Annotated in this window: 51 protein-coding genes and 1 tRNA gene (1 of these 52 running past the window's edge); 16 read left to right on the forward strand and 36 right to left on the reverse strand. The window is 57.7% G+C overall.

What is annotated here, in order from left to right; genetic code table 11:
• Positions 1-268 precede the first annotated feature (268 nt).
• Complete coding sequence (locus ACFVTJ_RS15075) at positions 269-904, reverse strand: recombinase family protein (protein WP_386908673.1); 636 nt, start codon at positions 902-904, stop codon at positions 269-271.
• Between the two features lie 378 nt (positions 905-1,282).
• Entirely contained in the window at positions 1,283-2,467 is a 1,185-nt protein-coding gene (locus tag ACFVTJ_RS15080; protein ID WP_386908674.1) for an HNH endonuclease, read from the reverse strand.
• 101 nt (positions 2,468-2,568) lie between these two features.
• Between ACFVTJ_RS15080 and ACFVTJ_RS15085 the strand changes: the two genes are divergently transcribed.
• Positions 2,569-3,600 carry a DUF2971 domain-containing protein gene (locus tag ACFVTJ_RS15085; RefSeq protein ID WP_386908676.1) on the forward strand — a complete coding sequence of 344 codons (1,032 nt, stop codon included), beginning with the start codon at positions 2,569-2,571 and terminating at the stop codon, positions 3,598-3,600.
• A gap of 211 nt (positions 3,601-3,811) precedes the next feature.
• Here the strand turns inward: ACFVTJ_RS15085 and ACFVTJ_RS15090 are convergent, their stop codons facing one another.
• The 3 genes from ACFVTJ_RS15090 to ACFVTJ_RS15100 all read right to left on the reverse strand — a co-directional run bounded on the left by ACFVTJ_RS15090 (position 3,812) and on the right by ACFVTJ_RS15100 (position 8,066).
• On the reverse strand, positions 3,812-4,795 hold the full coding sequence (locus ACFVTJ_RS15090) for an MrcB family domain-containing protein (RefSeq protein WP_386908677.1): 984 nt from the start codon (positions 4,793-4,795) through the stop codon (positions 3,812-3,814).
• 359 nt (positions 4,796-5,154) lie between these two features.
• A complete protein-coding gene (locus tag ACFVTJ_RS15095) occupies positions 5,155-6,231 on the reverse strand; it encodes a hypothetical protein (protein ID WP_386908679.1) in 1,077 nt (358 codons plus the stop codon).
• On the reverse strand, positions 6,228-8,066 hold the full coding sequence (locus tag ACFVTJ_RS15100) for a DUF3696 domain-containing protein (protein WP_386908681.1): 1,839 nt from the start codon (positions 8,064-8,066) through the stop codon (positions 6,228-6,230). Before ACFVTJ_RS15100 ends, ACFVTJ_RS15095 begins: the two co-directional genes overlap by 4 nt.
• 648 nt (positions 8,067-8,714) lie before the next feature.
• Between ACFVTJ_RS15100 and ACFVTJ_RS15105 the strand changes: the two genes are divergently transcribed.
• Together ACFVTJ_RS15105 and ACFVTJ_RS15110 are read left to right on the forward strand one after the other, a co-directional pair.
• A complete protein-coding gene (locus tag ACFVTJ_RS15105) occupies positions 8,715-8,873 on the forward strand; it encodes a YqaE/Pmp3 family membrane protein (RefSeq protein WP_386908682.1) in 159 nt (52 codons plus the stop codon).
• A 317-nt stretch (positions 8,874-9,190) separates the two neighbouring features.
• Positions 9,191-9,433, forward strand: coding sequence for a DUF982 domain-containing protein (locus ACFVTJ_RS15110; protein WP_386908684.1), 243 nt, complete (start codon positions 9,191-9,193; stop codon positions 9,431-9,433).
• An 86-nt stretch (positions 9,434-9,519) separates the two neighbouring features.
• Here ACFVTJ_RS15110 and ACFVTJ_RS15115 read toward each other — a convergent pair whose 3' ends face one another.
• The 6 genes from ACFVTJ_RS15115 to ACFVTJ_RS15140 form a co-directional block, all read right to left on the reverse strand.
• Positions 9,520-9,912 (reverse strand): PRC-barrel domain-containing protein, encoded by a 393-nt coding sequence (locus ACFVTJ_RS15115; protein ID WP_386908686.1) that lies wholly within the window; start codon positions 9,910-9,912, stop codon positions 9,520-9,522.
• A gap of 126 nt (positions 9,913-10,038) precedes the next feature.
• Entirely contained in the window at positions 10,039-10,920 is an 882-nt protein-coding gene (locus ACFVTJ_RS15120; RefSeq protein ID WP_386908688.1) for a helix-turn-helix transcriptional regulator, read from the reverse strand.
• Positions 10,921-11,029: 109 nt separating this feature from the next.
• Positions 11,030-13,219, reverse strand: coding sequence for a TonB-dependent siderophore receptor (locus ACFVTJ_RS15125; protein ID WP_386908690.1), 2,190 nt, complete (start codon positions 13,217-13,219; stop codon positions 11,030-11,032).
• 178 nt (positions 13,220-13,397) lie between these two features.
• A complete protein-coding gene (locus ACFVTJ_RS15130; RefSeq protein WP_386908692.1) occupies positions 13,398-15,074 on the reverse strand; it encodes an ABC transporter permease in 1,677 nt (558 codons plus the stop codon).
• Positions 15,075-15,144: 70 nt separating this feature from the next.
• Entirely contained in the window at positions 15,145-16,161 is a 1,017-nt protein-coding gene (locus ACFVTJ_RS15135; protein WP_386908694.1) for an extracellular solute-binding protein, read from the reverse strand.
• 153 nt (positions 16,162-16,314) lie between these two features.
• Entirely contained in the window at positions 16,315-17,364 is a 1,050-nt protein-coding gene (locus ACFVTJ_RS15140) for an ABC transporter ATP-binding protein (protein ID WP_386908696.1), read from the reverse strand.
• A 355-nt stretch (positions 17,365-17,719) separates the two neighbouring features.
• Between ACFVTJ_RS15140 and ACFVTJ_RS15145 the strand changes: the two genes are divergently transcribed.
• Both ACFVTJ_RS15145 and pgi read left to right on the forward strand, forming a co-directional pair.
• Positions 17,720-19,432 (forward strand): long-chain fatty acid--CoA ligase, encoded by a 1,713-nt coding sequence (locus ACFVTJ_RS15145; protein ID WP_386908697.1) that lies wholly within the window; start codon positions 17,720-17,722, stop codon positions 19,430-19,432.
• Positions 19,433-19,543: 111 nt separating this feature from the next.
• Entirely contained in the window at positions 19,544-21,169 is a 1,626-nt protein-coding gene (gene pgi, locus ACFVTJ_RS15150; protein WP_386908699.1) for a glucose-6-phosphate isomerase, read from the forward strand.
• A 51-nt stretch (positions 21,170-21,220) separates the two neighbouring features.
• On the opposite strand, the gene ACFVTJ_RS15155 is transcribed toward pgi, so the two are convergent.
• The 17 genes from ACFVTJ_RS15155 to ACFVTJ_RS15235 form a co-directional block, all read right to left on the reverse strand.
• Positions 21,221-21,949 carry an esterase family protein gene (locus tag ACFVTJ_RS15155; protein WP_386908701.1) on the reverse strand — a complete coding sequence of 243 codons (729 nt, stop codon included), beginning with the start codon at positions 21,947-21,949 and terminating at the stop codon, positions 21,221-21,223.
• Positions 21,946-22,911, reverse strand: a complete 966-nt coding sequence (locus ACFVTJ_RS15160) for an acetylxylan esterase (RefSeq protein ID WP_386908702.1) — start codon at positions 22,909-22,911, stop codon at positions 21,946-21,948. Before ACFVTJ_RS15160 ends, ACFVTJ_RS15155 begins: the two co-directional genes overlap by 4 nt.
• A 124-nt stretch (positions 22,912-23,035) precedes the next feature.
• Entirely contained in the window at positions 23,036-23,962 is a 927-nt protein-coding gene (locus ACFVTJ_RS15165) for a carbohydrate kinase (protein ID WP_386908704.1), read from the reverse strand.
• A 100-nt stretch (positions 23,963-24,062) separates the two neighbouring features.
• A complete protein-coding gene (locus tag ACFVTJ_RS15170; RefSeq protein ID WP_386908706.1) occupies positions 24,063-24,761 on the reverse strand; it encodes an orotate phosphoribosyltransferase in 699 nt (232 codons plus the stop codon).
• Positions 24,762-24,928: 167 nt separating this feature from the next.
• Positions 24,929-25,966: a dihydroorotase gene (pyrC, locus tag ACFVTJ_RS15175; protein ID WP_386908708.1), complete on the reverse strand. Its 1,038-nt coding sequence runs from the start codon at positions 25,964-25,966 to the stop codon at positions 24,929-24,931.
• A gap of 112 nt (positions 25,967-26,078) precedes the next feature.
• Positions 26,079-27,116, reverse strand: a complete 1,038-nt coding sequence (locus tag ACFVTJ_RS15180; RefSeq protein WP_003520015.1) for a 4-hydroxyproline epimerase — start codon at positions 27,114-27,116, stop codon at positions 26,079-26,081.
• Between the two features lie 127 nt (positions 27,117-27,243).
• Complete coding sequence (locus ACFVTJ_RS15185; RefSeq protein WP_386908710.1) at positions 27,244-28,566, reverse strand: alpha/beta hydrolase; 1,323 nt, start codon at positions 28,564-28,566, stop codon at positions 27,244-27,246.
• A 183-nt stretch (positions 28,567-28,749) separates the two neighbouring features.
• Complete coding sequence (locus tag ACFVTJ_RS15190; RefSeq protein ID WP_386908712.1) at positions 28,750-30,246, reverse strand: acetyl-CoA hydrolase/transferase family protein; 1,497 nt, start codon at positions 30,244-30,246, stop codon at positions 28,750-28,752.
• Positions 30,247-30,542: 296 nt separating this feature from the next.
• Positions 30,543-31,343 (reverse strand): phosphodiesterase, encoded by an 801-nt coding sequence (locus ACFVTJ_RS15195; RefSeq protein ID WP_386908713.1) that lies wholly within the window; start codon positions 31,341-31,343, stop codon positions 30,543-30,545.
• Positions 31,344-31,409: 66 nt separating this feature from the next.
• Positions 31,410-32,702: an ABC transporter substrate-binding protein gene (locus tag ACFVTJ_RS15200; RefSeq protein WP_386908715.1), complete on the reverse strand. Its 1,293-nt coding sequence runs from the start codon at positions 32,700-32,702 to the stop codon at positions 31,410-31,412.
• 41 nt (positions 32,703-32,743) lie between these two features.
• A complete protein-coding gene (locus tag ACFVTJ_RS15205; RefSeq protein ID WP_386908716.1) occupies positions 32,744-33,565 on the reverse strand; it encodes a carbohydrate ABC transporter permease in 822 nt (273 codons plus the stop codon).
• The gene (locus tag ACFVTJ_RS15210) at positions 33,565-34,491 is read right to left on the reverse strand and encodes a carbohydrate ABC transporter permease (protein WP_386908718.1); all 927 of its coding nucleotides are present in this window, start codon (positions 34,489-34,491) and stop codon (positions 33,565-33,567) included. Before ACFVTJ_RS15210 ends, ACFVTJ_RS15205 begins: the two co-directional genes overlap by 1 nt.
• Entirely contained in the window at positions 34,488-35,633 is a 1,146-nt protein-coding gene (locus ACFVTJ_RS15215; RefSeq protein ID WP_386908720.1) for an ABC transporter ATP-binding protein, read from the reverse strand. The genes ACFVTJ_RS15210 and ACFVTJ_RS15215 overlap by 4 nt, the downstream gene beginning before the upstream one ends.
• A 203-nt stretch (positions 35,634-35,836) precedes the next feature.
• Positions 35,837-36,607 (reverse strand): hypothetical protein, encoded by a 771-nt coding sequence (locus ACFVTJ_RS15220; protein WP_386909218.1) that lies wholly within the window; start codon positions 36,605-36,607, stop codon positions 35,837-35,839.
• 54 nt (positions 36,608-36,661) lie between these two features.
• Positions 36,662-36,738, reverse strand: a tRNA-Arg gene (locus ACFVTJ_RS15225).
• A 217-nt stretch (positions 36,739-36,955) separates the two neighbouring features.
• Positions 36,956-38,374 carry a sensor histidine kinase gene (locus ACFVTJ_RS15230; protein WP_386909220.1) on the reverse strand — a complete coding sequence of 473 codons (1,419 nt, stop codon included), beginning with the start codon at positions 38,372-38,374 and terminating at the stop codon, positions 36,956-36,958.
• A 250-nt stretch (positions 38,375-38,624) separates the two neighbouring features.
• On the reverse strand, positions 38,625-40,673 hold the full coding sequence (locus tag ACFVTJ_RS15235; protein ID WP_386908722.1) for a methyl-accepting chemotaxis protein: 2,049 nt from the start codon (positions 40,671-40,673) through the stop codon (positions 38,625-38,627).
• A 351-nt stretch (positions 40,674-41,024) separates the two neighbouring features.
• Here ACFVTJ_RS15235 and rpmH point away from each other — a divergent pair, with 351 nt between their 5' ends.
• From rpmH to yihA, 4 genes are read left to right on the forward strand one after another with little or no spacing between them, the layout of a single operon-like run.
• Positions 41,025-41,162: a 50S ribosomal protein L34 gene (gene rpmH, locus ACFVTJ_RS15240; RefSeq protein WP_003493611.1), complete on the forward strand. Its 138-nt coding sequence runs from the start codon at positions 41,025-41,027 to the stop codon at positions 41,160-41,162.
• 35 nt (positions 41,163-41,197) lie between these two features.
• Positions 41,198-41,581, forward strand: coding sequence for a ribonuclease P protein component (gene rnpA, locus ACFVTJ_RS15245; RefSeq protein WP_386908724.1), 384 nt, complete (start codon positions 41,198-41,200; stop codon positions 41,579-41,581).
• A complete protein-coding gene (gene yidC, locus ACFVTJ_RS15250) occupies positions 41,581-43,380 on the forward strand; it encodes a membrane protein insertase YidC (RefSeq protein WP_386908726.1) in 1,800 nt (599 codons plus the stop codon). Before rnpA ends, yidC begins: the two co-directional genes overlap by 1 nt.
• Positions 43,377-44,030 (forward strand): ribosome biogenesis GTP-binding protein YihA/YsxC, encoded by a 654-nt coding sequence (gene yihA / locus ACFVTJ_RS15255; protein WP_386908728.1) that lies wholly within the window; start codon positions 43,377-43,379, stop codon positions 44,028-44,030. The genes yidC and yihA overlap by 4 nt, the downstream gene beginning before the upstream one ends.
• 12 nt (positions 44,031-44,042) lie before the next feature.
• On the opposite strand, the gene ACFVTJ_RS15260 is transcribed toward yihA, so the two are convergent.
• Positions 44,043-44,420, reverse strand: coding sequence for a hypothetical protein (locus ACFVTJ_RS15260; RefSeq protein WP_386908730.1), 378 nt, complete (start codon positions 44,418-44,420; stop codon positions 44,043-44,045).
• 257 nt (positions 44,421-44,677) lie between these two features.
• On the opposite strand from ACFVTJ_RS15260, the gene argB reads away from it, so the two are divergent.
• Positions 44,678-45,562 (forward strand): acetylglutamate kinase, encoded by an 885-nt coding sequence (gene argB / locus ACFVTJ_RS15265; protein WP_386908732.1) that lies wholly within the window; start codon positions 44,678-44,680, stop codon positions 45,560-45,562.
• 45 nt (positions 45,563-45,607) lie between these two features.
• Here the strand turns inward: argB and ACFVTJ_RS15270 are convergent, their stop codons facing one another.
• The gene (locus ACFVTJ_RS15270) at positions 45,608-46,525 is read right to left on the reverse strand and encodes an EamA family transporter (RefSeq protein WP_386908734.1); all 918 of its coding nucleotides are present in this window, start codon (positions 46,523-46,525) and stop codon (positions 45,608-45,610) included.
• Between the two features lie 106 nt (positions 46,526-46,631).
• Here ACFVTJ_RS15270 and ACFVTJ_RS15275 point away from each other — a divergent pair, with 106 nt between their 5' ends.
• Both ACFVTJ_RS15275 and ACFVTJ_RS15280 read left to right on the forward strand, forming a co-directional pair.
• Positions 46,632-47,345 (forward strand): pyrimidine 5'-nucleotidase, encoded by a 714-nt coding sequence (locus ACFVTJ_RS15275; RefSeq protein WP_386908736.1) that lies wholly within the window; start codon positions 46,632-46,634, stop codon positions 47,343-47,345.
• 100 nt (positions 47,346-47,445) lie between these two features.
• Positions 47,446-48,021 carry an EF-hand domain-containing protein gene (locus ACFVTJ_RS15280; protein ID WP_386908738.1) on the forward strand — a complete coding sequence of 192 codons (576 nt, stop codon included), beginning with the start codon at positions 47,446-47,448 and terminating at the stop codon, positions 48,019-48,021.
• Between the two features lie 130 nt (positions 48,022-48,151).
• On the opposite strand, the gene ACFVTJ_RS15285 is transcribed toward ACFVTJ_RS15280, so the two are convergent.
• Both ACFVTJ_RS15285 and ACFVTJ_RS15290 read right to left on the reverse strand, forming a co-directional pair.
• The gene (locus ACFVTJ_RS15285; protein ID WP_279654816.1) at positions 48,152-48,409 is read right to left on the reverse strand and encodes a DUF1150 family protein; all 258 of its coding nucleotides are present in this window, start codon (positions 48,407-48,409) and stop codon (positions 48,152-48,154) included.
• Positions 48,410-48,465: 56 nt separating this feature from the next.
• Positions 48,466-48,891 carry an Hsp20 family protein gene (locus ACFVTJ_RS15290; protein ID WP_386908739.1) on the reverse strand — a complete coding sequence of 142 codons (426 nt, stop codon included), beginning with the start codon at positions 48,889-48,891 and terminating at the stop codon, positions 48,466-48,468.
• 205 nt (positions 48,892-49,096) lie between these two features.
• Between ACFVTJ_RS15290 and ACFVTJ_RS15295 the strand changes: the two genes are divergently transcribed.
• Positions 49,097-50,041, forward strand: coding sequence for a nucleoside hydrolase (locus ACFVTJ_RS15295; protein WP_386908741.1), 945 nt, complete (start codon positions 49,097-49,099; stop codon positions 50,039-50,041).
• Between the two features lie 69 nt (positions 50,042-50,110).
• Here the strand turns inward: ACFVTJ_RS15295 and ACFVTJ_RS15300 are convergent, their stop codons facing one another.
• Positions 50,111-52,438: a methyl-accepting chemotaxis protein gene (locus tag ACFVTJ_RS15300; RefSeq protein ID WP_386908743.1), complete on the reverse strand. Its 2,328-nt coding sequence runs from the start codon at positions 52,436-52,438 to the stop codon at positions 50,111-50,113.
• Positions 52,439-52,606: 168 nt separating this feature from the next.
• Positions 52,607-53,467, reverse strand: coding sequence for a TIGR00730 family Rossman fold protein (locus ACFVTJ_RS15305; RefSeq protein WP_386908745.1), 861 nt, complete (start codon positions 53,465-53,467; stop codon positions 52,607-52,609).
• 142 nt (positions 53,468-53,609) lie between these two features.
• On the opposite strand from ACFVTJ_RS15305, the gene dapD reads away from it, so the two are divergent.
• Genes dapD through ACFVTJ_RS15320 form a run of 3 tightly spaced genes read left to right on the forward strand, consistent with a single transcriptional unit; the run spans position 53,610 to position 56,255 of the window.
• Positions 53,610-54,464 carry a 2,3,4,5-tetrahydropyridine-2,6-dicarboxylate N-succinyltransferase gene (gene dapD, locus ACFVTJ_RS15310; protein ID WP_063949809.1) on the forward strand — a complete coding sequence of 285 codons (855 nt, stop codon included), beginning with the start codon at positions 53,610-53,612 and terminating at the stop codon, positions 54,462-54,464.
• 14 nt (positions 54,465-54,478) lie between these two features.
• Positions 54,479-55,675 carry a succinyl-diaminopimelate desuccinylase gene (gene dapE / locus ACFVTJ_RS15315; protein WP_386908747.1) on the forward strand — a complete coding sequence of 399 codons (1,197 nt, stop codon included), beginning with the start codon at positions 54,479-54,481 and terminating at the stop codon, positions 55,673-55,675.
• Positions 55,659-56,255, forward strand: coding sequence for a hypothetical protein (locus ACFVTJ_RS15320; RefSeq protein WP_386908749.1), 597 nt, complete (start codon positions 55,659-55,661; stop codon positions 56,253-56,255). The genes dapE and ACFVTJ_RS15320 overlap by 17 nt, the downstream gene beginning before the upstream one ends.
• An 18-nt stretch (positions 56,256-56,273) precedes the next feature.
• Here the strand turns inward: ACFVTJ_RS15320 and truA are convergent, their stop codons facing one another.
• On the reverse strand, positions 56,274-57,074 hold the full coding sequence (gene truA / locus ACFVTJ_RS15325) for a tRNA pseudouridine(38-40) synthase TruA (protein ID WP_386908750.1): 801 nt from the start codon (positions 57,072-57,074) through the stop codon (positions 56,274-56,276).
• Positions 57,074-57,671: the 3' portion of a methionyl-tRNA formyltransferase gene (gene fmt, locus ACFVTJ_RS15330; RefSeq protein WP_386908752.1), read on the reverse strand. 338 nt of this gene lie beyond the right edge of the window; the window shows 598 of its 936 coding nt (coding positions 339-936); its start codon lies beyond the right edge, outside the window — the gene reads right to left on this strand; its stop codon occupies positions 57,074-57,076. The genes truA and fmt overlap by 1 nt, the downstream gene beginning before the upstream one ends.

Raw genomic sequence — 57,671 nt, forward strand, 5'->3', positions numbered from 1 at the left:
TGTTCTGGTATTAATGTCAGCACTAATGCTGGTTCTAATTCCAGAACATCGCCTGATTTGCTCGATCAGCAAAAACAGCTCACCGGACGCTCACGCTTAAACTGATACACCGGCTCTATATTCCTAAAAGGGTCCGGAACGATTAAGCCATTGATTTAAAACACAAGATAATCATCCAGTCATCAATTTCGGCCTATTTTCCGCCTGCGGCTCATCTTACAGACTGCAAGCCGCCAATCCGGTTCCGACGTTCCGGTCCGCGATAACCTCACAGGCCCCACCTAGCCAATGCGGCTTCGGATGCTGCTGGCGTCTTCTTGATCCTTAGTACCGCCTGTCTGGACAATCCTGTAACCTTGGCAATCTCGGAAGCACCGTTGCCGATTGCCAGCATATCCACCACCTGCCGGTATGTTTTTCGGTCATAGCTGGGCTTCTTCCCCCGGTACTTATCGGCATCGTCTTTCTTTGCCGCTATCCCGGCCCGCTGAGCGGCTTTCGTCGCTTCGGCCTGCGCCTGCGCCGTCGCGGCCATGAACGCAATCAGCGCGTCCCTGACGGCCTGCTGTATCGGGTCCGCCGTCGCCCCATCGAACGTCATGCTATTGATAACGGTTTTGATGACGACCCCCTCCCGCATGAAGTGCCGGATGGCGTCTGTTACATCCTCGTAGTTACGCCCCAGCCTATCGACCCAGCGGACTACTAGCACATCGCCACGACGGAGCCTGTCATAGAGCCGCTTGCCTTCCGCTCTGTCACGAAGTCTCGTGCTGACGCCTGATACAGCATGGTCTGCAAATACCTCGTCAATGACGAAACCTGCTTGCTCGGCTTGCGTTCTCTGGTGGTCAAGCGTCTGGTCGATAGTCGATACGCGGGCATACAGCACTGTCTTGGACACGGACTAATCCTTGCTCGTTAAGGTTATGTCCGTTTAAATGCACGTCCGTTGAATTAAATCAACCCTTACGGATATGTTTTTGTACGTAATTCTGGGTGTACGCTAGCCTATACGCTTGCGGACAGGTCCGCCCCCCCCCGCCCTATGTGTCGTACGCTTGAACGTGCCGTGGTGCTCGCCGATGTTATGCCGAGCGGCGCCAAAAACTGATGCCACGTACCAATTAGACCGCATGGGGGAAATGGCAGTTGGAAGTGTTGTAAATACCCCCTCGTAAAAATATCTAGTTTTCCTGATCGGTATACGCCTCAAGCGAAAGCTGTAGGCCGCTAGGCCGCAGCACTCTCGGCTTTGAAACCTAGTAGCTGCTCATTGCTGTCAGTCATCAATTGGAACCGGCTTCTGCAGCATAGTAGCCAATATCCTTGGCGTTACATAAGCTGTTATTGCCTGAACGTGCTCTTCTGTGACCATGTCTCCCTCACGCAGGCCGGCTGCTGTAAGTGCCTCTTTGATCCACTGGGTCGATGAATTTCGCTGCGATTGAGAGTGGGCTAGTTCCATGAGCGGTGTTAAAGCAGATGTGACAGCCTCGTAGTTAGGAGGCCAAGCGTCCCACTTCTCCAATACCCATTCCAAGGGGAGAGGAGAAGGTCCGGCGTCGTAGTACCTCCAACGTGCATTGTCGAACGGGTTTGAGACCAAGCAAGCGAATATAGAGGGCGGCGCTCCTACGTTGCAAAGCTTGAACTTCCAGCCAATTGCACCGTAGAGGCGGTAGTACCCAAAGGCTGCACCATACGCGTCAGTACCAACCCATACCACGTTAGGGTTCGATCCGAATTCAGGCTCCAATGGCGGAAAACTGCGCGTATCCACAGCTACAAGGGGTGATCCTGTTTCCTCCTCAGCGGCAGAAAATACGAATGCGCGAGCTTCATCGTATCTCGTGTGTAGGATCTCACTATTGCCTAATCGCTTGGCCAATAGAACAAGACAAGCCTTCGCCATTGCCTGCTGAGATCGCCCCGTACCAAAAGCCAGTCTTTTGGAAACAGATGGAGCTGGTACAATGCTGGACCGTCTCTCCTTCAATATGTCTGCTTTGATGGCGGTGATGGCCTCAGGAGTGTTCTTCCCAAGCTTCTTTGCGATGCTCCTAGCCGCACCCTCGGCCAGTTTGTCAGCTTGTGCATCGCTATATGCGCCAATCTGCACGGTGATACTGTCATCATCGATTGTAATTTGGAGTGGTTTCTCAGGCCTCATACGTACGTCCATTCCCGGAAGTAGGTCGAAGCGTTGCCCCTCGGTCTGCAACCCCAATACTGATGGTGGACTATCGCCGTCGCCAGCTACGAGCTGACACACGTTCCTGATAAACGAGATGCTATCTGCAAGGTCATTGTCTGGCCCAATACCCATCGTGTGATTGCAGGCCGGGCAGAGCACCGTGCGAACAGTCATCCTACCCCCAAGGGCATTCAACAAGATATGCTCCGGTTTCGTGTCACCTGAGCTTGCTTCTTTGCAGAGTATGCATGTGAAGTTAGCAGACGTCATGTTCGGTCCCTTGTTGCTGGGCAGCTACGGGCGGTGATATAGAAGCCCCATAACCCGGATGCATCAAGATCAACCTGCGGCAGTAGACACGATTTCGGTATATGGCCGGTGGTGCAACCTACGTTTTTCCACAACACAGGGATACCATGCAGTCATCACTACTAGACGCCCTGTCGCTTCCTGCCGACGAAATCAAACACTTTGAAATATTTCACCCGTACGCGCTAGGCAAAACGCTTGAGGCGCTGTCTACCGGCCATTCATTCGTTCACTACTGTAGTAGTGCAGCAGCCGCATCCATGATTGAGCATGAGCAAGTGTGGATGAGGAATGTGACTTGGATGAATGACAGTTCGGAAATCGCGCATGGGACAATGTGCTTAGCTGCCGCATTGGAAAGTGACGTAGCAGCCGAACTGACAGGGATACTGGACGGACGTTTTCCCAATTTTACTGCTGACCTGCTCGGCATCCTCAACTCGTGGCTACCTCATTTCCAGCAGGAAACGTATATCACCTGCTTGACTGAGCAGCTACCAGATGAAGAGCAATTGGGCAGGCTGTCCATGTGGCGCGCGTATGGCGCAGGTTCGAACCCAGTGGCTTTCGTAGTGAACGGTGGGCCATTTCTTCGCCCTTCCAATGCACTGGACGCCTATACCAGTCCAGTTGCGTATCTATCACCTGCTCAGTTCCTTCAGCAGTTCACTGTGGTAGCCAGAAACATCATAAATAACATAGACTATCTACAGGAGTTGGGCAGAGACCACGTACTGGCAAGCCTGTTTGCGGCCTACAGATACGCGATAATTTGCACTAAACATCCGAGCTTCTACGAAGAGCGTGAGTGGCGGATTATATACCAACCGACATTTCAGCAATCCAGGCGGCTTATACCCGATCGCACTACTATCGCAGGATCACCGCAGCGCATATTCAAAATCCCTCTCGTTGATGTCCCAGAAGAGGACTTCTACGGAGCCACACTGCCCGACCTGTTCTCTAGGCTATTAATCGGCCCCAGCCCCACCGCCCATCAGCTTCAACGAGAGTTCGTCGCGTTACTGAGTGATAAAGGTGTCCCGGACGCAGAATCCAAAGTTGAAATATCAAACGTACCCCTGCGGCTCTGATGGAAAATCGCCCTTCAAACGCTTTCGGGCATGATCGGGCGGCCAAAGGGGGAAATTTCACGCGCGAAGCAGCTCAAATATCCCTTTCCAAAATTTGCCAGTTGAAATGTTCGCGCTCCCCAGTATTCCACGTGGCAGACAGTAGCTTACCTGGCCGGAAAATGGTCCGCAAAGCTAGGGCTAGAAGAGTGGTACGTAAGCTGGCACCTGCTCAGCGCGATTTCTTCATGGACTTTTTGAGCTCCTCGATAGTGATCAACTCTTTATTCCGATGCACCATTCGATGGCAGTTGGAACACAGAACGGTGAAATCGTTTTCGATGTCGTACTCAACCGGAACGCCTTCCTCGAGTGACGACAGCGGCCTCAAATGATGAGCTTCAATATAATCTTTGCCTCTTTCCCCGTACTTAGCTTGGAAATCAAAACCACAGCATTTGCAAACATATCCGTGGAAGCTTTTCGCCTCCGAAGAAGCCTTTGGGTTGCGCTCTATTCGCTTGTGGAATTTATAGGACCGGGTCTCGGTTATCGATTTGGCACCTTCTTTTAAGTCGTCAATCTGGTCCTCGAAATCCAAGCCACCTCTGAAAATTAGTGTTCGATAAAGGCGCATCAGATCGCCGAGGTCCCCCTGAAGCTCGGCTTCGTCAGGTAGTGCGTGCCCGTCGTAGGTGCGGCCCGCAATGTGGCCAGCGGCATAGTTTTTGGTGAGAGTGCTTTGGTACTGAAATGTTATAGGCTGTGTCGTGAATGGGCCTAACGCGTCTGAAATTTTCTCTTGCATCAGTGCGGCCCGTTCCGCCAAAATCTGCGTCGCTCGAGAGTTGAACTCCCTCTCTACAGAATAGGTCCCCTGATTCAGGCTGAGGTGGACGCGCTGCGCTTCTGCATCGAATAGGTAAACGACATAGTAGCCATTTGTGGCGCCTGATGAAGCTAGCGGATCGTAAATCGCTAACCAAGGGACGTGGGCCCAATCATCTTGCCCCGGGCTCCCTTTTGCAGTGATTGTGGAATCCTGTCTCCCAATAACGTTGAGGATCGAATCCACTGCCTCGCCGCGGATGAGCGCGGCCAAGGGATGCTTAGCATAATTCCCAGCAGGCAGTGATTTCGCATCGTTCGTTCGAGGTCTGCGCCGAGCTGTACTGTAATAAGTTGTTGCAATGGTTTTAAGGTTGTCACGAAGCATCTATTCTCTCCCAGCGGCTTTGGAACAGATTTCATCTTCGGGTTGAGAAAAAGTAAAGTGAGATAAAAAAGTTGCAGACCAGCAGCCGCGTTTACGGAAGCGCGTAACAAAAAAATCCGGAATGTCAAGGCCCGTTAACACGATCCCAGGTGAACCCCGGTTGACCTATCGTTATTGTGACCAGTCAATGCACCTGCTTCTTCCACTACCTACAGCAGAACAACGAGAGAACTTGCTCACTAATCCTCGCCCTCAGCATGCAGGCAGATCACGTTCCGTCATGCATCCACATAGTAAAATTACCGGCCACAACAGCGACGAACACGAACTAAAATCACGCTTATTCAACCATAAGACAATCAATTGAAGTATTCTCGAAGGTCCATCCCAACCGTTTCCGACACAACTCCAACGTCAATTCTTTCTCCGCTTTTGACGTCTACTGTCGCAAACTCGATCCCGTTCACGTTTTGCCAGTACATGAGGCGCAGCCCTAATCCGCTGTTAGTTAGATGCGTGCGCCACGCGGTCGCATTGTCGTGTTGTCGTACGTACTGGCGCTTCAGACTAAACGGGTTTACTTGCCGGTTACATTTGCCCGCCACAATCTGGCTGCACAGCTCTCGCGTTGCGCCCGCGTAGCGACCATTACCAAGACACTCGACTTCTTCAAGGCTGCGAAAGAACTCGGAGCCAATTGCGAACATCGTCAGCCCCGCTGCATCGATGTCCTCGCCCGCCTCCTTCTGCAGCGCCAAAGCGCCTACCGTTATAGCGAAATGCAAATCGTACGGAGTTCTGGCGACGGACCAAAGTTCATCTGCGGCAGGGGATGATATCAAGTCCCGAAGGTGCGTGAAAGTAGATACAACTGCCTGGACCTCTACAGGAGGCTGACTCAGCTTAGTGGTATCCGTTCCGCCTACCGCCAGTACAGTCGTCCGAATGCTATAATCAGTTCCTTGTGATCCGAAGAAGGCAGACCCTACATGCAGCCGCTGCTGCAAAGAGGTCAACGCAGCTGCAGTCGCAAACACTCTGCAGGTTTCATTGATTAGCAAAGCAGGAGAGACATCTGGAAGCACTGGGTCAGCGACGAAGTCCTGCAGGTGACAAACCTCAACCTCGTTCAATTCACTTGCTCGATCGCACTGTTGGAAAAGCAGATGATATCGTTGCAATAAATCATTTGCTGAATAGATCTGTTTCAACTCCATGATTTCTAAAAATTGGTCTATCTGATCATAGTCTGGCCCCATGTTGCTACCCCAAAGCATAGCTTCGACGTCGTCAGCAATAATCATCTTCAAGGGGAATCCAGGGGAAGCAAGCTCGGAAAAATGAATTACCCTGTCAATAATTTCCTGACCCGTTTCAGAATCGATCGCATAATTTGGAACAGCAAAAAGCGCGGTGTCTATATAAACTTTGTTCATTTTCGGGAATTCTTCTTTGCTCTCTTACTCGCCGCAGCTTTCAATAATCGAGCAACATCTTTTTGACTTTGATCGAAGAAATCCTTAGGCCAGTTGGAGATTGCTCCAAACTCAGATACTTCAATAGGCGTGATTTTACTCTCACCACCGAACTGCTCCGTAAACATTATATTCACGAACTGAGCAACCTCGGGGTCATCGGACATAGCAATGCGAAGTCTAAGGCGATCGATCAGGTATTCGCTATGTGTTTCCAACACCATCTGCTTCCCATCAAGTGCCAGCGCCACAAAGAAATCGGCGAGTCTCGCCTGCACACGGGGATGGAGATGCAGTTCTGGTTGCTCGAAGATCAGCACGCTCCCAGGAGGGGCAAGTAGTGATGTCACAATCAGGGGAAGAACCTGGCTGACGCCTACACCAACGTTCGTTAGGTCGTGCCAGCGGTTGTTATCACCAGTAGCGACCTGCAAAGTATTGCCGAAGACACCACGATCCGTTGCCTTCACCTCATCAGCGACACCCAGATAAGCGAGCCAGCACACAGTCGCGTCATGCAAGCTTAACGATGCATCTCGCGCATAAGTAAAGTAATCCTCTTCAAAAGTGTCAGTTGGAGGCAAATGAACTTTCAACTTTGTATTACCGTTTAGCTGGAAAACAGCTGCAGTATGCTCGCCACGATATCCAACATCCGTACTGCTTTCTAACGCCTCAAGCGGGTACACAGGTCTAGGTGCATCTCGTAGAGGCCCTAGATATCTAACGCCCTTTCGAAAGAACTCCCTGACGTAGTCGGTAGAAATTTTTAGTGCTCGGGGCATGTCAAAATCGTAAGTGGCCTTAGGCTCCGTCTCCGCCAGCATCGCATCAGTCAGGATAGTTCGGAGTATTGCCTCCTCAGACCTACTTCTATCGGTTCTGAGCAATGAGCTAACTACGGTTCGTTGTGTCCCACCGTACAAAATGGGTGCAATTCTATGACGGACGGTGTTCGCCGTAACCGCAGCACCGACATCGATGAGTGTCGCTTTCTTGTCCGAGAGCCAAGTGTTGACCACTGCTACAACTCCCGCAGGGACTTCTTGCTCACCGTGGCTCGCTCGAGAGAGCAAGCTTGATGGATTACTGCACAGGTAGGCAGCAAGGTCGGCCGCACGCTGGGCCGCTGCGTCGTATTTCATCAAAAGATAATCGGGTAGAAAATGCCGTGTAGCGCCCCCAACGATCTCAAGTTTTGGCCTATTTGAGGCAAGCTGTTCTCTGCTGCTTTCGTCAGTTCTGACACGGAAATTGAAGGCTGCAGAGATGTCGTCGGTTTGCGATTGTCCAATCGATATTAATTCGATGAACTGCGGTTCTTGGGCCTCCTCGTCCTTGAATCGAGCAGAGAAGAAAGCACGCCGAAGAGCAAGCTTAGATTTAACTGCGCCGTCCGCATCCTGGACGAAGTCTTGCCCTAACTCCGTTTCCATACGGAGCGATGTAACGTCGTCCATCCCGGTCGTATGCAGGGGAAGCACTCCGGAGCTGTACCACCCCCCAAATTCACTCTCGTTCTCGGGTTTCAGTTCAAATTCAATCGAAACATTAGCTCCTTCAGCGTCAAAATTTCTGACGTCCCCAAACTCTCCCATCCGAAGCAATGGGCCATTCAGGGCAATACCCCTTGCAGGTGAACCATACTGAATCGTCTGCTTGAGGAGCAGCATGCTCTGAATGATTGTACTTTTTCCGCTACTGTTTGCCCCGGCGAGAATGTTAATCTTACTCATCGGCAAGGGCGGTGCACTCTTAAACGATTTAAAGTTTTGTATTTTCCAGTACTTGAACATGTAAGACTCTCAACTCCCCGCGCTTTACAATTAGAGGGTGCGTGCCGTCAGTATGTCAAGCGCGCTTGTGCTAATCTTGGCCGGGTGACGCTCGTCAAATGTTCAGCAAGAATGCGGGCGGTATCAAAGTCCTTCTAAGGCCAGGCACCTTGAGCTCGCCGATCTGCTCAATCTATCGATTCCCTTGTGTAATGCGGCCACTTGTGTGAATTAGAGGCACTAAAGGGGGACATCGTGTACCCCTAGCCATCCCTCAAGCCCCAGCTTCTAAGGCTTTTGAGGGATGGTGGGCGCTCCCTCCTGCGCCACCGTCTCGTACATCCCAAGAGTAGCGGATGAAGCAAATTAGCAATTTGCCTTCTTGCCATGCGTTCATCGTCAGAGTAGAGAACTGGCACATAGAAGTGAGACATCGTGTCTCACTACCTACCTGTCAAAGACGTTAATATTCAACGCCTTAGATTTCAGGAAATGCCTCACGTAAGCGGCACCATTTCCTCTCCCAAGTTGCAATCACTACTCGATCAACGTCTCCACGCGATTGATCTTGGCAGGGCAACGACCTTGCCGGTCGGAGCGAGATTTGAAACCAAATTGTGCTCATGCACGTTGACTGTCCAGTTATCACAAACTGGAAAGCCAATCGTCGTGGACGTCATTCGTATTCTCATCGCCATCATCCTCCCGCCCGTTGGCGTGTTTCTTCAGGTCGGGCTGGGACTGCATTTCTGGCTGAATATCCTTCTGACGCTGTGCGGCTATGTCCCCGGCATAATTCACGCCATCTGGGTGATTATGCGCCGCTGACGTCGGCGCTTCATCCGGGATGGGACGTCCACAACATTTTAGTACGTAATTAAATTCTCATAGACTTCTGGAACCTCATCTTCTCCTTCACGTTATGGTGATGACATAGCCAAGGAGAAAATCATGAACCAGATCATCTACATCGTCGGCCTCGTCGTCATCGTTCTTGCGATTCTGTCGTTTTTCGGCTTCCGCTGATCCCCGTTGTCAATTCGCTTGCTTGCGCATATCCTAAGTAACAGTGACACACGGCTGCGTTCATGGGTTACTTCGCTGTCGGGTGTATTTCGGGATCGCGTTGCTCTGGGAGGTGCACGATGAAGAACGAGAGATGGACAGAACCTGTCGAGGTCAATCTTGAGGCGAATGGCAAGAGTGTCGTCGCCGGCCCCTTCGAAGCACTGACATTGCTGACGGAACGCTGGCCCAGGATTCGCGGATTGAGCTTTGTGAAAGCTAGAAGCGCCTGCCGTGCCGCCCTTGACGGACGAAAATCGCCGGAGGAAGCGCGCAAATGCTTCACCGACGCGGTTTCCGAGATGCAGAAAAACCCCCACTGACAGTGCCCAAAAGAAAACGGCTCCCAACAGGGAGCCGTTCTTTTATGGCTGGCGCTCCCGATGACCGGAAGCGCCTTTCGAGACCTTTACATCCAATAGGGCGCAACGCCGTAATAGTCATAGACCTTGCGGTCCTTGGCGTAGAGCAGGTCGTCATCGTCCAGATTGGCGAAGTGCGGCGCATTTTCAATCTGCTCCTTGGTCAGATCGATGCGATAGCCATCCAGCTCCTCGTCATAGTGAAGCTTTTCCCAGGGCAGCGGGTAATAGTCGTCACCAATGCCGAGGAATCCGCCGAAGCTCAGCACCGCATAGGCGACGCGACCGCCGCGTTTTTCCAGAATGATGCGTTGGATCGAACCGATATGCTTGCCGTCGGCACCATAAACGCGGGTGCCTTCCACCTTGTCGCTCGCGATGAGGCTCGGCGTGTCCTTGACATAGGGATCCTGTCCGGCGCGGGGTTCCTGATGCAACATGATAGTTTCCTCCATCAATTTCTTTGTTGGTGCACCTTGTAAACCCCGGCACCCGACAAATCGTTCCGAAGGGTTTTCGGCTCGCAGACCGAATTCTTTTTGAAGGAGGATGGAACAAACGGGCGCCTATTGCCGGATTTTCTGCCAGACGGAAGGGGAGACACCAACCATCTTGCGGAAGACGCGCGAGAAATGCGCCTGATCCGAAAAACCGGCGGCGATGGCGATATCGGTCAGCGCCATGTCAGTCCTCACCATCAATTCCTTGACGTGATCGATGCGCGCCTGCATCTGCCACTGGTGCGGCGGCACGCCCGTGGAAGCCTTGAAGGCGTGGCTGAAATGGGATTGCGACAGGTTGGTGAGTTCCGCCAGTTCCTCCAACCGGATCGACCGCAGGCAATGTTCACGGATGTAATCGGTCGCCGCCCGCAACTGCCAGGCGGCAAGCTTGCTGCGTTTCCTGACCGGCTCCCGTTTCACCTTAAGGAAATCCGTCAGGAGCGCCAGGACGAGGCTTTCACCGTAGAGATCATGCAAGGGATCGGGATTATCGCATTCGGCGGCGATCAACCGCGCGAGCGCCAGCAGGCGCTCATCCTCGAACATCAGATGCGGATCGAGAAGAGCGTGCGGATCGAAACCCTGCACCAGCCGGGCACCCAGCAACCCCGCATCGAAATGCAGATCGAGATGGCGCACGAAGGAGACGTTGCTGAGTTCTGCGTGCACATCAAGATCGGCGGGCACGAAGGAAATCCGGTTCGCCTTTGACGAGCCGTAAGTGTCGCGGCGATACCGGTTCATCATGAACCGGCCATCATCGCTCCCGTCCATATCGAGCAGAAAAACGAAACGCGGATCCTTGCCAACATAACGGCCGCCCGCCTTCGGCGCGCAGCGCACGTCCCAGAGATCAGCAACGATGCCGTTCCACACTCTGGAGCGCGGGCCGCCGATGACGGCGAAACCCTCGATCTCATTTTCCATCCGAACACGGAACGCCATGGCCTCTTGATCCCGCGAGGCGCAAAGACGCCACTATAAACATGATAAATATATTCATGTTTATAGTGGCAAACTATACTGACTGCAACTCTCCGCCTTTGAAAACAGCTTACCACTTCTTGGAAAGCTTGAAGGTGATGGTGCGGCTGTCGCCCCAGCCGCAAACGGAGACACCAGCGCAGCTCTTCACATATTCCTTGTCGAAGACATTGGCGACGTTGACCGATGCGGTCCAGTCGTTCTTCTCGTAGCGGATTGCGGCGTCGAAGACGGCGGCATCCGGCACGCGCAGCGTATTTGCCGCATCGGCCCAGGACTTGCCCTGATACCGCACGCCGCCACCAAGGCTGAGCCCATCGAGCGCATCATTCGTGAAGGCGTAGTCCAGCCAAAGCGAGGCGGTGTGGGCCGGCACGATCCATGGCGATTTGCCGATCAGGTTGGGATTGGCATCCTTGGTGATATCGAGATCGGTATAGGAATAGGACGCAATCGCCTTCCAGTTTTCGTCGAGATTGGCCTTGGCCTCCAGCTCGAAGCCGGTGGATTCCACCTGCCCGAACTGGCCGCTTGTGGTCACGCCGCCAGCCGTATAGGACACGATGGCATTGTCCTTGACCAGCTTGAAGACGGAGGCCGCAATGCTGCCGTCGAAGAAGCTCGGCTCGTATTTGATGCCAGCCTCGAACTGATGCCCTTCCTCCGGGGCAGCGGGAGTGCCGTCGGCAAGCGTATCGATCAGCGGATTGAAGAAGGTGGCGGCCGAAACATAGGGGGTCAGGCCATTGTCGAATTCATAGGCCAGACCCGCGCGGCCGCTCAGCGCGTCGTCATTGGAGTGACGGGAGATGCCCGCCGGCAGCCTGTTGTTCAGCTCGGTATCGACATAGTCATAACGGCCATTCAGCGTCACCAGCCAGCCATCGCCAAAACGCAGCTGATCCTGGGCATAGATGCCGATCTGCTGCTGGGTGACGATGTTGTCGGCATAAACGAAGTTCGTTCCCTGCGTCGAGCCATAGACCGGCTTAAGCGCGCCGATCGCATTCGATCCGCAGCAGGCCTGCACCTGATCCAGCCGGTAATATTTATAGTCGAGGCCGAACAGCAACGAATGGCTGACCGCGCCGGTATCGAACTGACCTTCGATGCGGTTGTCGACGCCGAAGCTGTCGACCTTCGACAGACCGTCATAACCGAAGCGGGTCAGCATATAGTCATTGGTGATGGGATCGAGGATCGGCTGACCGTTGGCATCAGCATTGGCCCAACCGCCCGGATAGGGCCCTTTCTCATGCTTGTAGAGATGGCCGTAACGGGCGTTCTGGCTGATCTTCCAGCCATTGTCGAATTCATGGCTGACTTCGTAGCCCACCATCGACTGGTAGGCACGGCCATTGTCGATGTCAGGTTCGCCATAGAAGGCCTTGCGGTCAAGTTTGCCGAAGGGTGCGTCGACCACGGTGCCGACATAGGGCAGGAAACCGTTGCCGACATGAACCTGATCGAGTGCCGAGAAATAGCCGTAGAGCGTGGCGCTCGTCTGGGCATCCGGCTCGAAAGTGATCTGCGGCATGATGAAACCGCGCAGATCCTCAGAATAATCGGTGTAATTGTCGCCGCCCGAGACCTTGCCGGTGACCCGGTATTTCCACACGCCCTGCTCATCAACTTTGTCGCCCACATCGAAGCCGAAGAAGGCATTGCCGAAATTATTGATGCCGATTTCCGTTTCGCGAAGCGGTGCGTCCTGCGGGCGCTTGCGGACCATCTGCACGATGCCACCGGGATTGGCGCCGCCATAAAGCACCGAGGCGGGGCCTTTGAGAATTTCCACACGCTCCAGACCGTAAGCGTCCATCTGGAAACCACCGAAACCATAGCTGAACAGGTTCAGCCCATCCAGGAACACGCCGGTCTGCGTTGCCTGGAAACCGCGAATGTAAAACCAGTCCGTATCCGGGTCGGTACCGAAGGGCTCCGCCGTCACGCCGGGCGTATAACGCAGCACCTCATCGATTTTGGTCACCGCGCCGCGATCGTTCATTTCCTGGCGGCCAACGACCGATACGGACTGGGGAATATCTTTCGTTTCCGTCTCGGTTTTCGAACCGGTCGCGCTTTTCTTCGCGACATAACCCCGGACCGGTCCCGTCGCTTTTTCGGCGCCCTGTCCTTCAACGGTAATTTGTTTCAGGACGGTCGTTTCCTGCGCGTGGCCCATCACAGGCCCCATCAGAACAACAGCAGCCGTTCCCAAAGCCAGACGGCTCAAAAATATACCATGCAAATTTTTCAAGACATGCCCCGAAACAGATCGCGTCCATGTCCATATCCGACAGGCCGCAGCGCCTCAATTAAGATGAGTGTTTACATCAGGATTAAGACGGGATGCTTGTCGTTTTCGGGGCGGATTTGAAGCTTATTGGCTTCTCGCACAGTTTTAAACCCGTCATTTGTGAGGCCGGACGTGAGTATCAGCCCTTGCGCCGGCCGATCCTCGCCAGCAGCACCACGGGAAGTGTACCGATGACGACAATTGCCAGGGCTGCGATAGACGCCTCTTCATAGGTGCCGCGTGCCGCTTCGCCATAAAGATGGGTGGCGAAGGTTTCAAAATTGAGCGGGCGAAGGAGAAGCGTCGCGGGAAGCTCCTTGACGCAATCGACGAAGATCAGCAGTGCCGCCGCCGCCAGCGAAGCCTTGGAAAGCGGCAGATGAATCTGGCGGAAGGTCTGGGTTGCGGATCGCCCAAGCGTGCGCGATGCGTGATCGAAGGATTGCGGGATACGGCTAAGCCCAGCATCGACGCCACCGGCGGCAATTGTGAGGAAACGGGCGGAATAGGCGTAGATAAGGGCCGCGCCACTCCCGATGAAGATAAGGCCGGTGGAAATGCCGAACCAGTCACGCATGGTCTGATCGACAAAACGGTCGAAACTGCCAAGCGCGATCAGCACGCCGATGGCAATGACCGTTCCGGGGGCCGCGTAACCCACCGTCGAGAGGCGGTAGGACCAGAACGACAGGCGCCCCGGAGCAAGGCGCATGGCATAAGCGACCGCAAGACCGAGGATCAGGGTTATCAGCGTGGCCAAACCGGCAAAGACGATGGTGTTTGCAGCCTCACCGGCAAAGCGGGCGGAGAGCCCGCTGAAGCGGAACCGCTTCCATGCCTCGATGACGAGATAGCTTGCCGGCGCGACGAAGCCGATCAGGACCGGCAGGCTGCCAAGCATAAAGGCCGCCCAGCCCTTCGGGCCGGTCAACCGCAACGGCTCCAGTTCCCTGCTTTTCTGCGCGGAAACCGCATAACGCTGCTTGCGACGCGCCCAGCGCTCCAGCGCTACAAGGGCAACGACGATGAACAGCATGGACAGCGCGATCTGCGCCGCACCCGGCAGGTCCGATTTCGTGACCCAGGTGGTGTAGACGGAAACCGTGAGGGTGCGGACGCCGAGGAATTCGGAGGCGCCGATATCGTTCAGCGCCTCCATGAGCGCGAGACTGACGCCAACCGCGATTGCCGGACGCGCCAGTGGCACCGCCACCTTGAAAAAAGCCGCACGCCGGGAAACGCCAAGCGTACGGGCCGCTTCCAACAGGTTACCCGCCTGCGTCAGGAACATGGCGCGCACGGGAATATAGACATAGGGAAACAGCACGAAGCCGAGAAGGACAATGCAGCCCACCATCGACCTTATGTCCGGCAGCCGGAATTCACGCGGACTGGAATAACCCAGCAGCCAACGGATCGCCCCCTGTACCGGCCCTATCGGATGCAGAATATCGAGATAGGCGTAAGCAACGATGTAGGTTGGCATGGCCAGCGGCAGCAGCAACGCCCATTCCAGCACTCTGCGTCCGGGAAAATCATAAGCGGTGACCAGCCAGGCGGCGCAGGTTCCTAGCACACCCGCCAGCAACCCGACACCGGCAAGAAGGATGGCCGTATCCGGCAGGGCTGTCCCGAGCACGGTTGCGCCAAGATGATCCCACAGGCCTTTCGAACCCTGCACCGCCTGCGAAACCAGCGCCAGAACCGGCACCATGGCGCCGCAGACAGCCAGCAAAGAAAGGCCCAGCCACCAGAAGGTGGAGGAAAACCTGGCTCTCGCCCGGGGGATCAATGGCTGGATGGCGTCTGGGTTCATGTGCTTCTGGAAAATACGCGGAAAGGCGCCCGCGGGTGCGAACGCCTTCCACCTTGTTAGTTGACTGGCCTTACTTGTCGAAACCGACCTTGTCGACCAGTTCGCTCGCCTGCTTGCGATGCGAGACGATTTCCGTGAGCGACTTGTTGTCGATCTTCAGCGTGCCGAAGGAAGCGATGATCTCGTTGAGAGCCGCGCCCTGCTTGACCGGATATTCGTAGTTGGCTTCGGCATAGATCTTCTGGGCTTCGTCAGAGACGAGATATTCCAGAAGCTTGACGGCTTCCGCCTTGTTCGGAGCGTTCTTGGCCACGGCCGCGCCTGATATGTTGACCTGCGTTCCGCCGTTCTTGAAGGTCGGCAGAACCACCTTGATGGCGTCGCCCCACTTCACCTGCTCCTCGCCGCCCTTGCCCGAGCGCATCAGGCCGACATAATAGGAGTTGGCGATGCCAATGTCGCAAATGCCGCCGAGGATGTCCTTGGCAACGTCGCGGTCGCCGCCGCCTGCCTTGCGGGCGAGGTTGTCCTTCACGCCTGCGAGCCACTTTTCGGTGTCTTCAGCGCCGTAGTGGGCAATGTAATCGGCAAACAGCGCCGTGTTATAGGGATGCTGGCCAGCGCGAATGCAGACCTTGCCCTTCCATTTCGCATCCGCCAGGTCTTCGTAATTGAAGGAAGCAAGATCGAGGTCCTTCGCCGCATAAAGAACGCGGGCGCGCATGGAGAGCGCAAACCAGTGACCCTTGGCGTCACGAAGCTCGGCGGGAACAGCCTTGTTCAGGGTCTCGGATTCGACCGCCTGGGTGACACCCTTTTCGGCGAGATCAACGAGATTACCAGCATCAACCGTCATCAGAACGTCGGCCGGCGAGCTGGCGCCTTCGCTCAGAACGCGCTCAGCAAGGCCATCCTTCAGGAATACGGTGTTGACCTTGACACCGCTCGATGCCGTGAAGGATTCCAGCAGCGGCTGGATCAGGCCCGGCTCGCGGGTGGTGTAGATGTTGAGTTCAGCGGCATTCACCGTTCCGGCGGCAAAGGCAACCGAGCTGGTAAGCAGGGCAAATCGGGTAAATTTCGTCATGTAATGTCTCCCTCTCCGATAGCGGCAATGGAGGCAGCAAACATCATACATGACGCTATAAATCAAGTTTTATTTCTCAGCTTTTCACACGTCTTTGATCACCAAGAGTTGAAAACAGGGCGGTAATAAATACATTAATCCACTAATTCAACCTTAGGTGAATATGAGAACCCCTTTGGGATCGATGCCAAAGCGCACGGCCTTGGTCCTCGCGGGCGTGCGCTGCATCGTCCTGACGCGCAGGTCGGAGGGCAGCCCGGGCACGGCGATGCCAAGCTGTTCGATTTCGCCAAGAAAAACACGGCTCGATATTTCACCGGCAATGCCTTCTTTGGCGGCACCATCCTCGATGATCGAAATCGCGTTGGGGCGAACATAGGCGATCGCGGCAAGACCGTCTGGGAGATCGGAGGCATCGCCCAAAAGCCCGAGCGGCGTTTCGACGCGGCCCTGTTTTACCCGACCTTCGATCTTGTTGAAGGCGCAGAAAAAATCGGCGGCGTAGCGGGTTTTAGGATTGTCGTGGATTTCATAACCCGTGCCACTCTGGACGATGCGCCCAAGCTGCATCAGTACCACGCGATCACCTGCGGAAAGCGCCTCCTCCGGGTCATGGGTGACCATGATCGCGGTGGTGCCCAACTGCCGCAAAAGGCCGAGCGTTTCCTCGCGCACGCTGTCACGCAACCCCCTGTCCAGATTGGAAAAAGGCTCGTCCATCAACAGCAGGCCCGGCTGCGGCGCAAGTGCCCGGGCGAGAGCTACGCGCTGTTGCTCACCACCCGAAAGCGTATGCGGATAACGTTTTGCCAGTTCCTGCAGGTGAACATGTTCTATCATTTCCGCGGCACGGCGACGCGCCTCCGCCTTCGGCAGCGACCGGAGACCGAACATGACATTCTGTTCCACCGTCAGATGCGGGAACAACGCGTAGTCCTGAAAGACGAAACCGATATTGCGCTTTTCAGGCTCAACAAACGCAGCAGGCCCGGCAACAACATTGCCATTCAGGAACACGCTGCCACGATCCGGCGTTTCTACGCCGGCCACGATGCGCAGCAAAGTCGATTTTCCACAGCCGGAACGTCCCACCAGACAAATAATTTCGCCACTTTCAACGGCGAGATCGATATCGGACAGAACATCCGTATCGCCAAATCTTTTTCCCACCGATTTCAGTTCAAGCGCTGCGCTGCCTGCCATTTCCAATCCTGCCCTGCTTTGAGAATTATGTTGATCGCTCAAATCAAGATTAAAGTCAAAACGCCCCGACATAATATGGTTCATTCACGAGACCGCGAGATGTGCGGCAGCAATATTGACGTTTACGTTAGAGTTAAATAGGTTTGCCGATGTGATGGACGCCAAGGGATTACGCGTCTATCATTCGTTACCGGGGAGCGAGAGGAGCGGTCGATCCGGTGACGCCACATAGGGTTCTTTCAGCCCGGTCAGATATGCCGGTTGAGGCGGGAGCCTTGTGAATATCAGGCAGCACAAAGCGCCTCTTCGCGTTTCATCGAACGCGCGGCGCGACAAAGACTCTGGGAGGAGCAGCATGAGTGAATTGTCCTTGGGACATCCGGAAAATATCGGTGTTGCCAAACGCTGGCTGGCATCCTATCCGCCGGGCGTGCCTTCAGAGATTCCCACCTCGGCAAACACCTCCCTCGTCGACCTTCTCGAAAAGAGCTGCAAGCAGTTTGCCGATCGCAAGGCCTTTTCCAGTATGGGAAAGTCCCTGACCTATCGGGAACTGGACACTGAAACCCGCGCGGTCGCCGCCTGGCTACAATCCAGAGGACTGGAAAAAGGCGACCGGGTTGCGGTGATGATGCCCAACATCCTGCAAAATCCCGTCGCCGTATACGGGATACTGCGGGCGGGCATGATCGTGGTCAACGTCAACCCTCTCTACACACCGCGCGAACTGGAACATCAGCTCAAGGATTCCGGCGCAAAGGCGATTTTCGTGCTGGAAAACTTTGCCCATGTGGCCCAGCAGGCGGTGCCGAAAACCGCGGTGCGGCACGTGGTCGTTGCGGCGATGGGCGATCTTCTCGGCCTCAAGGGACATATCGTCAATCTGGTGGTTCGCAAGGTCAAGAAACTGGTGCCCGCCTATGCCATTCCCGGCTCCATCAGCTTCAAGGCGATGCTGAAGGAAGGTCAGGGATTTTCGCTGAAACCAGTCGGCCTCACGGCGCAGGACATCGCCTTCCTGCAATATACCGGCGGCACCACGGGCGTATCCAAGGGTGCGGTTCTCACCCATGCCAACCTTCTGGCCAACAAGCTTCAGATCAGCCTGTGGCTGGACGCGGCTTTCGACAGCAAAAAAGACCGTCCGGAGGTTCTCAACTTCATCTGCGCGCTGCCGCTCTGCCACATCTTCGCATTGACGGTGAATTCGCTGATGGGCATTGCGCTCGGCGGCCACAATCTGCTGATCGCCAATCCGCGCGATATCCCCGGCTTCGTGAAGGAGCTGACGCATTATCAGCCGCATATTTTCCCCGGCATCAACACGCTTTTTAATGCGCTGATGAACAATGAGGATTTCCGCAAACTCGATCTGTCATCGCTCATTCTGGTTCTCGGCGGCGGCATGGCCGTGCAGAGGCCTGTCGCAGAACGCTGGCTTTCCATCGTCGGCTGCCCGATTGCCGAGGGGTATGGTCTCTCCGAGACATCGCCTGTCGCAACGGTCAACCGTCTCGATTCCAAGGAATTCAGCGGCACCATCGGCCTGCCGATTTCCTCGACGGAAATCGATATTCGCGATGAGGACGGCGACAGCCTGCCAACGGGTGAAGTCGGCGAGATCTGCATTCGCGGGCCGCAGGTCATGGCCGGATATTGGCAGCGGCCGGACGAAACCGCAAAAGCCATGACCCCGGACGGCTTTTTCCGTTCCGGCGACATGGGCTTCATGGACGAGCGCGGTTATACCAAGATCGTCGACCGCAAGAAGGACATGATCCTCGTTTCCGGCTTCAACGTCTATCCGAACGAGGTTGAGGAAGTGGCCGCGAGCCATCCCGGCGTGCTGGAATGCGCAGCAATCGGTGTTCCTGATGAACATTCCGGGGAAACCGTCAAGCTCTTCGTCGTCAAGAAGGACCAGTCGCTCACGGAAGCAGAGCTCAAGGCCTTCTGCGCCAAGAACCTGACGAACTACAAGCGGCCGAAGATTATCGAGTTCCGCACCGAGCTGCCGAAATCGAATGTCGGCAAGATTTTGCGGCGCGAATTGCGCAATCTGAACTGAGCGAAGAGAGAGCCGGGTGACCGGCTCTTTTCTTTTATCGAAGTTGCCTTGATTTGGCCGTCGGAAAAAGAATAGTTTCCTCATCCTTCCACGGAAGCCGAGGAGCATATGATGCAGGCCACCATCGAAAAACTGAAAGCAACGGCAAGCAGCACAGCCGCAACCGATCTGCGCGCCGCTTTTGCGGCCGATGACAGAAGATTCAGCCGTTTCAGCGTCAAATTCGATGACCTGCTGATGGACTACTCCAAATGCGCTGTGAACGAGGAGATTGTCACGCTTCTCGAACAGCTTGCGCGCGAAGGCGGTGTCGAGGCCAAACGTGAGGAAATGTTCTCCGGCAAGGCCATCAACTTCACCGAGGACCGCGCCGTGCTGCATACGGCGCTACGCAATCGCTCCAACACGCCTGTCCTCGTGGATGGCAAGGACGTGATGCCTGACGTGAACGCCGTTCTCACCGCCATGGGCAAGTTTGCCGATGCCATCCGCTCCGGCTCTCTCAAGGGAGCGACCGGCAAGAAGATTACCGATGTCATCAATATCGGCATTGGCGGTTCCGATCTCGGCCCGGTCATGGCGACGTTGGCTCTGGCGCCCTTCCATGACGGCCCGCGTGCGCATTTCGTCTCGAATATCGATGGCGCACATATTGCCGATACGCTGAAGCTCATCGATCCGGAAACCTCGCTCTTCATCGTCGCATCGAAGACCTTCACCACCATCGAAACGATGACGAATGCCGCCACCGCGCGCCGCTTCATTGCGGAAAAGCTGGGTGAAGAGGCCGTCAAACATCACTTCGCCGCCGTTTCCACCGCGCTGGAAAAGGTCGCAGCCTTTGGCATCGAAAGCGACCGTATCTTCGGTTTCTGGGACTGGGTAGGCGGCCGTTATTCGATCTGGTCGGCGATCGGCCTTCCGCTGATGATCGCTATCGGCCCTGACAATTTCGGCAAGTTCCTGGATGGCGCACATGCCATGGATCGCCATTTCCGCGAGGCGCCGATCCGCGAAAACCTGCCGATGCTGCTTGGCCTCATCGGCTTTTATAATCGCAACGTGCTGAATTATCCGACACGGGCAATCCTGCCCTATGACCAGCGCCTGTCCCGCTTCCCTGCCTATCTGCAGCAGCTCGACATGGAATCGAACGGCAAGGGTGTGACCATCGACGGCACGCCCGTTGAAGGCCAGTCCGGTCCGGTCGTCTGGGGTGAGCCAGGCACCAACGGCCAACACGCCTTCTACCAGCTCATCCATCAGGGCACGAGCGTCATTCCGGCGGAATTCATGATCGCCGCCAATGGTTTTGAGCCGGAACTGCGCCACCAGCATCAGCTTCTTATTGCCAATTGCCTCGCGCAATCGGAAGCGCTGATGAAGGGCCGCACGCTCGCAGAGGCGAAGGCCCAGCTCACCTCCAAGGGCATGGAAGACAAACTGGCCGATTTCATCGCCCCGCACCGCGTCTTCACCGGCAATCGCCCCTCCATCACCTTCGTTTACGACAAGCTGACGCCGTTTGCTCTCGGCCGCCTCATCGCGCTCTATGAACATCGCGTCTTTGTGGAAGGCGTGCTGTTCCGCATCAACTCCTTTGACCAGTGGGGTGTGGAGCTTGGCAAGGAACTGGCGACCGGCCTGCTTCCCGTCGTGGAAGGCAAGGAGAGCGCCGCCAGCCATGATAGCTCGACACAAGGGCTGGTGAAGGCGCTAGCGGGTCTGGCCGGCTGAGAGCCATCGTCCAAAAAGCCGGGGCCGTCTCCGGCTTTTTAATGCCATCGTTCAAATATAAAGCGCTGCCATTTTCCGCCACGCGCCCGCCCGATGGGCGCGCCCGTCCCAGACATGCATCTGGTGCCCCACCTGCTTGTCTGAAAGCAGGCGGCTCAGATGATGGTTGTTGTCCAGAAACGGATCGGCATCACCGATGGTGAAGACCATGTCGATGCGGCGTAGTTGTTCCAGCCGCAAAGGGCAGGCAAGACCGGGTAGAAAGTGGCTCGGCATGTGGAAATAGATGTCGTCATCATAATAACCGTCGAAGAGATCGCCGAAGGATTCCACCCTCATCGTCAGATCATAGCGGCCGGAAAAAGCGACGAGCTTGGTGAAGAGATGCGGGTGGCGGAAGACGAGGCTGGCGGCCTGAAAGGCACCGAGGCTGCAACCCTGCACAATGATGCTGCCATCGGGATTTTTCCTGGCCATCAGCGGCAGCACTTCGTTGAGAACATAGGCCTCAAGTGCGGCGTGACGGCGCACACGGTCGGCGGGATGGTTTTGGCCCGCGTAAAAACTTTCCCGTGCCAGACCCTCAATACAATAAAGCTGGAGGTGGCCGGCCTCCAGCTTGTCGGAAAGGCTCGCGACGACGCCCAGTTCCTCATATTCGAAGAAGCGCCCATCGCGTGTCGGGAACATCAGCACCTTCGCGCCGGCATGACCGAATATCAGGAGCTCCATGTCGCGATGGAGCCTGTGACTATACCAGCGGAGATATTCGCGTTTCATGGCACCTTGAAAAACCGTCTGACCTTGTCCTTGTGGACCGCATCTTGCGATGCGCTGTCAGGGTAATCGAAATGCCCGGCGTCGAGGATGAAGATTTCATTAAATTTTGATTGCGGCAGCCCATTTGCCACTGCGAACTGGCAGGGCGGGGCGACGGCAGGATCGAAAAGTGCCGGCGCGACCAGCATCGGCACCGTTATACGGGCCGCAGCGCACGCGGCGTCGAACAGACGCAATGTCTCAAGCACATGGGCATGGGTCTTCTGATAGGTCTGTACCGCATCCGCGCTGCCAACGGTGGGCAGCGTCAACCAGAAGGGCCGGTGGCCGAAGGTCGGCACGACAAGGTGGCCGCGGTCTATGCGCGCGTCGAAAGGGATGGCCAGCGCACCAATACCGCCGCCGAAACTGATGCCGCTATACCCCACCTGCCCTTCCAGCCAGGGATAAAGACTGACGAGCGTCGATACGGCGACCCACAGATCATCAACGCAACCGCCGATGATGTAGTCATCCTTCCTGTCGATATTGTAGAGGACATGTAGGGCGGGATCGGACGAGATCGGCGGGCAGGCGCTGAGCGAAAGCCCACGAAAACAGGGAAACAGCACGGCCGTTTCTTCCACGGGCACATCAAAATCGGGCTCTCCGCGCCCGCCATAACCATGACCGACGACGAGGCCGCGCCGCACCTGTCCCTCCCGCGGCAAAAGCAGCCACCCGCCGATACGGAAGCCGTCGGTGGATGTGTAGGTCACATCAAGGACCTGCCAGCGGGGATGGGCCAGCTTGCTCCTGCGCAGCACCGGCCGCGGATCCGTCGCCAGCGCGCGGCGATACCTCTTCTTCCAGAAATCATCAAAACCCGGCGGCGCTTCGGGCGGGGTGATGGCGAGCAATTGCTCGCGCTGCATGCCATAAGTGGGGTCGAAATCGAAAGGATGGGTTTTCGGAACGCTCATGCGATGCTTGTTTCGCGAAACAACAGCAGAGACAAGCTTGATAATCGCGAAATAACGTTTTTTTACGGCTTTAGCGCCGGGAGGAGCGTTGAACCATCTTTTCAAAATGGTTCAACCGTGCCCTTCACAAACCGATTTCATGCGCAAAGGGCGGGTTGGCACCAGCACGCGAGACGGTGACCGCAGCCGCTTTTGCTCCCAGCGACAAGGCCTTCCTGATCTGCTCTTCGCTCAGCGACGCCACCTGTGCCTTGGTCAGCAGGCCCTGCATTTTCAGCGAGGCAAGAATGCCGGCGTCGAACGTATCGCCGGCGCCGACCGTATCGACCACTTCGACCCGTTCGGAGGCCACTTCAACCTTGAGATTGGCGCTGTAACCGACGGCACCCTTGGCGCCACGGGTAACGACGACCAGTTTTGCGCCATGGTGCAGCCAGTGGCGGGCAAGCGTGTCCTCGTCGCCTTCCAGACCGAACCAGGCGAGGTCTTCGTCCGAGAACTTGACGATATCGGACATGGCGGCCATGCGGCGGATGCGGGCCATATGGGACTGCTTGTCCTTGATGAAACCAGGGCGGATATTCGGATCGAGCGAGATGACACGGCTTGCGTGCTCGCGCGTCATCAGCGCCTCATAGGTGCTGCCGCAGGGTTCCGGAATGAGGCTGATGGCTCCGAAATGCAGCGCCTCGCAATCGCCGCCCAATGCCGGAAGTTCGGCCTCGGTAATCATTCGGCCGGCGGTGTTTTCGTCATAGAAGGCATAGGTCGCATGGCCATCCACCAGCTTCACAAAGGCGATGGTGGTCGGCCGCGAAAGGGTGGCGCAATAGCTGAAATCCACGTTGCTAGCGCGCAGGGTCTCCCGGAGGATATCGCCCATCATGTCATCGGAAAGACCGGTGAAGAAGGCGGATGGAACACCGAGCCGTCCAAGCGCAATTGCCGTGTTGAAGACCGCTCCGCCTGCATAGGGGGCAAAACCCGCCTCGCCCAGCGTCGTCTGCCGGGGCAGCATGTCGATCAGGGCTTCACCACAACACAGGATCATTACGGTCCTCCTCAAAACAGCAAATCAAATGGACTTAAATCGATTTAGACGAAGATCGATCGGAAGGCCAGCCGCAAAACCGGGCTGGCCGCATCCGAAATTAAGATTGCGGCAATTCGCTGACGCCGCCGTGCTTTGCCGACCATGGCAAGGGGTTATCGAGGAAGGCTTCGACCTCCGACAGGGTCTTCTCGTCGAACAGTTTTTCAGCTCGGGCGACCGCCAGAACATCGCGCCAGGTCGTCAGATAATGCAGCTTGACGTTGCCGTTGGCGAAGCGTGCTTCGGCTTCTTCGAAGATGCCGTAATAGAAGAGCGCGATACCGTGATCGACAATGCCGCCCGCCGCGCGGATGGCGTCGATGAAGGTGAACATCGAGCCGCCGGCCGTCGTCAGATCCTCGATGACGAGAACGCGAGCGCCTTCCGGCATATGGCCTTCGATCTGGGCATTGCGGCCGTGGCCTTTCGGCTTCTTGCGGCAATAGATCATCGGCAGGCCGAGGCGTTCGGCAAGGAAAGCGGCAAAGGGAATGCCTGCCGTTTCACCGCCGGCGACACAGTCGAATTTCTCGAAACCGGCCTCCCGCATGACCGCCGCCGCCGCAAAATCCATGGCGGCGGAACGAATGCGCGGGAAGGAGATGAGCTTGCGCATGTCGATATAGACGGGGCTCTTCATGCCTGACGCGAAGGTGTAGGGGCTTTCCGAATTGAAATGGACCGCCTTGATTTCCCACAACATCTTCGCAACCAGTTCCGCGACGACGGTGCGGTCGGTGAATGTGAAATGGTTCATAGGCGCTCTCCTTTTCGGCCTTGGTTTATCGTTCCCGAGAACCCGGATGGGTTTTCGGAAGCACAACGTCTCAGTTCAACATTGTTGGCGTTCTCAGGCGGGTGCCGGTTGGCGAGCGCCTGAAGACCATAACAAAACCGCCGGCAGTGCCGGCGGTCATCAAAAAATCAGCTCACATCCCAATGAAGCGGGAACATCGGATCAAACACGGTAACCGGCCCGGCGCCCGTTTCGATCTTGGCCGGGAAGGACACCTGCTCCTCGCGCTTGACCAGCGTGATCGTTTCCTCGTTCGGCGCAAGACCGTACCAGGCCGGGCCGTTGAGCGAAGCAAAGGCTTCCAGCTTGTCGAGAGCGTTTTCGTCCTCGAAGACATGGGCAAGGCAGCTCATGGTATTGATGGATGTATAGATGCCGGCGCAGCCGCAGGCGCATTCCTTCAGCGGATCCACATGCGGGGCGGAATCCGTGCCGAGGAAGAAGCGCGCATCGCCCGAGATCGCGGCAGCCCGCAGCGCCAGCCTGTGCTCCTCGCGCTTGGCGACGGGCAGGCAATAATAATGTGGCTTGATGCCGCCAACCAGAATGGCGTTACGGTTGATGATGAGATGATGCGTGGTGATTGAGCCGGCCAGATTGGCCTTGGAAGACTTGATATAGTCGACGCCGTCGCGGGTGGTGATGTGCTCCATCGTCACCTTCAGCTCCGGCAGGCGCTGGCGCAGCGGCTCCAGAACCGTATCGATGAAAACCTTCTCGCGGTCGAAAATATCGACTTCCGGCGTCGTCACTTCGCCATGTACGCAAAGCGGCAGGCCAATTTTCGCCATGCGCTCCAAAACCGGCATCGCCCTGTTAAAATCGCGCACGCCGCCGTGGGAATTGGTGGTCGCCCCCGCAGGGTAGAGCTTGACGGCGGTGATGAGGCCGCTTTTTTTGCCCTCTTCAACGTCGTCGGCGTCGGTATCCTCTGTCAGATAAAGGGTCATCAGCGGCTGGAAACGATCCCCCGCCGGGATCGCCTTGACGATGCGGTCGCGATAGGCGCGAGCGTCGGCAGTGGTGACGACCGGTGGCACCAGGTTCGGCATGATGATGGCACGGGCGAAATGCCGGCTCGTATCCCCGATCACCCCTTCCAGCATGGCGCCATCACGAAGATGCAGGTGCCAGTCATCAGGGCGGCGCAGGGTGAGCGACTTCATCGGGATACCTCGGAGCATGATGGAATTGCGCCCGCTTAGCATCTTTTGTCGCGGGAAAACAGCCGCCAGAGACCATCAGGCGACCGTAAATGTCATTTTTTTGAAGCGCGCTTCAGATGTTGCCCGCCTCCGGACCCCAGACATCGGTCATGGCAAAACCATCGGCCAGCGGATCAAAGGGATCGAGACCCACCTGATGCAGCCCGAAGGTGAAACCGCGCCCGGCAATGGTGGGAATGACGGCAGGACGGCCCGCCACCTCAGTGACGGCAGAAAGGCCCACATCGAATTCCGAGCCGATGATCGAGCGGGATTTATACTCGTCTCCCACCTTCACCTTGCCGCGCGCATAAAGAGTGGCGAGATTGGCGGAATTGCCGGTGCCGCAGGGCGAACGATCCGCCCGGCCCGGCCACATTGTGGTGCAGGTGCGGATGGAGCCATCGGCATCCACATCGCGGAACATCACATAGGCCACGCCTGATATGGCGGGGATTTCCGGATGCACGACGGTCATTTCACGGTTGACCAGATCCTTCAGGATCATGCCCGCCGAGACCAGTTTGGCCGCATTGGCTTTTTCGATCGTCAAGCCGATCTGGCGGACATCAACAAGCGCGTAAAAAATGCCGCCGTAGGAAATATCCATCGTCACTCTGCCCCATTCGGGCGTGTCGATGCTGACATCCAGCTCATGCACGAAGGACGGCACCATGGTCAGTTTGACCTTTTCGCAGCGCCCGTCGCGGCAGGTAGCCGTGGCCTTGACCAGACCGGCGGCCGTTTCCAGAATGATGACCGTTTCCGGTTCCTGCATTTCCACCATACCGCTTTCCAGAAGGGCGGTGGTGGCGCAGATGGAATTGGACCCGGAACTGGCATGCGCCTGATCCGGCTGGAGAATGACAAAGGCCGCATGCGCATCCGGGTGCTTCGGCGGCAGGAGAAGATTGACCGACCCCATGGGCGTACCGCGCGGTTCCAACGTCAAAAAACGGCGAAGCGCCTCACCCTGCGGATCCGTATTCATCCAGTGGAGCTGTTCGGCCACGGTGTTGCCGGGAATTTTCGGCGCGCCGCCGGTGACGACACGGCCGATTTCGCCTTCGCAATGAACATCGAGAAGCTGGAGGGTGCGTTTCCAACGCATGGGGGTCTACTCCGGAAGTTGGGTTATGGACCTGACCATACAGATAAAAATACAAGGTGTATACAAATCTGCGGAGGCGCGATGACAAAAACGCTTAACGTTTTCGCCACCCCGCACGCATCGTCGTTTAGCGGCTACGGCATTCCGCCCGGTTTCGATTAGCGGCGGCATCGCAATTCACTCTAGAGGATTGAACCGCCTGATCGTCCACCACGGAACCGGCTGTATCGCCCACCGATCCGACGGTGTTTTCGACGGAGCGGCCGAGCCGCTCCACCTGCCTGCCGTAATTCTCCCGCGTCCGTGGATCGAAGACCGCAATCGGCGCGCTGACAACGACGCTGGCCGCGGTTCCGACTGTTTGCGCGGCACCGATGCTGACGGCACCCAGCGCCTCGCCCAGACCGACATCGGAATCCGTCACCGTCTGGCCCGCGATAAGACGGTCGCCGATCAGGCGAACGACCTCCGGGCTCTCGGCAAATTTTCCATGGTTCAGACGATCACCGGATTGCAGCTTGGTGAGATCGAGAACCGTGATGCCAGCCTTTTCCAGCTGGCTGCGATAGGGCTCGACGGAAGGATCGATCTGACCGAGGCGATCAACATTGCCGGAAATGCGGCGCGACAGGCTGAGCGCGCGGTCATCCTGCGAAACGAACAGGGTGAATTTCGGCGGCATCTTGCCGAGGCTGGTGAATTGCCGGCTGAAGACGTCCACATCCAGATCAGGCGCCGCCAGAATGACATTGCTGATCTTCGGATCAACGCGGCCGTTGCGGATGGCCATCTGGCGCAGTGCCTCCACTGCAAGCCAGGTGCCCATGGAATGGGCCATGACGGTGACTTCGCGTATGGATTTGTCTTTCGCCAGCCGCGTCAGCATCTCCTCCAGGGAATCGCGGGAATAGTTGGTGCTTTCCTTATCGTAATTATAGTCGAAGATGCTCGCGCGCGACGGCCAGGTGAACACGACAGGCACGACATCCGTGCCGGAATCATGGACGATCTGCGCGAAGCGATAGACGGATTCCTCGTAACGATTGTTGAAACCATGCACGAAGACCAGCACCCGGCGGTCCTTCGCGATATGCTTACTTATCCAGCTTCGGGTTTCGGCTTCGGAGCGGATCGGCTCAATCGCAACCGTGGTGAAATCCTTCAGCGGATTGGGCGGCAGTTTTTTCGGCCATTGCACCTGACCAACCTTGCGGTTGGCAGCAGGCGGAATGGAGACCGTGACCGCATCGACCTTCAGCCCCGTTCCCCGCTCGCCGCCGAAAAGAACCGCAGGATTTTCGGACGGGGCGCGCGTTGTCGCAACGAGGAGATTGACCGGCGTCGTGCCAGCCACAGTTTGTCCCGTTGGCGTCATCACGCCGATCGGCCGCCCGCCGCAACCGGCAAGCAGGGCGACAATCGCGATCATGGCGACGAAGCGAATGGGCATTACATCACTCTCCTGCAACCCTGAGGCAGCTCGATAGCGGCCGGGTGGAGAAGATTTTCTACCGGAGGCGGAACAGTCGCGCCAGCAACCTAAGCGGCGTGGCGGGCAATTTCCCCCCCGGTGTGTCCAAACGGACCCAATTGCCGGTCGAAAAACCGGCAATTGGACAACCTGTTTCAACGCCTAGTGCTGAGGTCGCATCGTGCCCTTTTCCCGCAGCGCCTGATGCCACGACAGTGCTTCTTCGATGAGATGCGGCGTCTGCCCGCCCCGCGCTGCTGCCCGATGATAATAGTCAGCCAGCGCATCGCGGTAATCGGAATGGACGCAATTGGCGATGATGACAGCCGCGCGCTCGCGGGGGGCGAGACCGCGTAGATCGGCGAGGCCCGTTTCGGTGACCAGAATATCGACATCATGTTCGGTGTGATCGACATGGCTGACCATCGGCACCACGCTTGAGATCGCGCCACCCTTGGCGATCGACTTGGTAACGAAAATGGACATATAGGCATTACGGGCAAAATCGCCGGAGCCGCCAATGCCGTTCATCATGTGGGTGCCACGGACATGGGTGGAATTGACGTTTCCGTAGATATCGAATTCCAACGCGGTGTTGATGCCGATGATGCCGAGGCGACGAATGACCTCCGGGTGATTGCTTACCTCCTGCGGGCGCAGGATCAGCCTGCTTTTGTAATCGGCCAGTCGCGGCATGACCTGCTCGTTCATGGCAGAAGAAAGCGTTATCGACGACCCGGATGCGAAGGTGAGCTTGCCAGCGTCGAACAGTTCGAAGGTCGAATCCTGCAGGACTTCCGAATACATTTTCAGATCATGAAACGGCGTATCGATGAAACCATGCATGACGGCGTTGGCAATGGTGCCGATGCCGGCCTGAAGCGGCTGGAGCTCGTGGGTCATGCGGCCATGACGCACCTCGTTCAACAGAAATTCGGTGAGATGGCCGGCAATCGCCTTGGTCTCGTCGTCCGGCGGCAGCACCGTGGAGAAACTGTCGCTTTTGTCGCTCAGCACGATGGCGGCGATCTTTTCCGGCGGCACCGGAATGAAGGGCAGGCCGACGCGGCTATCCGTCGCGACCACGGGAATGGGCATACGGGTTGGGCGTTTGGCGGGAATGAAGATGTCGTGCAGCCCCTCCAGCACCTCAGGCTGCGACAGGTTGATCTCGACGATGACCTTATCGGCCAGAATGGCGAAGCTTGCGGAATTGCCGACCGAGGTGGTGGGCACGATGCCACCCTCTGCCGTAATCGCCACCGCCTCGACAATGGCGATATCGACGCCGTGGATCTGGCCGCCGCGCAATTGCTCCACCGTTTCGGAAAGATGCTGATCGATGAACATCACCTTCCCGTCATTGATCGCCTTGCGCAAAGCCGGATCGGACTGGAACGGCATGCGGCGCGCCAGCATGCCGGCCTCGACCATTGTCTTGTCGAGATCGTTGCCGAGGGAGGCGCCGGTCATCAGGGTGATTTTCATGGGGTTCGTCTTGGCGCGCTCGGCCAGCGCCAGCGGCACTGCCTTGGCTTCACCGGCGCGCGTAAAACCGCTCATGCCCACCGTCATGCCATCCTGAATGAGACTGGCGGCCTCTTCGGCGCTGACGATCCGGCTCAAGAGGGACGCGTTGCGGATACGCTTTTCAAGCATGCACTTCTCCATGATCTGTCTTCACGATGGCACGGCATTCGGTCGGCCATCTCGCGGCGACTATGGCGTGCAGTTTCATCGATGAAACTGACATAGATCAAGGGTGCGAACAGAACCATGGCTTTGGCGCAGCAAATCCCGTTCAACAGATCGGAAGTGGCGCATAGGCGCGACAGGCCGTGAGGTGTTCACACCATCGCAGCCTCCCGGTTGCACAGGACTTACGCTGGACCTCTCCCTCGCCGGCAAGCGACGAGGCGAAGGCGCCTCATTGCAGTCCAAAGAATCATCGTTTGTCAGGGGCCTTCGCAAACGGGCGCCTGGCCCAGAACGGCCTGCCCAACTTCCGCGTCATAGGCACGAAGGCCGAATGTACCAAGGCTTATGACCCGGTAACAGGGATTACCACCCGTCCATAGCGGATCGACAACATCGATATCGGTGATGAAGCGATGCGCACAGGCCTGGCCGGAACTATAAGCGATGCCTTCGGCCGTCGTGCCTGCCATAGGCACATGGATATGGCCAAAAATAATATGGCGTATGCCGGCCGGATGGGCTGAGAGACGGCGCATGACGGCGCCGTCATCATGCATACCGATATGTTCGAAATGTCGGACGCCGCAATCCATCGGTGGATGATGGATGAACACCGTCACCGGCAGATTGCCGGCGCTTTCCAGCGCACTCTCCAGCCAGACCAGACGATCCGCGCCATAGATGCCGCCGATCACATCGGCTTCGTGGCTGTCGAGAAACAGCAGGCGACCAAATTCAGTATCGATGGCAGACTGGATATAGCCATTGTCGTCGCGCGGCTGTTCGGGAAAGGCGGCCACAAATTCCGGACGGCGGTCGTGATTGCCGAGCATCAACCGCGTGGGAATGGAGACGGGCGCAAGGATATCGCGCAGCAGCTCATAGGCTTCCGGCTCGCCGTAATTGCAAAGATCGCCTGTCATGACAAGAAGATCGGCGTCGGCGTGTTTCTCAACGATATCGGCGATTGCCGCGCGCAGCTGCTTTTCCGGGTCCACGCCATTTATCGCGATGCCGGGTGGCAGGAGATGGGTGTCAGTGATCTGGATGATCTTCATAAGAGGTCTTTCTGCGCAAAATGGCTGCGGGAAGGGATTTTCCCGCAGCCCCTTTGGTGGCTCCGCTTATTTCAGCAGGGCGTTGGTCTGCTCGACAATCTGCTTGAGACCGGCTTCCGGCGTTACTTCACCGCGCATGACGGTGCCGATGATGTCGCGCTGGGTGCGCCAGATGCGGACGGAATCGCCACCCGGATAGCCGGCCCAGGGGAGCGAACGGTCAGCCTGAAGCGAAGCGGTCTTCACATTCGGGTTCTCGACATAATAAGGAGCGAGGAACTCCGGGCCGGTTGCCAGCTTGTTGGTCGGCAGGTAGCCGGTGATGCGAACGATGGTGTTCTGTGCTTCCGGACCGGTGATCCACTTCAGGTATTTCCAGGCAGCATCCTGCTTGGCCTTTTCCTGCGTCAGGATAACGGCAGAGTTGCCGCCGGTGGGCACGCCGCCCTTTTCCTTGTTGTCGAGCGGGAAGGTCGCCGTCTTCATCTTGAAGCGATCGCCAACCAGACCCTGGATCGTCTGAACGTGAGCGGGTGTGGAGAAGATGAAGCCGGTGAGGCCTGCACCGAACTGCTGGCGCGACTGATCCCAGTCAAGCAGGTTCTGGCCACCTTCGGTGACGAACTGGCGGGTCATCTTCAGGGCGTTGAGGCCGATCTCGTTGTCGAAGGCAACGGTCTTGGTCTTCTCGTCGACGAGCTTGCCGCCCTGTTCGACAATGAGCGCCTGCCACAACCAGTCATCCGGCCAGCCGTTGATGTCGTAGCTCATGCCGGCAAATTTGGGGTCGAGAGCCTTGATCTTCTTGGCAAGAGCAATGAGCTCCGCAAAGGTCGTCGGCATCTTGTCCGGGTCGCCGCCAGCCTTGGTAACGAGGTCGGAGTTGATGTAGATGATCGGCGAGGAAGCGTTGACCGGCAGGCCGTACTGCTTGCCGTCGATCTGACCGAGTGCGGCCATCTTGGGGCTGTAGTTCTTGTCGAGGAAGGCCTGGCCGCCTTCAGCCTGAATGAACGGGCCGAGATCGGTGATCTGATTGCGCGGGGCCAACGTGTGCACCAGTTCCGCCGTCAGGTTGTAGCCAGAGAAATAAACGTCCGGCAGATTGCCTGTGACGGCAGAACGCAGAACCTGCTGCTGGCCTTCGTTATAACCGGCGGCCGGAGCGAGGAAGTTGATCTTCACATCCGGGTTCTTCTTCATGAATTCATCGGCCAACGGCTGATGAAACTTGGTGAAGCCCGGCAGGTTGTAAAGAACGTCGAGCGTGATTTCGTTGGCCAGAACCGGCTGTGCGAGGCCAGCAAAAGCCATGCCAAGAGCCAGACCGCCCATCACAGCGCGTCGGTTGAGTTTCATGTCAGTCTCCAGAGAGGTTGGGAGGTGGAAGTCGAACGGCGTCACTTGACGCCGGTCATGGTAATACCGGCGATGAAGTGCCGCCGTGCGAGGAGGAAGCACAGCACCATCGGCGCGGTAATCAGTGTGGCGCCCGCCATCAGCGCACCGTAATTGGCGCCGGATTCGACGTCGGCGAAAAGCATCATGCCGAGCGGCGGCGGGGCGAGATCGGTGTCGGAGATGACGATCATCGGCCAGTAGAGATCGTTCCAATGGGCAACGAGCGAAAAGATCGAGAAAGCCGCAAGCGACGGCAGCGACCCGCGAAGAACCAGTCGCCAGCAGATCTCCATTTCCGAAAAACCGTCCATGCGGGCAGCCTCGATGATTTCATCGGGGTAGCTGCGGAAGGATTGGTTGAACAGAAAGATGGCGAAAACCGAAAGGAAGAACGGCATCATCATCGCAAAATAGGTGTTGAGAAGCTGCGTCTTGGCCAAACCCACGAAGAGCGGCAACGCCAGCGCCTGAATGGGAACGCAGAGTGCTGCGATGACGAGGCCCAGCAACAACTTGCGGCCCGGGAAACGGAGCTTTGCCAAAGCATAGGCCGCCGGAACCGAGGTCAGTATCTGCACGACGAGAATACCGCCGCAGACGATGACGCCGTTCAGCATGAAACGCGCCATCGGCACCTGACCTGCCGCCCGGGCATAGTTATCGACAGCGTCGAACTTTTGCGGAATTGGCCAGAGCGAGACGTCGAATATTTCCGCAGGCGAGCGGATCGAGGTCAGCACCATCCAATAAAACGGCAGGAGCATCACGAAAGCGCCGAGCGCAAGCACGAGATGCGGGAGATATTTGCGGAACGCGGCCATCAGTAATGCACCTTCCGGTCCATATGCAGCGTTTGGCCGATAGACAGGATCAGCACGATCGCGAGGAAGATGATCGTCAGCGCAGCGGCATAACCGGTGTTGGAATATTCGAAACCTTCAAGATAAAGATCGTAGAGCAGGGTCTCCGACCCGGAGCGGCCCTTGGTCAGCACGGCAACCGTCTCGAACACCTTGAAGGCGGAGATGGAGGTGGTAACGACCACAAACATGGTCGTCGGCCCCAGCATCGGCCATGTGACGGTTAGAAACCGGTCGATCGGGTTCTTGGCGCCATCCAGCCGCGCCGCCTCATGCAGATCCTTCGAAATGGCAGTGAGACCGGCGAGGAACAGCACCATGTTGAAGCCCAGAACCTGCCAGACGCCCATCAGCGCCATGGTCGGAATGAGGAGAACGGGGTTGGAAAGAAACGCGACCGGTTCGAAACCGAACCACTTGATCGCCGCATTCACCGGCCCAAGCGACGGGTGCAGCAGGAACTGCCACACAGTCGCCATGGCGACGAGGGTGGCGGTGACGGGAAGGAAATAGGCCACTTCCCAGAAAGCGCGGCTGCGTTTGCGGTTATAAACAAGCAAAGCGGCGCCGAGTGCGAGAAACACGCCGAAGGGAATGACGATGACCGCATAGATGGCGGTATTCACCAGCGCGCGCAGAAAAACCGGATCCTGAAACGCCTTGATGAAGTTGCCCAGACCGACAAAGCGGGTGGAGAGCGAACCCAGCTGGTAATCGGTAACGGAAAAAACGGCCAGAACGACCATCGGAACAATATAGATCGCGAGGAGCAGCAGGCTTGCGGGGGCTGCAAACATCAGACCGCGCCAAATCATTCTCCGGTCTGCCTTTGACTGCCGCGGGCGCGCCTTCGTGCGCGCAGCCGGAGAGAAATCAACCGCCGTCATGCCGGCACCCGCTCGCGCATCGTCACCTTGCGACGCAGGCCATCGGCCGCGAAAAGATGAGCACGATCCGGCGCAAAGCCGAGAGTCAAAACGCCGTTGGCGTCGGCACCCAGCGCCTCGCCCGCGCCTTGCCGCAAGGTGACGGCAACGGTCTCGTCGTTCAGCAGGCGGCAGCTCACGAAACGGTCGGCGCCGTGCGTTTCGCTACGCACCACACGCACGGCGAAACCTTCCTCGCCCGGACGCAGATCTTCGGCGCGAAGACCGAGCGTCGCCGGGCCGGCATCGCGGCCCACACCCTCCAGGCCAAGATCGCGTCCAAACGCCGTAACCTTACCCTGCGTATCGATTTCGACCGGCAGCAGGTTGATCGATGGCGTGCCGATAAAGCGCGCGACAGTCAGTGTCGCGGGCTTGCGATAAAGCTCGTCCGGCGTGCCCAGCTGTTCGATGCGGCCTTCCGACATCAAGGCGATGCGGTCGGACATGGTCATGGCTTCGATCTGGTCGTGGGTGACATAGATGAAGGTTGCCCCGAGCCGGCGGTGCAGGCCCGCCAGTTCCTCACGCATGTGGGCGCGGAGCTTGGCGTCGAGGTTGGAAAGCGGTTCATCCATCAGGAAGGCAGCGGGCGAACGCACCAGCGCCCGCGCAAGCGCCACACGCTGGCGCTGGCCGCCGGAAAGCTGCGCCGGCTTGCGATCCAGAAGATGTGCGATCTGTAGCGTCTCGGCTGCCTTTTCAACGGCCGCATCGATCTGCTTCAATGTTTCCGCCGGCGCAGCAAACCGTCCGATCAGCGGCAGGCGGGCCGCCAAGGGCAGACGCCGCATGCGCAGTGGCGTCGCAATATTCTGGCGCACGCTCATATGCGGATAAAGCGCATAGGACTGGAACACCATCGCCAGATTGCGATCGCTCGGATCGAGCCTTGTCACATCCCGCTCGCCGATCGAAACCGAACCGCGATCCGGAGATTCCAGCCCCGCGATGATGCGCAGCAGCGTGGACTTGCCGCAGCCCGACATACCGACGAGCGACAGGAATTCCCCTGGACGAATGGAAAGATCGATCTCTTTCAGAACATCGTCAGCTCCGAAGCCTTTGCCGATGCCCGAAAGTTCAAGTGATTGTGGCGTCATTCTGCGCTCCTTTTCTGGAGCGCATATGCTTATATTGTATGACAATATGACGAAGGTTTGCGGAAAGTTCGATGACACTCGAAAGCCCAGTAATCTTGGGCTATCGCTAAGCCTTGCAACGCAGGCTCTCTCCAAAACCACTAATATGTGGGGGTTATTTTAACCCACCTTGGCGCTAGCAACTACGCTTGCTGGATCTGGTTTCACGCATTCCCGACAGCATGAATTTCCCAGTACATTCCGCCCATCGTCGGGCGTTCGAAGCATTTAAGGGTGCACATTCCTTGAGTTAGATCGTCTCTTAGCATTCCCGCTAGGTTATCGCAGACATCTACCCCCGGATCACCACTCAGGTGAGTTGAGACACGGAGATTTCCGCTGACCAAACGTATTTTGGCAGCATTTTCTGCAATAATATAGAACAAAGTTGACATAGGCCCATCAATCCCAAGAGGGAAATTGTCCGGACTAATCTGCCAATCACACCATACTATATTGCCATCATCCTCACGCAAACGATCAAGAATCAATGCATGCATACGACAAATAAAGTGCGTAATATAAACAACTGATGCGGCTTGACGTGTAGGAAGAGTAAAATTACGGCCGGACGCGAGACCGGAAATTATGGTTTTCTCTCCCGACACATGAATATTCCCGCCCAGATCCATTTGGCTTATCAACTCCGGCAAAGAATCGATTATTGTTTTGCCCTGAACGCTTAGCGCTAGTGCAAAGACGCCGCTACTCGCCAAAAAGCCGGGAAATTGCCGGCGAAATTCGTTACGATAGCGATCTGAGCGCCTTGCAGCCCACTTCCGCAATTTCTTTCCTTGCGGATTCAGTAAAGGCCCCAGCACCTTATCCCAATCCCACTGCTCTGCGCTAACAGACACCAGCAAAGCAGATGTATGCCAAACATCACGATCATTAGGTATTTCTTGAGGGCTGTGATCCATCGAGGCAACAAGCATAGACACTTCTATCGCCTGACTTTATCAACTATTGCTTGATGATCTTTAGAGAAATGGCGCACCCGAAGAGATTCGAACTCCTGACCCCCAGATTCGTAGTCTGGTGCTCTATCCAGCTGAGCTACGGGTGCGTGCCGTTCCGGTCGTTTCCGGTGGCGTGGCGATCCTCTAAAACGTCCTCATTCCGAATGCAAGCGATTTCGTTTCGAAATTGTCATTTTTCCGCAGCAATTCGCGTATCACATTGATTATATTGTAAATTCCATGTCGATCATTTTCCGCGGGCCTGATGGGGCCACGATTCTACTTGAGATAACGGCTTTTCATGCCTGCTGCCGGCAGGGTTTTTCAGGCGGTTCTGGCAGCCTGTACCGAGGCGGCACGGTCGGCGATTTCGATGCGGAACTGTGTGCCGGGGCCGGGTTTTTCGACAAGCGCGATGGTGCCGCCATGGGCGAGCACAAGTTCACGGGCAATGACCAGCCCGAGGCCCGTGCCGCCGGAGCGGGCCGACCCCCTGAAGGCGGAGAACAGGTTTTCCCTGGCCTTGCGCGGCATTCCCGGCCCATTGTCGTCTATGACGATGCTGACGACGCTGCCGGTCCTCTGGGCTGAGATGGAAAGATTCCTTGGCGCCGCATTCGTCGTGTCGGATTGCAGGGCCTGGACGGCATTGCGGCAGAGGTTGTGGATTACCCGGAAAAGCTGCTCGGAATCCGCATCCACCGTCAGATCGGGCGGAACGCCGTCGTGAAACTCGATGCCGCTATCCGGATCGAGCGCCAGAATATCGCGCACATCCCGCACCAGCAGGCTCAAGGGCACCATCTTGCGTTTCGGCGCCCCTTCCGTCGCCTGACCATAGGCCAGAACCTCACCCGTATAGGCCACGGCACGGTCGATGGTGCGTAGCAGTTTCGGCGCGAAACTTCTCACCATCGGGTCCTTGGCATCGACCAAGCGGTCCGACATAAGCTGTGCGGAGGACAGGATATTGCGCATGTCATGATTGATCTTCGAGACAGCAAGGCCGAGATCCACGAGGTTCTTCTGCTGCCGCAGCGTTTTCTGCAGCTCCGTCTGCATATCGGCGAGGTGGCGGCCTGCCACCGACAATTCGTCCGTTCCCTCGTCAGGCACGAAAATCCGCTCGGGATTTCCCGGATCCTCGGAAAAATTCTGCATGCCGAGCGTCAGCCGGCGTATCGGCCGGATCATGATGCGGTTGATGGAGACGAAAATCAGGACCGCAGTGACCAGCGACAGGACAATGGAAATCAGGAAAACGTTGCGGGCATAGGCAAGCATTGCCGCCCGCAGCTTGTTTTCACCCAGCACCAGCTCAATGATCGTATCGCTGTCTCCCACCACGTCGAAGACGCGGATGACGCGGTTGCCACCGAACAACAGGGTGGAAAAGGCATCCCGCACCGCCGCAACCTGCGAAACATCGGAAAGATCATATTGCTCGTCGACGCCGGGCGGTGTTTCCGCCACGGCGAGCAGGCGCGACGTGCCGTCCTTGCGCAGGGCGATAAGCTTCGCTCCGGTCGCCATGAGCGTGTCGTTCTGCACGCTTCGCGGCAGTTCGGCCTGCAGGCCATCGATGACAGCACCGGCGGCGGCGGCCGTGTTCAGGCGATCGCGCAGCCAGGAAAGACGCATATTGGCAACGGAAGGCACGAAGATCAGCACTTCGGCGATCATAACGAAAATCACGGTGAGCAGCAGCAACCGTCCAGAAAGACCTGCGGTCAATCCCGGCATGCAATGCACCGGATCGTCTTGCGTGCGGTCCAAGCTGTCTACGCCTTTAGAAAACACCGGGCCATGATCCTGTATGCGCGCCGCTGCTTGCGTGGAACGGCTCGGTTTATATGCAGTAGCGATAATAGGACCTAATGGATATTTTTCCAATGCACTGCAAAACAAACGTTTTCATTGCCGGAAAAACAAACGCCGCCCGAACAGGGCGGCGCTGGATGGTAAACTATCTCCGGCGAAACGGCAGGTCGTCTTAGAATTCCTGCCAGTCGCCGTGCGTCGGGGCTGCGGCTGGCTGGGCATTGAGCGCGCGGCTGACGCTGTTCATCAACTTGCGGGCCGGAGACGCCACGGCCGCCGTCCTGCCGGAGACCGCAACCGGCCCGACCGATGCTGCCGTCGGCCGCAGAGGCTGCTCGATACGGTGGCTGCGCTGCACCGTATCGCTGCCGACATTGAAACGCGTCACCAGTGTTACGAGATGCTCTGCCTCGCTGCTCAGCTTGTGGGTCGCGGCCGAGGTCTCCTCCACCATGGCGGCGTTGCGCTGCGTCACCTGGTCCATCTGGTTGATGGCGGTATTAACTTCATGCAGTCCGGTGGACTGCTCCCTGGCAGCCGTCGCGATCGAATGAATGTGCTCGTTGATCGCCAGAACGCGGGTTTCGATTTCGCTCAAGGCGCTACCGGTTCTCTGCACCAGCGACACACCGCGTCCGACCTCTTCGCCGGATTTGGTGATCAGCGCCTTGATGTCCTTGGCAGCCGTTGCCGAACGCTGCGCGAGTTCGCGCACTTCCTGGGCGACGACAGCGAACCCCTTGCCGGCCTCGCCTGCCCGCGCCGCTTCCACACCGGCATTCAGCGCTAGAAGGTTGGTCTGGAAGGCGATCTCATCGATGACATTGATGATCTGGCTGATTTCCCGCGAGGCGTGCTCGATGCGATCCATGGCGGAAACGGCGTCGCGCACGACGTTGGCGGATTCTTCCGTCTTCTGTTTGGTTTCGGCCACCATGGCGCTGGCTTCCTGCGCACGGTCGGTGGAATTGCGCACGACAGCGGTGATTTCGTCCAGTGCTGCAGACGTTTCCTCCAGCGCGGCTGCCTGCTGTTCCGTCCGCTTCGACAGGTCGTCGGCCGCCGAACGCAGTTCGCCCGCGTTGCCGCTGATGCCTTCCGTGCTGCCGCGCACTTCCCGCATCGTTTCCCGCAGCTTGTCGAGCGTGTCGTTCACATTCGCCTGGAGTTCAGCGAACACCCCGCGGAACTCGCCATCCATCCTGCCCGTGAGGTCACCGCGCGCCAGACATTCGATGACGCGGCTTGTCTCGGACACGCCATTATGGACGCCCGTGAGCAGCGAATTGATCGTCGCGGCGAAACGGTTGAGGTTATCGTCGCCATAATCCTTGGTGATGCGCCGGCTGAAATTACCCTGGGCCGCAGCGTCGACAACGATGGCCATGCCAGCCTGCAGTTCGTCGCTCTTAGCTCGCATGGCTGTCTCCTGGGCATGCATGCGGCGCACCTCGCGGCCATTCCGCTTGAAGACCTCGACGGCAGCAGCCATTTCACCGATCTCGTCGTTGCGGCCGAGATAAGGAACGTCCGCATCCAGATTTCCATCGGCAACAGTATTCATCACCTGCGAAACCCTGCGGATGGGCGCGCTGAGCTGTCGCGTTCCAATGTAGATGCCAAAGACGGCACCGGCGCCCACACCTGCAACCGTCACAGCGACGATGATCCAGAATATGGTGGTGCTGAAGGAATCGACGCCCGCCTTTACGACTTCCAGTTCGGCGAGATCGTTCTTGACGACACTGTCGATTTCAGCCTGATAGGCCTTGCGGTTGGCGCGGTTCGCCTCGTTGTTGCCCTGCTGACCCGCAGCCTGCGGCCCGCTTTCCTTCGCCAGGCGGGCGGTCTCCAGGCGGAAGGTTCGGAATTCCTTTGACCGGCCGACAAGCTTGTCGAAATTCGCCTGCTGTTCTGCCGGCACCAGCGGAGCCCAAGCGGCAATCAGCTTTTCCATGGCGTCGAGGTTTTTAACAATGCCGTCCGCAAAGGGGGTGGCTGCGGCAATGTCTGCCGCAGCGTAAACGCCGCGCGCTTCCATGACGACCGCCGTTACCAGACGATTGAGCGCCTCACCCTTGTAGGCTCTTTCGGCTGTTTCCTCGAAATGATGCGACCGAACCCAGAATTCGTTGATCGCATAGATGGACAGACCGCCGATGGAACAGGCCACAAGGCTCATCAGCCCGACAAGAAGATTAATACGACCGCGAATTCTCAATTTCGTTCCCCCCAACAAAAACCAGCCACGCGATGAAATGGGAAGCTGGCATAACTTTTCGCGTCACAAGATTTATCAATCGGGCGTTAAGAAAGAATTTCGGATTTTATTGATTGCCCGTCAGAATCAGGCATGACCAGCAGTCGGCGAAGAAGATGGCGGTGCGTTTTCCGCAAAAGGTGAAGTGCTAAAACCCCTTCGGCAATTGACTTTGCTCGGCCTATGCCCTTATAAGCCGCGCACGCTCGGCCATTGAAAGCTCGCCCAGGCGGGGTTAGCCGTGCAAAAAACGAAACGCTCTTGCAAATAATTGCAAATTCAAGAAGGGCCGCACACCGCGGTATTAAATAAATGTCGAAGCGTACCTACCAACCGTCCAAGCTTGTTCGCAAGCGTCGTCATGGTTTCCGTGCCCGCATGGCTACTGCCGGCGGCCGCAAGGTTCTCGCAGCCCGCCGTGCGCGCGGCCGCGCTCGTCTGTCGGCTTAATTGCCGATCTGTGGCCCGATGAAAGTCGTGGGCACATGAGCGAGACTAAAAAAAGCCCCGGCCGGCTTAAAAACCGGTCGGAGTTTCTTGCCGTTCAGACGGGGGAAAAACGGCGGGGAAGCACCTTTCTTGTGGAAGTGCTTGACCGGAAAGCCCCGGAAACCGAGCCTCGCGTCGGTTTTACCGTAACAAAAAGACAAGGCAACGCGGTCGAGCGAAATCGCATGCGCCGCCGTCTCAAGGAAGCCGTCAGGCTTTCTGCCGGGGTCGCAATGAAGCCCGGTCATGACTATGTGATTGTCGCCCGCCGGGACGTTCTCGATACCGCCTTTCCAAGACTTCAATCTCTCCTCATCGAGCGCATTGAAGGAACGGCGAAACCGAAACGGTCCCAGGAGACCCGCTCCAGGAAAGAATGATGGAAAAAAACCGTAATTACTTCATCGCGATAGCCCTTTCGGTTGTCATCGTCCTCGCCTGGCAATTCCTTTACATGAATCCGCGTATCGAGCAGCAGCGCCGCGCCGAAGAGGCCCGCCAGGCGCAGCAGCAGACGACGCAGCAGCAGGCGGCACCGGGTGCCGCACCCGGCGCGACCGTTGAAGGCGCACCGCCCGCATCCTCCACGCAGGCAGCCGCCACGGCGACCCGGGAAGAGGCGATCGCCAAGACCCAGCGCGTCACCATCGACACCAACGCCATTGCGGGTTCGATCAACCTGACAGGCGCCCGTTTCGATGACATCCGGCTCAAGGGCTACCATGAGACCGTTGATGACTCGAGCCCGATCATCACCCTCTTCTCGCCCGCCGACACCAAGGACGGTTACTTCACAGAACTGGGTTACGTGGCAGCACAGGAAGTCGGCGGCGTTCCTGGTCCAACGACCGTCTGGACGCTGGCAAGCGGCGACAAGCTGACGGAGACCACCCCGGTCACCCTGACCTACACCAACTCCAAGGGTGTCGTTTTCTCGCGTACGGTTTCGATCGACGAGCATTACATGATCTCGGTCACCGACAAGGTCGAAAACCCGGGACAGGCCGCGATCTCGCTTGCGACCTACGGCCGCGTGACGCGCAACAACAAACCGGTAATTCCCCCTGTTTTCGTTATCCATGAGGGCTTCCTCGGCGTTTCCGGCAAAGACGGCAGCCTCACGGAAAAGAAGTACAAGGATGTCGAAGAAGAGCCTGTAACGGTTGCAAAGGCCACCGGCGGCTGGCTCGGCATCACCGATAAATATTGGGCCGCTGCCATCGTTCCGCCGCAGATGACCCCGTTCGAGACGCGCTACTCGCACATCACCGGCAATCAGCCGAGCTATCAGGCCGATTTCAAGAGCGATACGATGACGGTCGAAGCTGGCCAGTCCATCGAACTGAAAAGCCTCGTCTTCGCTGGCGCCAAGGAAGTGCCGCTGGTCGATCGCTATGAGACCGCCTACTCCATTCCGAAGTTCGACCTTCTGATCGACTGGGGCTGGTTCTACTTCATCACCAAGCCAATGTTCAAAATGATGGATTTCTTCTTCCGTTATTTTGGCAATTTCGGCGTGGCCATCCTGCTCACCACCATCGTCGTCAAGGCGCTGTTCTTCCCGCTCGCCAGCAAGCAATATGCATCCATGGCGAACATGAAGCGCGTTCAGCCGAAGATGGAGGAGCTGAAAGCCAAGCATGGCGATGACCGCATGGCCATGCAGCAGGCGATGATGCAGCTCTACAAGGAAGAGAAGATCAACCCGGTTGCCGGCTGCTGGCCGATGCTCTTGCAGATCCCGGTCTTCTTTGCACTCTACAAGGTCATCTACGTCACCATCGAAATGCGCCATGCGCCGTTCTTCGGCTGGATTCACGACCTGTCCGCGCCCGATCCGACGTCGCTGTTCAATCTGTTCGGCCTTCTGCCTTACGACGTGCCGCACTTCTTGATGATCGGCGTCTGGCCGCTCGTCATGGGCATCACCATGTTCCTGCAGATGCGCATGAACCCGACGCCGCCCGATCCGACACAGGCAATGATCTTCACCTGGATGCCGTTGATCTTCACCTTCATGCTGGCCTCCTTCCCGGCTGGTCTGGTTATCTACTGGGCATGGAACAACACGCTCTCCATCAGCCAGCAGGCGCTCATCATGAAGCGTCACGGTGCCAAGATCGAACTGTTCGATAATATAAAAGCGCTGTTCAAGCGAAAGCCGGTGCAATCGAAATGAGTGAGACCGGCACAGCAACCGAAAAGCCCCTGTTCGGGCGACCCTGGATTTTCATTCGCGGCGTTCCCGCGATGAAATTCCTGCCGCCCGAGGGGCCGCCGGAGATTGCATTTGCCGGTCGCTCGAATGTCGGCAAGTCCTCGCTCATCAACGCCTTGGTGGGTCACAAGGGGCTTGCCCGCACCTCCAACACGCCCGGACGCACCCAGGAACTGAACTATTTCGTTCCTGAAGGTTATTCCGGCGAGCCGGGCGACCTGCCGCCGATGGCGCTGGTCGACATGCCGGGTTACGGCTATGCGCAGGCGCCAAAGGATCATGTCGACGCCTGGACGAAGCTCGTGTTCGACTATCTGCGTGGCCGCGCGACGCTGAAGCGCGTTTACGTGCTGATTGATTCCCGCCATGGCGTCAAGAAGAACGATGAAGAGGTCCTGAGCCTGCTCGACAAGGCGGCCGTGTCCTATCAGGTCGTGCTGACGAAGACGGACAAGATCAAGGATGTCGGCGTTCCCCGGCTGATTGGCGAAACGCTGGAGAAAATCCGCAAGCGTCCGGCTGCCTATCCCGAAGTTCTTGCCACGTCGTCGGAGAAATCCTTCGGGCTGGACGATCTGCGCGCCGAGATCGTCAGGACGGTTTCGCTCTAAGGCACTTTCGCGTCAGGCGATGGTGAAAAGCAGAACGGCGGTCCAGAGCATCGCCGTCAATGCGAGAAGACGCCAGAAGCGCACCGAATTCCAAATCTCCATCAGCATTGCGCCCAACAGGTGGCGCGTGCGCAACGGCTGCCCCCTGAAGGGAAGACCTCCGGTCATCGGGTTGCGCTTGAGCAGCGTCGCCACGGCAACCTTTTCCCGGTGATCCGTTTCTGCGAGATTTTCGTGCCATCGCTTAACCATGGCTGCAAACTGGCGGTCGCGCTTCAATCGTTTGGTCAGTTCCGCCACATTTTCCGGCGGAAGGGCACCCAACACAAATTTTCCGGCAAGAACCTCGTCCTGTAAGCCACTTTGCTTGTCTTTATCGGGTGCCGTCATGTCGCTCACATCTCCTCGCGTTTCAGACCCGCACCTTAAACAACGTGCATCATGGCCCGAATTACCCCTCCCCTTCTAGTGACAAAGCTGGTCCCATTGGCCGTTTATGTCAATCTCATAACAATGCTTCAGAGGCCAAAAAAAGAAATTTGATCGCTGCGACACAATAAGGCCCGGAGGTTATTTCATCCGTTGAAAACTTGCTTTAGAGCGGTGACAGGCTTTCAACGGCCGCAACCACAGACCGAGGTTTTTAGATGACGTCTTCCGAAAGCGAAACTCAGGCGCGGCTGCTCGCACAGGCTCTGCCTTTCATGCAGAAATACGAGAACAAGACCATCGTGGTGAAATATGGCGGTCATGCCATGGGCGATTCCACGCTTGGCAAGGCATTCGCGGAAGACATCGCGCTGTTGAAGCAATCGGGTATCAACCCCATCGTGGTGCATGGCGGCGGCCCGCAGATCGGCGCGATGCTGGGCAAAATGGGCATTGAATCGAAATTCGAGGGCGGCCTGCGCGTTACCGACGCCAAGACGGTCGAGATCGTTGAAATGGTTCTGGCCGGCTCGATCAACAAGGAAATCGTTGCCCTCATCAACCAGACGGGCGAATGGGCGATCGGCCTGTGCGGCAAGGATGGCAACATGGTCTTCGCCGAAAAGGCGAAAAAGACCGTTATCGATCCGGACAGTAATATCGAGCGCGTGCTTGATCTCGGTTTCGTCGGTGAAGTCGTGGAAGTCGACCGCACCCTGCTCGATCTGCTCGCTAAATCGGAGATGATTCCAGTCATCGCACCGGTCGCCCCTGGCCGCGATGGCGCCACCTACAACATCAATGCCGATACTTTCGCAGGCGCCATTGCCGGCGCGCTTCACGCCTCGCGCCTTCTGTTCCTCACGGACGTGCCCGGTGTCCTCGACAAGAACAAGGAACTCATCAAGGAACTAACTGTCTCCCAGGCGCGCGCGCTTATCAAGGACGGCACGATTTCCGGCGGCATGATCCCGAAGGTCGAGACATGCATCGATGCCATCAAGGCTGGCGTTCAGGGTGTGGTGATCCTCAACGGCAAGACGCCGCATTCCGTGCTTCTGGAAATCTTTACGGAAGGCGCCGGCACGCTCATCGTGCCCTGATGCGTTGGAGTGGCGGATGGCAAGCCTGTCCGCCACCTCTGGTATTCAGCCGAATGCGAGAAGCGACAGCACACCAACGACAATCAACAGGCAACCGGACAATTCGAGCCGGTTGATCTTCTCCTTGAAGAAAAGCACGGTTGAGGCGAAGGCAAACAGCATCTCCACCTGCGCTAGTGCCTTCACCACGGCGGCCTGCTGCAGGGTCATTGCCGTAAACCAGCCGAATGAGGCCGTAGCGCCCACGAAACCAACGGCAAGCGACGGTTTCCACACCCTGGCGATACGCCGCAATTCCTCCCGCTCGCGCCAGATGATCCAGAGGAACATCGACACCGTCTGCATCACGATCACGACAACGAGGGTGAAGCCCGCCTGCATCATCGCATCCGGGGCAGGCAGGCTTGGTGCAAGCGCCAGCGATGCTGATCGATAGGCAACCGACGACAGACCGAAGAATGCACCCGAGGCGAGACCGATACCCGCTGTCTGGCTGAAGATCGAGGTCAGGAAGGAAGCGGGCGTTACTTCCGTGCGCGCTACTGAAATCAACATGACGCCGGCGACCGAAATCGCTATCGCCACCAATGTACCGCCAGTGACGCTTTCACCGATGAAGATGAGAGCAAACAGCGCCGCCTGCGCCGGCTCGGTGCGGGAATAGGCCGTTCCGACTGCGAAATTGCGGAAGGAGAACAGGTGTACCAGCAGGAAAGTGGCGGCGATCTGCGCCATGGCCCCGACCGTTGCCCACACGGCAAAGGCCATGTTCGGCACCGGCAGCGGCCTGCCGAGCCCGAGATGCAGAAAGGCGAGATAGGCGAGAGCGAAAGGCATGCCGAACACGAAGCGCACAAACGTCGCACCCGTGGTGCCCATCATGCCCTTGAGGTGCTTTTGCAAAGTCGAGCGCAGGTTCTGCAGGAACGCGCTTGCGAAAGTAATGCCTATCCAGAGTTCCATGGCTTTGGCGGTATCATGCGCGCGAGGCCGCAGCCAAGGCCGAATTTCTGATCAATCGTCCTCTTTTCGATTTTCTTCCGCATTCGAAACAGGCATAAAGCTGCCCATGGACACAAAGCCGAAAAACCTGCCCGAAGTCGCCGATTTCGCCCATGTCAGCGAATGGGTCTTCGACCTCGACAACACGCTCTATCCGCATCACGTCAATCTGTTTTCCCAGATCGACCGCAACATGACGGCCTATGTGGCGGAGCTTCTGAAGCTCGACCCCTACGAAGCGCGCGCCTTGCAGAAGCGTTTTTATCACGACCATGGCACCACGCTGCAGGGTCTGATGATCAATTACGGTATCAGCCCGGACGAATTTCTGGAACGCGCCCATGCCATCGACTATTCGGCGCTGAAACCGCACCCGGAACTCGGCGAGGCTATCAAGGCTTTGCCGGGCCGCAAGTTCATCCTCACCAATGGCAGCGTCAAACATGCCCAGGCCGCCGCCAGCGCGCTCGGCATTCTCGATCATTTCGAGGACATTTTCGATATCGTCGCCGCCGGTTACCTGCCGAAGCCGGCGAGCGCGACCTACGAGAAGTTTGCAGCACTTGCGAAACTCGATACGAAAAAGGCTGCGATGTTCGAGGATTTGCCACGCAATCTGGCGGCCCCGAAAGCGTTGGGCATGAAAACCGTGCTGCTCGTGCCTTCAAATCTTGAGGGCGTCATCATGGAACGCTGGGAGATCCCGGCCGTGACGGATGAGCATATCGACTACATCACCGACGATCTGACCGGGTTCCTGACGAAAACCATCGCCCGCTGAGCCCCGAACATTACCGAAGCTTCATCCACCTTACGGATGTTTAAGTGGTGGGGCATGCTGCACGTCACTATCTTTTCTTCAGGGACACCGAAGAAAGGTAATGACGATGAACACACGCAAAATCGCCCTGTCTGCTCTTGGCGCAGCCCTTGTGCTCAGCACGGCCGCAACGGCCAGTTTTGCCGCGCCCGGCAAAGGCCACAAGGATCGCATGCCGTTCCGCCCGGAATTGATGTATATTCACCTTCTGAAGGTGGCCGATACCAACAAGGACGGCAAGATTTCCAAGGAGGAATTCACCGCCCGTCAGGATGCTCTCTTCGCCGAGATCGACAAGGACAAGGACGGCTCGATCACACCGAAGGAAATGCGCGAATATCGTCAGGCTAAGATGGAAGCCTTCCGTGCCGCCCATCCGCGCCCCGAGCGCGAGGATGCCAAGGCGGAAGACGGCAAAGGGCCCGACGGCAAGCGGGCTGAACGCGAAAAGGTTTGGGGCAGGCATGGCGGCAAGGGCGCAGCCTTTGCGATGATCCGCTGGGCCGATACCGACGAGAACGGACAGGTCAGCAAGGCCGAGTTCACCGCAGCCGGTGAAAAAATGTTCGAGCGGCTGGACAGGAACAAGGACGGCGTCATCTCCATTGATGACATGCCGGATCGCCCTTTCCTTTGATCCCATAAAACATAAAGCCCGCTCAACCGGCGGGCTTTTTCTTTCCAGAGCACTTTCCTAAGCGCGAAAACGCTCTCTCGTTTTGCAGCATTTCCGAACGGAAAACCGGGTTGAGTTTCCCGGAAATGGTCTAGTGCAGGCTGACGGTTCTGAGATCGTCTTCCGCGGCCTTGAAAAAGGTGCTGGAACGGTTGTCTGTCAGGAGGATAGGCGTACCATCCGCGCCGAACAGGGCCCAGAGATCCAGCTGCGGATCGAGATCGGGCGCTTCCGGGAAACAGCGGCTAACGTCTTCCGCACGGATCTTTCGGATATATCCCACTTCTCCTTCACCGATATGGGCGAGCTGGGACTGGGTGAGACGCGCATGCGCTTCTTTTAAGAGCATATTTCAGCCTCCTTCTTCACGCCGAGCGATTCATGTCCGATTCCGGCGTTCATGGTCTACTCTGAGACGGAAATATTAATTTTCTTTACCACGTTTGAAATTTCAGGCCGGACCAGATCGATGGAAAGAAGACCGTTGCGCAGCCGGGCTTCCCGCACCTGCATACCATCGGCAAGCACGAAGACCCGCTGGAACTGGCGCGCCGCGATGCCGCGATAGAGAAAATCGCGCTTTTCCTGTTCCTGCTGGCGGCCTCGGATGACGAGCTGGTTGTCAGCCGTCGTCACATCCAGATCGTCCTGCGAAAAACCGGCGACGGCGATGGTAATGCGCAGACGCTCAGGAACCTCATCGCCGCCAGGCAAACGCTCGATATTGTACGGAGGGTAGCCGTCATTGGCCTTCGCCATGCGCTCCAGCGTTTTTTCCATGGCATCAAAACCCAGCAAAAGCGGGTGGGTGAATGGCGTCATGCGGCTCATATCTCTTCTGTCCTTGCAACCAAGCGACGTTTCGCGGTCCCGCTTCCGGCAACCTTGCCGGTCAATCGCACCGGCTCCCGCAATATGGGAAGCCGCCTCGCGTTACGCAAGTCGAAACGCCGGCAAAGGCAAGCGGGTGGAATGAGGCTTGACAAGTGAGCACCCGCCGCTCGAAAAAAGCGCTCATCTCAACGGCGGACAAGACATGGCAGAACGCAGAAAAATCATCATCGACACCGATCCGGGCCAGGACGACGCAGCGGCAATCATGCTCGCTTTTGGAAGCCCGGAAGAAATCGAAATTCTTGGATTGTGCGCCGTTGCCGGCAACGTTCCGCTGAAACTGACCAGCCGCAACATCCGCATCATCTGCGAATTGTGCGGCCGCACCGATGTTCCGGTCTATGAGGGCGCAGAGAAGCCGCTGGTGCGCAAGCCGATCACCGCCGAACATGTTCACGGCAGCACTGGTCTCAACGGCCCGGTTCTCGACGAACCGATCATGGAGGCGCAGAAGCAGCACGCCGTCGACTTCATCATCGAGACGGTGATGCGGGAACCCGAGGGGACCGTGACGCTCTGCACCCTTGGCGCATTGACCAACGTGGCGCTGGCACTTCTGAAGGCGCCTGAGATCGCCGATCGCGTCAAGGAACTGGTGATGATGGGTGGCGGCTTCTTTGAAGGCGGCAACATCACCCCGGCCGCGGAATTCAATATCTATGTCGATCCGCAGGCCGCCGATATCGTCTTCCGCTCCGGCATGCCCATCGTCGTGATGCCGCTGGACGTCACACATCAATTGCTGACGACCAAGGCGCGCGTCAGCCGCATTCGCGAAATCGGCACGCGCCCTGCCATCGCCATGGCGGAAATGCTGGAGTTTTTCGAGCGTTTCGATATCGAGAAATACGGTTCTGACGGCGGTCCGCTGCATGATCCGAGCGTCATTGCCTATCTCATCAAGCCCGAACTGTTTAAGGGCCGCGAGTGCAATGTCGAGATCGAGGTCCATTCCGAGCTGACCATGGGCATGACCGTGGTGGACTGGTGGCATGTTACCGAACGTCCCGCCAATGCCCGCGTGATGCGCAATGTGGATGCCGACGGCTTCTTCGAGTTGCTGACCGAACGTTTCGCCCGGCTCTGATCCGGGAAGGGACAAAAAGGGCCGCTGGAAAAACCAGCGGCCCTTTTTATTTGAAGCGGGAATGGCCGATCAGAATTCCGTCCAGTCATCCTGCGCCAGGGCGTTTGCACCGCTGGTTCTCGGACGGGCACGGGGAGCCGCGGCGGGAGCCCTTGCCGGAGCAGCGGGCGCACGCATTGCCGCTGCCGTGGCGCGCAATTGCTGGCTTGAATGGCCGCCGGAGACCACGAAACCGGCAACAAGCGATTTCAGGGTTTCGGCTTCGCTGTTCAGCGTCACGCTGGCCGCCGTGGTTTCCTCCACCATCGCGGCATTCTGCTGGGTGACCTGATCCATCTGGGTAACGGCGGAGTTGATTTCCTTCAGGCCCACCGCCTGCTCGCTGGCCGAGGCAGAGATTTGCCGTATCAGCTGGTTGATCTGCAGAACCTGATCGGCGATCTTTCTCATCGTCTCACCAGCCTTGCCGACCAGCTGAACACCCTCACCCACCTGCGTGGCCGAGGTGTTGATGAGGCCCTTGATCTCCTTGGCAGCAGTTGCGGAGCGTTGCGCCAGTTCGCGTACTTCCTGTGCGACAACGGCAAAGCCCTTGCCCGCATCACCCGCGCGGGCCGCTTCCACCCCGGCATTCAGTGCCAGAAGATTGGTCTGGAAGGCGATCTCGTCGATGACGCCGATGATGCGAGAGATTTCCGCCGAAGATTGCGCAATGCCCTGCATGGAGTTCACGGCCTGCTGCACGACCTCGCCAGACTTGCCGGCGTCTTCACAGGCATGGCTGACGGCGCCAGCTGCCTCTGCGGCATTCTCCGCGCTAGAATTGACCTGTGCGGTGAGCTCGTTAAGTGCGGCAGCGGTTTCTTCGAGGCTTGCGGCCTGTTGCTCGGTGCGGTGGGAAAGGTCGCTGGCGGCGCGGGTGATCTCACCAGTGCCATTGCCGATGCTGACCACGGTGGTGTTGACCGTCGAGACCGTTTCCTCAAGGCTGGCGAGAGCGGAGTTGAAATCCTCGCGCAGCTTTGCATATTCGCCCGGGAACTCGTCCTGAATGCGGTAGGTCAGGTTGCCCTGCGACAGGGCATTCAGACCGGAGCCGAGAACGCTGACGATGTGCTGCTGCATGCGGCTGTTTTCGTTGCGTTCAAACTCAGAGCGCTGGCGCTCCGTTTCGGCGTGACCGCGCTGGGCGGTGGCTTCGGCTTCCATTTCACGGATGCCAGCAAGCTTGGCACGGAAACCTTCAAGCGCTGTGGCAACCGAACCCGTTTCATCCTGACGGTCCTGACCGGAGACCGGCACATCGTAGCGACCGTCGCTCAAAGTCCGGACGTCGGCAACGAGGGATGCAAGCGGGTTACGGACGAAATAACGGACGGCAAAATAAAGCGCTGCAATGACGGCGGCAAGAATGACGATCGCACCGATGATCATCAGATAGGTCTGCTCCTGAACCGGAGCATTCAAGGCTTGATGGGGAATATCGACAAGGACGACCCAGGTTGCGTTGAGACCAGGAACGGCGAAGGGATAAACGAGACGGTTATATGGCGCGTCGGTATCGAGGCCAAGATTTTCGATGAGGCCCTGCTTGCCGGAGGCGAGCGCACTCTGGACGGTGCTTGCGCCTTCTCCGTCATAGGCCTTCATGTTCTGCTCAGGCGTCGGCGGCACCAGCCACTGGCCACCCTGCGAGACAAGGGTGACACGACCGGTTTCGAAAGGATGCAGCGCCTGCAGTTTCTGGGTGAGCGAGGCGAGTGAAATATCGACACCGGCCACACCGATCATCTTGCCATCCGACATGACGGGATAGGCAAGCGAGGTCATCGTGGTCGGCACTTCCGTGCCTTCGGCGAGGTAAGGTTGGGTAATTGCACCCTTGCCGGTCTTGGCGGCCAGCGCATACCACTCCGCCGCATAATCGTTCTTGAAGGTAGAGAACTGAATGTCGCCCTTCTGGGTCTTCGACCAGTAGGGCGCAAATGCGCCGTTTTCATTGGTGCCGAGATCGAGCCTGCCCGCAATCTCCTTGCTCTGCCCGTCAAAAAGGCCAAGCTGCTCGCAAAACCAGCTGCCGAAGGCAAAGGCGTTCTGCTCGACATTGGCCTTGAGGATGTTGACGATACCGGGACGATCCATCGATTTGGCCTGATGCGCACGGCCGATGACACCGGCCATGGAGCGCGCGGCGCTGCCGAGTTCGCCGACATCGGCAGCGATGACGTTCGCGATCGCCCGGGCTTCCGTATTGGCCTGATCCACGGTGAGCGCATGCACGCGCTCGCTGGTCTGGAAGATGAGGAAAGAATTGGATGCAACGAGAACCGTGGTGATGGCACAGCCGGTTACGAGGATCAGCTTGGTCGCAAGCGACTTCACTTTGAGATTGAACATTTCGGCCCCAAATGGAAATCGTCAACCCGAAAGAGCTGACGTCAACGGATGACAATCTCCGTCATGGAGGCCCGTCCGCGTGGGGACAGTGCGCTGCAGCGCGACGGGGCAAAATTAGAATATGATTGCTAATTAAGCCCTAATATTACTTCGCCGCGCTAGGCATCTTCAATGTTCGTAGTAGTCGGAAATGATTTTCCAGGCATCGTCCGCCGTTTCGGCAAAGTGCAGAAGATTCATATCTTCGGGAGCGATGGTGCCGAAATCCGCCAAGAACTCGAAATTGACGACGGATCGCCAGAACTTTTCGCCAAAAAGAATGAGAGGGATCGGGGCCATGCGCTTGGTCTGGATCAGTGTCAGAGCCTCGAAAAGCTCGTCGAGCGTGCCAAAACCACCGGGGAAAACCACCACGGCCTTTGCCCGCATCAGGAAGTGCATTTTCCGGATCGCGAAATAATGGAAGTTGAAGCTGAGTTCCGGCGTCACATAAGGGTTGGGCGCCTGCTCGTGCGGCAAAACGATATTGAGGCCGATAGAGGGGCCACCTGCGTCCATGGCGCCTCGGTTACCCGCCTCCATGACGCCGGGACCGCCACCGGTGACCACCACATATTCCAGATGACCGGATTTCGCGCCGTAGTCGGTGCAAAGCCGGGCGAACTTGCGCGCTTCGTCGTAATAAACCGCGGATTGTTCCAGATTGCGCTTCTGCGTTTCGTTGCGCGCCGCCCAGGCCTCACCGCCCGGTTCGGGAATGCGGGCGCCGCCGAACATCACGACGGTGGAATTGATCCCGCGTTCGGTGAGCGCCATTTCCGTCTTCAGAAGCTCGAGCTGCAGTCGGACGGGGCGCAATTCCTCACGGCAGAGAAAGTCCGTATCCACATAGGCCAGCCGGTAAGACGGAGAATCCGACTGCGGCGTTTTGACAACGACCTCGGCCTGCTGCTTGTCCACAGCACTGCGCTTCAAGGGGTCCCATGCCCCGTCCTTGCGCCGCAATCTGCCGTTTTTCAGTCGTGTCATTTCCATGCCTTTCGTCTGACGCGCCAAATCACCCAAATCACATTGACGCCTTTCCAACACTCCCTTAGATCAAATGGCCAAAGCCTTCCAGCGGCGCGGGCCATCCGTGACCAGACCACACGCGACATTCAAGGAATTTTCCATGAGCCTTACGGATCTCTCTTCTCTCGAAACCATCATCGAAACCGCCTTTGACAATCGAGATGGCGTGAACGTATCGACGAAGGGCGAGGTTCGCGACGCCGTGGACACATCTCTTCAACTTCTCGACAGCGGCGAGGCGCGCGTGGCCGAGAAGCAGGCGGATGGCAGCTGGAAGGTGAACCAGTGGCTGAAGAAGGCCGTGCTTCTTTCCTTCCGCCTCAATGACATGGAAATCGTGACGGGTGGGCCGGGCGAAGCCACCTGGTGGGACAAGGTCCCCTCGAAGTTTGAAAACTGGGGCGAGAACCAGTTCCGCGCTGCCGGTTTCCGCGCCGTGCCGAACGCCGTCGTGCGCCGCTCGGCATATGTTGCCAAAAACGTCGTGCTGATGCCCTCCTTCGTCAACCTCGGCGCCTATGTCGATGAAGGGACGATGGTCGATACCTGGGCAACGGTCGGCTCCTGCGCGCAGATCGGCAAGAACGTCCATCTTTCGGGCGGCGTCGGCATCGGCGGCGTTCTGGAGCCGCTGCAGGCCGGCCCGACCATCATCGAGGATAATTGCTTCATCGGCGCCCGTTCGGAAGTCGTCGAAGGCTGCATCGTGCGTGAAGGCGCGGTTCTCGGCATGGGCGTTTTCATCGGCAAGTCCACCAAGATCGTCGACCGCGCCACCGGCGAAATCACCTACGGCGAAGTCCCGCCCTATTCCGTCGTCGTTGCCGGCACCATGCCGGGCAAGCCTTTCCCGAACGGCGAGCCGGGCCCCAGCCTCTATTGCGCCGTGATCGTCAAGCGCGTCGATGAAAAGACCCGCTCCAAGACCGGCATCAACGAGCTTCTGCGCGACTAATAAAAGCTGATACCATGACCACGACCGATCCCGTTGCCAATCTCGCCGCCCTTATCCGTTGCCCCTCGGTGACGCCTGCGGAAGGCGGTGCGCTTTCCCTGCTCGACAGCCTGCTTTCGCCGCTCGGTTTTGCGGTGGAACGGGTGATGGCAACGGAGGCGGGAACGCCTGACGTGGAGAACCTCTATGCCCGGCTCGGTACCGAAGGTCTGCATCTGATGTTTGCGGGCCATACGGATGTCGTGCCTGTGGGTGACGAAGCCGCATGGAGCCATCCGCCGTTCTCGGCAGAGATTGCTGGCGGAGAAATGTACGGTCGCGGTGCGGTGGACATGAAGGGCGGTATCGCCTGTTTCGTGGCAGCCATCGCCCGCCATATTGAAAAACACGGCAAACCGCAGGGTTCCGTCTCTTTCCTGATCACCGGTGACGAGGAAGGTCCGTCGATCAACGGCACTTCCAAGCTGCTGGAATGGGCTGCTGCCAAGGGCGAGACGTGGGACGCCTGTGTCGTCGGCGAACCGACCAATCCCGATCAGCTGGGCGACATGATCAAGATCGGCCGCCGCGGCTCGCTCTCCGGCCGGATCACGGTCCACGGCGTGCAGGGCCATGCCGCCTATCCGCATCTCGCCGACAACCCCATCCGTGGTCTGCTGCAGCTCACCCACGCGCTGATGCATCCGGCCTTCGATCACGGCACGGATGATTTCCAGCCGTCCAATCTGGAAGTGACGACCGTCGATACCGGCAATGCCGCCACCAATGTCATCCCGGCGCGGGCGACAGCCGCCTTCAATATTCGTTTCAACGATAGCTGGACGGCAGAGAGCCTCAGGGCGGAAATCATCCGCCGCCTCGATGCCGCTGCGGCAGACGGCGAGCTTCGCCCTGACCGGACTCCGGTCAAATATGAACTCGTCTGGGCAGATCGTCCGAGCCATGTGTTCCTGACCCGCAACAATGCGCTCATCTCATCGCTGTCAGACGCGGTTGAAGCCGTCACCGGCAAGGAACCGAAGCTTTCGACCACCGGCGGTACTTCGGATGCGCGCTTCATCAAGGATTATTGCCCTGTCGTGGAATTCGGTCTCGTTGGGCAGACCATGCACATGGTCGATGAACGCGTGGCCGTTGCCGATCTCGAAACGCTGACGCGCATTTACGAGACCTTTATCGAACGCTGGTTCGCCCATGCCGACGGCAAGTGAAGTCAGGCTCTATCTGACAGGCCTGTGGCTTTTGCTGCTCGGCGACCATAATGGTGCGCGATATCTGGATCTGACCGAGCGTGGTATGTGGCGGTCCTTCTATTCCGCGCTCTGGTGCCTGCCCGCCATGTTGGTTTCCTGGCTGTGGTTGCGCGCGGCCTTTCTCGCAAGCTACCCGCCGGGAACCGGAACTGGCTTCATCTTCTTCTTCCGGTTGGCCATGGTCGAGGCCATCTGCTGGATCGTGCCGCTGCTGTTGATCGGCATGCTGCTTTATGCCTTTGGCGCCCGCGAAAAATTCGCGCCGCTCGTCACCACCATGAACTGGCTGTCGCTGCCCTTCTCCTATGCCTATGCGGTTCTGATCCTGATCGCGTTCTTTCTGCCACCACTGCAGGGGCTGATCGCCATTCTCTGGCTGGCACTGCTTCTGTCGCTGGTTTTCGCCTTTTCGCGGATCGTCAGATTCTTCATCCGCGACCAGTCGCTGCTCGTTTCGGCAATCGTCATGACGCTGTTGGTGCCCGCCATGTTGCTGTCGGAAGCATTGCAACGTTTTCTCGGTGTCTACCCCGCCTGAGAGGCGGCGGGCTTTTGGTCAGTCCGCGTCTTCCGCCATTTCGATTTCCGGTCGGCGGCGCGGCGGAATGACCTCGGGATAATCGACCTGCATGAAATAAAGACCATCGGGCGGTGCGACGGGGCCGCAGGCCTTGCGATCCCGCGCCTCCAGTGCAGCACGCACGTCGTCCGGGGTCATGCCGCCTTCGCCCGCCAGTTTCAACGTGCCCGCGAAAGAGCGGATCTGATTATGCAGAAAGCTCTGCGCGGTGGCACGAATCTCAATGAGATCGCCGTTGCGGGTCACGTCCAGCCGGTCGAGCGTACGCACCGGGCTGTTCGCCTGACAATGGACTGAGCGAAAGGTCGTGAAATCATGCCGGCCGACCAGCATCTGGGCGGCTTCATGCATGCGCTCATGGTCCATGTCCTTCGATACCCACCATGCCCGCCTGTGCTCCAGCGCCAGCCGGGATTTGCGGCAAATGATGCGGTAGAGATAATGGCGGCGCAGCGCTGAAAAACGGGCGTCGAAATCCTCCGTCACGGCGGCGGCATCGAGAACAGCCACGGCCTCACCCGCCATGGCCAGATGCGCGTTCAAGGCATTGCGAAGCTTATAGGGCTCCCAATCGCGGGAAAGATCTACATGGGCGACCTGGCCAGCGGCATGCACACCGGAATCGGTACGGCCCGCGCCGCGAATGGAAACGCTCTCCCCGGTCAATGACCGGACGGCAGCCTCCAGTGCGCCTTGAACGGACGGGCCGTTCTCCTGCCTCTGCCAGCCGTAATAGGGCGTGCCGTCATATTCGACGGTCATGCGGAAACGTGGCATCAGCCAAGCCTCGTCATGACCGGAACCGGGGTACCGCGCACGAAATCGGCCGCCGACATCGGCTTACCGCCGGCCTTCTGCAAACGGGTGAGCCGCACAGCCCCGCTGCCGCAGGCGATGGTGAGGGTATCGTCGAGTGCGGCGCCCGCTTCCCCCATGCCGCTGGCCAGTTCGGAGGAAAGAACCTTCACGCGCTCGGATTTGCCGCCGATATCCATCTCAAGCCACGCCCCCGGAAAGGGCGAAAGGCCGCGAATATGATTATGCACATCCTGCGCCGGCCTTGAAAAGTCGATACGGGTCTCGCCCTTGTCGATCTTTGCGGCGTAGAGCACGCCCTCTTCCGCCTGTGTGACGAGGGGCAGGTCGCCGGCTTCCAGCTTCTCCATGGCCTGCCGCATCAACCGAGCGCCTACCAGCATCAGCCTGTCATGCAGCTCGCCGGCCGTCATGTTCTCGCCGATCGTGACCTTTGCCGTAAGTGCAACAGGGCCGGTATCCAGACCCTTTTCCATTTTCATGACCATCATGCCGGTCTCGGTGTCCCCGGCCATGATCGCCCGCTGAATGGGGGCAGCACCGCGCCAGCGCGGAAGC

The sequence above is a fragment of the Agrobacterium sp. NPDC058088 genome (genome assembly GCF_042885035.1).
GTDB lineage: Bacteria > Pseudomonadota > Alphaproteobacteria > Rhizobiales > Rhizobiaceae > Agrobacterium.

Bases quoted from the DNA above. Each gene is read 5' to 3' on its own strand.
- ACFVTJ_RS15080 (WP_386908674.1), bottom strand. From the start codon at position 2,467: ATGACGTCTGCTAACTTCACATGCATACTCTGCAAAGAAGCAAGCTCA.
- ACFVTJ_RS15085 (WP_386908676.1), top strand. From the start codon at position 2,569: ATGGCCGGTGGTGCAACCTACGTTTTTCCACAACACAGGGATACCATG.
- ACFVTJ_RS15090 (WP_386908677.1), bottom strand. From the start codon at position 4,795: ATGCTTCGTGACAACCTTAAAACCATTGCAACAACTTATTACAGTACA.
- ACFVTJ_RS15095 (WP_386908679.1), bottom strand. From the start codon at position 6,231: ATGAACAAAGTTTATATAGACACCGCGCTTTTTGCTGTTCCAAATTAT.
- ACFVTJ_RS15100 (WP_386908681.1), bottom strand. From the start codon at position 8,066: ATGTTCAAGTACTGGAAAATACAAAACTTTAAATCGTTTAAGAGTGCA.
- ACFVTJ_RS15110 (WP_386908684.1), top strand. From the start codon at position 9,191: ATGAAGAACGAGAGATGGACAGAACCTGTCGAGGTCAATCTTGAGGCG.
- ACFVTJ_RS15115 (WP_386908686.1), bottom strand. From the start codon at position 9,912: ATGTTGCATCAGGAACCCCGCGCCGGACAGGATCCCTATGTCAAGGAC.
- ACFVTJ_RS15120 (WP_386908688.1), bottom strand. From the start codon at position 10,920: ATGGCGTTCCGTGTTCGGATGGAAAATGAGATCGAGGGTTTCGCCGTC.
- ACFVTJ_RS15130 (WP_386908692.1), bottom strand. From the start codon at position 15,074: ATGAACCCAGACGCCATCCAGCCATTGATCCCCCGGGCGAGAGCCAGG.
- ACFVTJ_RS15135 (WP_386908694.1), bottom strand. From the start codon at position 16,161: ATGACGAAATTTACCCGATTTGCCCTGCTTACCAGCTCGGTTGCCTTT.
- ACFVTJ_RS15140 (WP_386908696.1), bottom strand. From the start codon at position 17,364: ATGGCAGGCAGCGCAGCGCTTGAACTGAAATCGGTGGGAAAAAGATTT.
- ACFVTJ_RS15145 (WP_386908697.1), top strand. From the start codon at position 17,720: ATGAGTGAATTGTCCTTGGGACATCCGGAAAATATCGGTGTTGCCAAA.
- pgi (WP_386908699.1), top strand. From the start codon at position 19,544: ATGCAGGCCACCATCGAAAAACTGAAAGCAACGGCAAGCAGCACAGCC.
- ACFVTJ_RS15155 (WP_386908701.1), bottom strand. From the start codon at position 21,949: ATGAAACGCGAATATCTCCGCTGGTATAGTCACAGGCTCCATCGCGAC.
- ACFVTJ_RS15160 (WP_386908702.1), bottom strand. From the start codon at position 22,911: ATGAGCGTTCCGAAAACCCATCCTTTCGATTTCGACCCCACTTATGGC.
- ACFVTJ_RS15165 (WP_386908704.1), bottom strand. From the start codon at position 23,962: ATGATCCTGTGTTGTGGTGAAGCCCTGATCGACATGCTGCCCCGGCAG.
- ACFVTJ_RS15170 (WP_386908706.1), bottom strand. From the start codon at position 24,761: ATGAACCATTTCACATTCACCGACCGCACCGTCGTCGCGGAACTGGTT.
- pyrC (WP_386908708.1), bottom strand. From the start codon at position 25,966: ATGAAGTCGCTCACCCTGCGCCGCCCTGATGACTGGCACCTGCATCTT.
- ACFVTJ_RS15180 (WP_003520015.1), bottom strand. From the start codon at position 27,116: ATGCGTTGGAAACGCACCCTCCAGCTTCTCGATGTTCATTGCGAAGGC.
- ACFVTJ_RS15185 (WP_386908710.1), bottom strand. From the start codon at position 28,566: ATGCCCATTCGCTTCGTCGCCATGATCGCGATTGTCGCCCTGCTTGCC.
- ACFVTJ_RS15190 (WP_386908712.1), bottom strand. From the start codon at position 30,246: ATGCTTGAAAAGCGTATCCGCAACGCGTCCCTCTTGAGCCGGATCGTC.
- ACFVTJ_RS15195 (WP_386908713.1), bottom strand. From the start codon at position 31,343: ATGAAGATCATCCAGATCACTGACACCCATCTCCTGCCACCCGGCATC.
- ACFVTJ_RS15200 (WP_386908715.1), bottom strand. From the start codon at position 32,702: ATGAAACTCAACCGACGCGCTGTGATGGGCGGTCTGGCTCTTGGCATG.
- ACFVTJ_RS15205 (WP_386908716.1), bottom strand. From the start codon at position 33,565: ATGGCCGCGTTCCGCAAATATCTCCCGCATCTCGTGCTTGCGCTCGGC.
- ACFVTJ_RS15210 (WP_386908718.1), bottom strand. From the start codon at position 34,491: ATGACGGCGGTTGATTTCTCTCCGGCTGCGCGCACGAAGGCGCGCCCG.
- ACFVTJ_RS15215 (WP_386908720.1), bottom strand. From the start codon at position 35,633: ATGACGCCACAATCACTTGAACTTTCGGGCATCGGCAAAGGCTTCGGA.
- ACFVTJ_RS15220 (WP_386909218.1), bottom strand. From the start codon at position 36,607: ATGCTTGTTGCCTCGATGGATCACAGCCCTCAAGAAATACCTAATGAT.
- ACFVTJ_RS15230 (WP_386909220.1), bottom strand. From the start codon at position 38,374: ATGCCGGGATTGACCGCAGGTCTTTCTGGACGGTTGCTGCTGCTCACC.
- rpmH (WP_003493611.1), top strand. From the start codon at position 41,025: ATGTCGAAGCGTACCTACCAACCGTCCAAGCTTGTTCGCAAGCGTCGT.
- rnpA (WP_386908724.1), top strand. From the start codon at position 41,198: ATGAGCGAGACTAAAAAAAGCCCCGGCCGGCTTAAAAACCGGTCGGAG.
- yidC (WP_386908726.1), top strand. From the start codon at position 41,581: ATGGAAAAAAACCGTAATTACTTCATCGCGATAGCCCTTTCGGTTGTC.
- yihA (WP_386908728.1), top strand. From the start codon at position 43,377: ATGAGTGAGACCGGCACAGCAACCGAAAAGCCCCTGTTCGGGCGACCC.
- ACFVTJ_RS15260 (WP_386908730.1), bottom strand. From the start codon at position 44,420: ATGACGGCACCCGATAAAGACAAGCAAAGTGGCTTACAGGACGAGGTT.
- argB (WP_386908732.1), top strand. From the start codon at position 44,678: ATGACGTCTTCCGAAAGCGAAACTCAGGCGCGGCTGCTCGCACAGGCT.
- ACFVTJ_RS15270 (WP_386908734.1), bottom strand. From the start codon at position 46,525: ATGGAACTCTGGATAGGCATTACTTTCGCAAGCGCGTTCCTGCAGAAC.
- ACFVTJ_RS15275 (WP_386908736.1), top strand. From the start codon at position 46,632: ATGGACACAAAGCCGAAAAACCTGCCCGAAGTCGCCGATTTCGCCCAT.
- ACFVTJ_RS15280 (WP_386908738.1), top strand. From the start codon at position 47,446: ATGACGATGAACACACGCAAAATCGCCCTGTCTGCTCTTGGCGCAGCC.
- ACFVTJ_RS15285 (WP_279654816.1), bottom strand. From the start codon at position 48,409: ATGCTCTTAAAAGAAGCGCATGCGCGTCTCACCCAGTCCCAGCTCGCC.
- ACFVTJ_RS15290 (WP_386908739.1), bottom strand. From the start codon at position 48,891: ATGAGCCGCATGACGCCATTCACCCACCCGCTTTTGCTGGGTTTTGAT.
- ACFVTJ_RS15295 (WP_386908741.1), top strand. From the start codon at position 49,097: ATGGCAGAACGCAGAAAAATCATCATCGACACCGATCCGGGCCAGGAC.
- ACFVTJ_RS15300 (WP_386908743.1), bottom strand. From the start codon at position 52,438: ATGTTCAATCTCAAAGTGAAGTCGCTTGCGACCAAGCTGATCCTCGTA.
- ACFVTJ_RS15305 (WP_386908745.1), bottom strand. From the start codon at position 53,467: ATGACACGACTGAAAAACGGCAGATTGCGGCGCAAGGACGGGGCATGG.
- dapD (WP_063949809.1), top strand. From the start codon at position 53,610: ATGAGCCTTACGGATCTCTCTTCTCTCGAAACCATCATCGAAACCGCC.
- dapE (WP_386908747.1), top strand. From the start codon at position 54,479: ATGACCACGACCGATCCCGTTGCCAATCTCGCCGCCCTTATCCGTTGC.
- ACFVTJ_RS15320 (WP_386908749.1), top strand. From the start codon at position 55,659: ATGCCGACGGCAAGTGAAGTCAGGCTCTATCTGACAGGCCTGTGGCTT.
- truA (WP_386908750.1), bottom strand. From the start codon at position 57,074: ATGCCACGTTTCCGCATGACCGTCGAATATGACGGCACGCCCTATTAC.